This is a genomic window from Microcoleus sp. M2_D5, assembly GCF_036701935.1.
In the GTDB taxonomy this organism is placed as follows: domain Bacteria; phylum Cyanobacteriota; class Cyanobacteriia; order Cyanobacteriales; family Microcoleaceae; genus Microcoleus.
In genome coordinates this window covers 1-57,671 of sequence record NZ_JAUBRP010000038.1, presented here as the reverse complement: position 1 = coordinate 57,671, position 57,671 = coordinate 1, and the positions used below count along the sequence as shown (strand labels likewise).

The following is a 57,671-nucleotide window of genomic DNA, read 5'->3' as shown; positions in this document are numbered from 1 at the left end:
GTACGGCGGCCACGAATCTGCCACCGCTTATTATCAAAAAGCTTTGCAAATTCAGCCGAAAAATGCAGAGATTTACTGGCGCGTGGGAAATTCCTTAGCCCAGCAACAGCGGTTCAGTGCAGCAATTGCAGTTTACCGCATAGCTTTGACGATTCAACCTGCTTTACCGCAGGTTTATTTTGAGTTAGCCCAACTGCTGGAAAAACAGGGGCGCTGGGAACGGGCGCTCGATTATTATCAAAAAGTTTTAGAGTTGCAATTGCACGGGTATGGGGAGCAGAAAGAGTGGAAAAAACAGAGTTTTATCTTGCCAGATAGCACTTTTATCAAACCTCCTCACGGTATTTATTTATCGAGTTGGGATTGGCTGGTTAATGCTAAGTTGGATGGTGACAATTATGTGGAAATATTTTGGAAACCAGCACAAGAAGCAAGTGCGGAAAATATTCCGAATTCCCAATTTGCGAGATCCAATTCCAAATTGGCCAATTCCGATTGTGCGGGGTTAACTTGCGGGCTGTGTTTGCAGCGACTTTCTAAGTGGTTCGATCCGGTGCATTTGGGTTGGGGAATTTGCCGTTTGTCCAACTCGCAACCGATACCTGTGGAGTCGCCCAAGACTTTTGTGGCGGCAATTCCCAACGGGCGAGTTTGGATTGTGCCGCAGGAAAATTATTGGCTGATTTGCAAGGCGATCGCTGTAATTACTCCTGACAACTATTTGTTGGCTGATGTGTCGAGAGATTATCCGGGGTTTTTGCCGGGATGCGAAAAGCATGATGTTAGAAAACACAGCGTTTTTCAGTTAGAATCCTTTCCAGGTTTAAAGCAAATTGACGGCAGCGTGGCGGTGCTTTCTGGTTTGTCGGGAAATGTCTATTTTCACTGGATGGTTGACGTTTTGCCGAGGATAGAATTGCTGCGGCACAGCGGTAGGGATTTGGCGGAAATAGATTGGTTTTTGGTGAATAGTTGTCAGCACCAATTTCAGCGGGAAAGTCTGAGAATTCTGGGCATTCCCGAAGAGAAAGTCTTGGAGAGCGATCGCTTGCCTCACATTCAAGCAACAGAGTTAATTGTACCGTCTTTTGCGGGATATTTGGGCTGGCCTTCTGGGTGGGCGATGGATTTTTTGAGGCGCGAGTTTCTTAAGGGAATTATACCTAGTTCGAGCTATCCAAAGCGCATTTATATCAGCCGCAGCAAAGCGAGATACCGACGAGTTTTGAACGAGGAAGATGCGATCGAGGTTTTGGAGAAATTTGGCTTTGTTTCAATTTTTCCTGAGTCGATGTCTTTGGCAGAGCAAATAGCTCATTTTTCCCACGCTGAGGTGATAGTTGCAGCCCACGGCAGCGGCTTGACAAATACGATTTTTTGTCGCCAGGGAACTAAAGTAATTGAGTTGGTGTCGCCTCACTATATCAGCCATTATTACTGGGGAATCAGTCAATATTTGCAGTTGGAACATTACTTTTTAACGGGCGAGGCTTTTGAATGCTATCCTATTAGACAGTTGATGTATCAGAATTCGCTGACTGAGGATATTTTAGTGAACTTGAGTTCGCTGAAAAGGATGGTTGAAGTGGTGGGTTTGAGTTAGTTGGTGTCTGGAGCAAGTTTAATTATGCCCTCGATTGAGAAGATGGAAAAGGCAGCGGTTGATTTGAGTCGGCAAGCAGAAGTTTATTTAGCCGATGGAAGGTTAAATGAGGCAGTTGCTGCTTGCGAGTCAGCGTTGAAAATTGAACCGAATTTGGGGGCAGCTTGCCAGACGCTGGGAAAGGTGATGCAGGTTCGAGGTGAAATCGAGCAAGCTAAGCAGTGGTATGAAGCGGCGATCGATCGCAATCCAAATTTGCCGGAAGTTTACGCTAATCTCGGCATTTTGTATTCTCAGGGGAAACAGTGGGAAAAGGCGATCGCAAATTGTCAAAAAGCGATTTCGCTAGCCCCGAATTTTGCTGCTGCTTACCGGCAGTTGGCGAGAATTTGGACGCAGTTGGAGAAGCGAGAAGAGGCTGCAGAATGTTGGTATCAAGCTTTTAATATCGATCCGAATTGGGCAACTGCTGACGAGCACGTCACTCTGGGAAATAGTTTAGTTGAATTGGCAAAGTTCGATCGCGCTATTGAATGTTATTCGCGGGCAATTAAGTTAAACCCGCAACTGGCAACAGCTTATCACAATTTGGGAGAAATGTTGGTTGGTCAGAAGCGGTGGGATGAGGCGATCGCCAATTACCGACAAGCGATTGCCATCAATCCAAATTCGTTTGAATCTTACCACAGTTTGGGTAAAACTTGGGCGGAGCGAGGAGAATTCGATCGGGCGATCGCCTGTTACAACAAAAGCCTCGAACTCAATCCAAAATACGCTCGTGCTTACGTGGGTTTAGGTAATGTTTTCGCGCAAAAACGCGACTTTGATGCAGCCATTAAATGTTACCGCCAGACTCTGGAAATTAATGATAATTCCTACTGGGCATACAATTGCTTAGGGGACGCTTTGGCTCAAAAACAACTGTGGCCCGAAGCTATTAGTTGCTACCGCAAAGCTATTGCAATAAATCCAAATATTCCTTGGTTTTATGTCAATTTGGGAATTGCTTTAACCTGCGAACAATTCTGGGATGAAGCTGTTAGCGCTTACCTGCACGCGGTTCAGATTGAGCCGAATTTGACGGGAATCAATCAGCGGTTGGGATATGTTTTGCGGAAGCGCAGCGAATCGGGTTTAGACAGCACAATCGAAACTTATTGTCAAGGTATCGAGGTACTTGCCAGCGGGAAAACTTACCACAAATTGCTGGGAATTGAGTTAGATGGAGCGGAATTTTATATAAATTTAGGCAATAGTTTAGCGAAACAGAAGCAGTTGGAAGGTGCGATCGTATTTTATAGCATGGCAGTGCAAATTGAACCCAATGCTGCGGAAGTTGTCGCCCAACTGGATGATGTTCGGGCGAAACAACAGGAGTTATACGCACAAATTGCCACTTACCGTCGCCAAATTGATCTCGATCCGAGCAATTCTAAAGCTTACAACGATTTAGGAAATATTTTACCGCAATTAGGGGAATTAGAAGAAGCAATTATTTGCCACCAAAAAGCGGGGGAATTGAGGGGTTGGGCTGAGTGTGCGGCGAAAGATTATCAATTTACCCAAGATTGGTTTACCCACAATATTCCTATTTGGAAACGGCATTTGCAGGAATTTACCGGAATTTCGGATTTTCAAGTTGTGGAAATCGGCAGTTTTCAGGGAATGTCGGCTTGCTGGCTGCTGGATAATATTTTAACTCATCCGACGGCAAAGATTACTTGTATTGATTTGTTCTTTCAACAACATTTTAAGGGCAATATTGTTAAAACGGGAGCAGCCGAGAAGGTAATTGAATTAGAAGGTTACTCTCAAGATTTGTTAGTGAATTTGGCTTCGGAATATTACGATGTTGCTTACGTTGACGGCTGTCACAAACCCACCAGTGCTCTGCAAGATGCGATTTTATCTTGGAGGTTGGTGAAAGTTGGGGGATTGATGATTTTTGACGATTACGAGTTCACTTTTCCCGACAGCCCGGAGCAAGATACTAAAATCGGGATCGATGTTTTTTTGGAGATGTTTGGCAGTCAGTTAGAAGTAGTACACAAAGGCTATCAACTGATTGTCAAAAAAATCGGCAATCAAAGTTTGGGCGAAGAGCAAACTCTGTTGTCTCTGGGGTGGGAAAAGTTGGGAGATATTGCGGCAAATTCCGGTTATTTGGATGAGGCGATCGCCCGCTATCAAACAGCTATTAAAATTAAGTCAGGCAACTACTTAACTTACCACAAGTTGGGTAAGACTCTCCAAGATAAAGAAATGTTTGACGAAGCTCGGGCCGCTTACCAACGGGCGATCGCACTAAACCCTAATTTTAGTTGGGCTTACCACTTTTTGGGAGAAACTTTGCAGGCGATTGAGGAACACGACGACGCCGCTGCTGTTTACCGCAAAGCTATTGAGTTAAATCCCGATTTTTGTTGGACTTACAACAATTTAGGCGATGTACTGATGGAGCTTTCTGAGTGGGAGGAAGCTGCTGTTGCTTACCGCAAGTTAGTTGAACTAAATCCCGATTTTTGTTGGTCTTACGATAGATTAGGTAAGGCTTTGGTTGCACTGGAAAATTGGGAAGAAGCTGCGGCGGCTTACCGCAAAGCTATTGAATTAAATCCCGATGATTGTTGGCTGTACAATAGTTTGGGGGAAGTTCTGGAATTACAAGAAAATTGGCCTGAAGCAGCAGCGGCTTTTGGTAGTGCTATTGATCTAGAATCTGAGCATAGTTGGCTGTACAAAAAGTTGGGTGATGCACTGCGGAATCAAGGGGAATTGGAAAGGGCGATCGCCATTTATGAAAAAGGTATCAATCTCGACCCAAAATCCTGTTGGTGTTACGAAGGATTGGGTTTGAGTTTAATTGTCAAACAGCAGTGGGAACCTGCGATCGCTAATTTAGTTCAAGCACTGCAAATTAAACCCGATTTGTTTGAAGCTTACGATAATATAGGTTATGCTCTGGAACAACAAGGAGAAGTCGATGAGAGCGATCGGGCAAAATGCAGCAATCAAAATTTACCCTTAAGTATTCTCAAAAAATACTGCGGGTTTACAGAAGATTTGACCGTTGCTGCAGAATCCAATCAGCACCTCACCTGCATTGACATCCATCCTGCGAGTCACATCAATTTATCTGATTCCAAAACAATCGACAGCAGCCGCAGATTTTGGGAACATCAAAGTCATTCCAGAAAAGCTTTTGTTGCCGTATTGCCAAACGGACGAGCTTGGGCAGATGTTGTGACTACCGCCGTGATAACTTCAGAAAATAAACTTGTTGCTGATATTTCAATGGGTTGTGCTGAATTGGTAATCACTTCCGACAAATTGCCTCCCGCTGAACACGTCGATGGAAATGTGGCTTTTTTATCGGCTCGCTGGGGTGGAGCCGCTTATTTTCATTGGATGTTTGATGTGATTACGCGATTTGACCTTTTACAGCGCAGCGGATTGATAGAAACTATAGATAAGTTTGTTGTCAATGCCTCGGATTCTTCCTATCAAGCAGGAACTTTAGAGAATTTAGGAATTCCTCAAGATAAAATTTTAGAAAGTCGCTGCCATTTACACATTACCGCCGATAAATTAATAGTTCCGTCAATATCATATGACGAATCTGGGGCGGTTTCTAAATGGAAGTGTGAATATCTCAAACAGACCTTTTTAAAGGAACAACAGCCTCGCAATACAGAATATTCAGAGCGAATTTATATCAGCCGCCAAAAAGCATCCTATCGGCGAATTGTTAACGAAGAAGAAGTAATTAAATACTTAGAAAAATTTGGGTTTCGCAGTGTAAAGCTGGAAACGATGTCGGTAGCGGAACAAGCAGCGTGTTTGGCTGCTGCTCAAGTGGTTGTCGCACCTCACGGAGGGGGGTTGACTAATCTAGTTTTTTGCAGTCCGGGAACTAAGGTAATTGAGATTTTTTCTCCTCTTTATGTTCCGCATTGTTATTGGATGATTAGCAATTTGTGCGGTTTGGAACATTACTATTTACTGGGCGATTTGGTTGATGATGGAACTCCGACAAAAGCTTTACATAAAGATATGCGGTTGGATTTGAACTCGCTGGAAAAATTAATAGCTGTTGCAGGAGTTTTGCATGGATAATGACTACCACAATTTGGGAAGTTTCCTGCAAGAAAGCGGTCGGTTTGATGAGGCTGTTGCTGCTTACAAACAAGCTATTGAATTAAATCCAGATTTTTCGTGGTCTTATCACTGTTTGGGCGATATTTTGCTGAAACTTGAAAAATGGGAGGAAGCTGTTGCTGCTTACAAAAAAGCGGTTGAGTTAAATCCTGGTTTTTCTTGGTCATATCACAATTTGGGCGATGCTTTGCTGAAACTTCGGCGATGGGAAGAGGCTGCTGCTGCTTACCGCTGCGAGATTGCACTCAACTCTGATTTTGCGTGGTCTTTTTGCAATTTAGGCGACGCTTTAACTCAACTTAAGTATTGGGATGAAGCTATTGCGGCGTATTTAAAAGCTATTGAAATTGACGGAAATTTGCCGGTAATTTACGAGAAGTTGGGATACGCTCTCGGACAAACAGAGTCGGATTTAAACTTAGTGTTAGAACAATCTCAATTGGAAATTACACCGGAAAATTGGCAGTTTTATTTGCAGTTAGGAAAGAATTTAGCCAAGTACGATCGCCCAAAAAGCGCAATTATTTTTTACCAAGCTCTCTTGACAGCTTTGCCTAATTATGGTAATGTTTCAGCTAAATTAGAGGAGTTGTTGCAGCAGCAAGAAAAGTGCAATAGCGCATTAGCCTCCTCTCGCGCAACTGTCGCCCAAAAACCAGATGATTGCTGGTCTTATTACAATTTAGGTGCTGTTTTGACCCACCAAAAATATTGGGAGGAAGCGGCGGCGGCATTTTTCCAAGCAATAAAAATAAATCCCGATCTTCCTTGGTGGTTTTATTACAATTTGTGGGAAGTTTTTGTTAGGCAAAACAAGCTGGATGAAGTTGAGAACTTGTGCCGCGAAGTGGTTGCAGCTAAGCCGGAGGCTTTTTGGCCTTATCTGAATTTGGGGGAAGTTTTGACTAGGAAAGGTAAAATTGCCGAGGCGATTGATTTTTATCGAACTGTCAGTTATAAACAAAGTTTTGCATCTCTTATCAGTAAGAGAACAGGCAAGATGCCTGTTCCACAACAAGAGACAGGCAAGATGCCTGTTCCACAACAAGAGACAGGCAAGATGCCTGTTCCACAACAAGATACAGGCAAGATGCCTGTTCCACAACAAGATACAGGCAAGATGCCTGTTCCACAACAAGATACAGGCAAGATGCCTGTTCCACAAGCAGATACAGGCAAGATGCCTGTTCCACAAGCAGATACAGGCAAGATGCCTGTTCCACAACAAGAGACAGGCAAGATGCCTGTTCCACAAGCAGATACAGGCAAGATGCCTGTTCCACAAGCAGATACAGGCAAGATGCCTGTTCCACAAAATTGGAACTTAAAACCAGTCAAAGTTCCTAACTTTATAATTATTGGTTCTCAGCGGTGCGGCACGACTTCTCTGTATACTTATTTAGCTCAACACCCGCAAATTTTGACTCCGATTAAAAAGGAGATGGATTTTTTTTCGTGGCACTTTGACAGAGGGATTGATTGGTATTTGGCCCATTTTCCGCCCATGCCAGCCGGAGAGCAATTTGTAACTGGTGAAGCAAGTCCGAGCTATTTTGACTGCCGGGAAGCACCGGAACGCCTCTACAGCCTGTTTCCAGAGGCTAAGCTGATTGTACTTTTGCGAAATCCGGTCGATCGGGCGATTTCTCAATTTTACCGCTTGACTGCCTTAAATTGGGAAGCGCGATCGCTCGATCGGGCAATTAGCGATGAAATTGAACGGTTGAATCAAAATCCAGAATACATCATCGGCGAGGAACCGGGGAATTATTTAGCTCGCGGTAGGTACATAGAATTTATCAAAAACTGGCGGACTTTCTTTCCCCAAGAACAGTTGTTAATTTTGAAAAGCGAAGATTTTTATGCAGGTGCGGCGACAACCGTCAAGCAAGTTTTAGAATTCTTAGATTTGCCTGAATATCAATTGTCTGAATACCAAAATGCTAATCCCGGTTCTTACCAGCCGATCGTTCGATCGGTTCGCGACAGGTTGAGCGATTATTTCCGACCTTACAATCAGGAATTAGAGCAATATTTTGGGAGGCCGTTTGATTGGGAATAAACTTGACCTAAAATTAGCTTCTTTGTTACTTAGGATCGCGAATTAAATAACTTACAATTTTAATTGTTATTGTGGTATGGGCGTCCCGCCCGTCCACTCATGACGGGCTATAAGAGCCCATCCCACTTTCTAGAGTGGAAGTTATTTAATTCTCATTCCTTACTATGCTAAATCAATAGTTAAATCAGTAAAATCAATTGAACAAATATGTCAAAATGCCAATCAAGTCCTTCTCAGGCTTGACATTTAAGCGAGTTTGATTGCTAACTATAAGTAGTCACTCTTAGTTTGGGGAGCGAATTATAGTCATCACCACAAAAAATGTACTAAAGTTCTAACAGAGCTTCTGAATATACAAGGAATTAAAGAATTAAAGCCCAAACCCTACTCCCCACAAAAAAACTTACTCTTTGTGCAACAGGCCGGAAAGCCTGTTAAGCGAGCATACTAAAAGATGCAATTGCGAACACTTTCATCTCGTTTAACTTGCTCTACCACCGCCATAGAACAGAATACTTAAATCCCCGACTTCTTCAAGAAGCCGGGGATTTAAAACAATAAAAGTGCCCCGACAAATTAATGACTACCCGCTCCAGCCGCCCGTTTAAACGCCTCATCAAGCACTTCCGAAAGCGTCGGGTGAGTGTGAACTCGGAATGCTAAAGTATTAACAGAATCGCGCTGGGCGATCGCATTTGCCGCTTCCTGAATCAAATCCGCAGCGTGCAAACCGAAAATGTGAACTCCCAACAACTCCCCAGTATCTTTCCGGTAAATCACCTTAGCCATACCGTCAGTTTCACCCTCCGCAATAGCCTTAGAATTTCCCTTAAAATAACTCTTGACAGAACCGACCTCAAAGCCTTCAGTTTTTCCTAACTCTTTGGCCGCAGGTTCAGTCATCCCCACATAGCTAATTTCCGGGTGAGTAAATGCCGCAGCCGGGATACTCAAATAGTCAACTTCACGCGCACGATCGCAAATATTTTCCACCGCCGCAATTCCCTGAGCAGACGCAGAATGCGCTAACATCATCTTGCCGTTAACATCGCCGATAGCCCACAAATTTTGCACCGGTTCTCCCGCCGCCAAAACCTGCATCTTATCATTAACTGGGATATAACCGCGCATCGTTTCCACCCCAACAGTTTCTAACCCCAAATTCTTGCTCACCGGAACCCGACCAGTTGCCACCAAACAAGCATCAACTTCCAAAACTTCGACAACTTCCTTAGTTTTGAAATCAGCTAATTCAATAATTACCGGCGAACCAGGAGTAATCTTCTTCGCCAAAACACCCACTTTTGTTTCAATATCGCGGGGTGCAATTAACACTCGTTCTGCCAACTTAGCAATATCCGGGTCAAAAGTCGGCATCAATTGGTCTAGAGCTTCAATCATCGTAATTTCGCAGCCTAGGGCCGTGTAAATATCCGAAAACTCCAAACCGATATAGCCGCTACCAATAATTGCAATCCACTTTGGCAGCGATTCCAACCTGACAGCATCATCGCTGGTAAATACAGTTTTGCCGTCAATTTCTATCCCAGGGGGGACGAAGGGAATCGAACCGGGAGCGAGAATAATATCCTTGGCGGTAATAGTTTTCTCGCCTTTATCGGTTTCGACGGTAATTTTTTGAGCACTGGCAATTTTGCCCCAACCTTGGATGACATCGACGTTCAAACGTTTGAGGCTGTTAGTCAAGTCGCCGCGAAGTTTGCTAACAATAGTATTAGCGTGATTGGCGATCGCCCCGCGATCGAAATCCACACTGCCCAATTGAATACCCAAAGTCTTTAGGTGGTGGGCATTCCGCAAATCTCGCACCCGCCCGGAAGCCGCCAACAGCGCCTTAGAGGGAATGCAGCCGCGGTTGACGCAAGTCCCCCCCATGTCCCCTGCTTCGATAATTGCCACTTTCAGCCCGCAGCTAACCGCGTGTATGGCCGCCCCGTGTCCGCCCACGCCAGCGCCGATAATTGCTAAATCGTAATCAAATCCCTGAGTCACCTTAAAATCTCCTAATGCCTTTAAAATCTTAGGACTCAAGCAAAAAACACCGTATTTCCGTCCTTTCGAGGTGGCGCGTTGCCATCGCAACCCTTGAACAGCGGTAATAGTTGCATAAGTCCTGTCTCCTTATTCTCGACTAGACTAGGGTTAATTAGACAACGAAAGAGCCCTAACTGAGATTTTTTCAGGGTCAATGATTTTGAGCTGGGTTTGCACCAAGTCTCAAATCACTCAGTAAGCGGGTGTAGAGTTAAATATAGTTTGAAGGCTGACAAGGCCCGCTGCCGGTTTTATAAGGGGCAGCAAATTCAGCAGCAGGCATTCCACCGTCCGGTTAAATGGTGTCCGCTTGCTTGTTTTAGTCGGGTTTTCATGTCTGCACGCCCTGGGGGCGGGCAGAGTTGGTTGGCAACTTTTAGAGTCTATGGAGTGGCTTATGACGGATGACGACGACCAGAAAGATTTACGCCGGGCCTCGGCTCAATCATTTTTTGAGTCCCTGGATGAATTGTTCGATTCTATAGAATCGAACAGCACGCAAGCTGCACAACCGAAATCTCCACCGCCTCCGGCTAAACCTTCGAGTCAGTCTTCGAGTTTGCCGAAGAAGACTAGACCTGCGAAAATTAATTTGTCGGATTTTGAAGATGCGATCGCCGATTTGGAACAGTTTATCCAGAGTAAACACTCCAAACGCCCGGAATCCAATCAATAGTGCTATGATACATTTTCAAGTAATGACTGTTGACTGTTGACTGTTGACTGTTGACAAGCGAAAAATTTTAGACCAAAGTTCAGCCTCCCAGATTCATCGGTGGAGCCGAATCTAAAATCTAAAATCTAAAATCTAAAATCGACGGGCTGTTAACGGTGCTTTCGGCTTAACCTGCTTAGGTTGCACCTACAAAACATTCACATTTGCTTGAGGATGGCTTTACAATAATCAAGCCTGATAAATTATCTCAATTTACTATTAATAGCCTTGTTTTTGGGCTTTGAGTGCTGCGGTAATTGCCTCGATCGCACTTCGATCGCGCGATCGCCGATCGCACTCAAAGGCAACTCCCATTCATGAATATCAACATCATTGCGGAACTTCACCGGAATATCAGCACCGTTAATAATCGCTCCCAACAGCCGCGGCCCGGATTTATGCGACTCGTCATCCTCAGATTCCAGCAACTGATCGGCAGCCTCAGACAACATACTAGACAAAGTGTAACCAGGCCGCGCCACCAAAATCATACCGTCCGTGTACGGTTCCAGAGTCAGCGCGTCGTTGCACTCGCTCAACGCCGGAGAATCGACAACCACAAAATCAAAGCGGTTGCGAACATCCTCAAACAATCTCCGCATTTCGCTGGATTCCAGTACGGCCGAGGCTTGCCGCAAAAAGCCGGGACTCGGCACAACGTATAGGTTCTCTACCTCTGGAACCAAAAGGACGCACTCGCTAATATTGCCGTAATAGTGCAAAGGTTCCACAGTTGCCAAAGGATCGGCGGCGATTTTCAAAGATTCAACGTTAGAAGCCGATCGCAAATCTGCTTCAATTAGCAAAGTCCGTTTACCCGATCGAGCCGATGCAATTGCCAAATTGTAAGCACTAAAACTTTTCCCCTCCAAAGGCGCCGCCGAAGTCAGCAACACCACCTTCACCGGTTTATTCCCGATCCGGCGCAAATTAGTACGCAACCGCTCGTAAAATTCCAAATAGGGAGAATTTGCCTCCAGGGCCAGAGGCATTATTTCATCGCCGTAGGAATCAAACACCGTCACTTCAGGCAAAACTGCCAGTATCGGCACCTCTTTTTCCGCCAAAGCCGCCCGCACTTCTTCCCAACTGTAAAACTTGCCGTTGAGCATCCCCAACAAAAATATCAACCCCCCGCCCAGCAGCAATCCCACAAATCCGCCCACCGCCAGCATCACGGGCAAACCTCTCTTGTTTGACTCAACGTCATCAGTTTGTGGCAATTGGGCGATTCTCAAACTCCCCGTTGTCTCAGCTACCGCCGCCTCAGCATCTACCAAAGCCGACTGCATCTTGTCGTAGAGAGCTTTTTTGAACGCCACTTGCTGGGCTAACCGCGCTTGTTCTAACTGCTTGTTGGGGATTGTCGCGTGTTCCCGACGCAATAGCTGTTCAGTTTTCTCGATTCCTTGGAGTTGCTGTTGCACCGCATCCCGCTGCGTTTGCAAAGCAATCAAAGTTTGGGCTAACTGCTGTCTGGCCGGATCTAAAGAAGAGTCTACCCGAATTCGATCGGCACTTCTGAGCGGAGCCGCCACCCCGTTACCGCCTAGTACCTCAGATTGCCGCTGCTGCAACTGCTGCTCAAAAGCTTGTTTTTGTTTGACCAATTCTACAATTTTCGGGTGTTCCTCCTGCAAGTCGCTGCGGAGAATTTTGAGTTGAGATTCGATCGAAAACAATTGCACTCGCAGTTGGGCAATAATTGGATCGGCAGAGAGTGCTTGAGCGACGTAAGCTTGCTCCACATTCAATCCCAAGCGCTCCTGCAAACTGTTCATTTGAGCTTCAATTCCTCCCAACTGCACGCGGAGTTGCCGCTGCTGCTGTTGGCTGCTGGTAATCGCTTGCGGCAGAGCACCGCTCTGAGCTGCTAAAATTGAAGTTCCTTCTCGTTTTTCGTAGGATTCAAGTTTTGCTTCCGCCTCTCTAAGTTCCTGAGTTACTGTCGGCAAACGCTTGTTAATTTGGGCGATCGTCTCACGCAGTCTAGAAGTATTAAGAGTTTCGCTGCGAGCCACCATTTGGTACATCAGCGTCTCTACTACCTTTACTGCTCTTTGGCGATCGGCATTTTTGTACAATACTTGAATCAAAGCGCTGGGGTCATTATTCTTACTTGGCATCTTTATCTGCACGTCTTTTCCCAGCTTCTTAGCCAAAGCTTGTATTTTTTCTTTCGCTTCTTCTTTGTTTAATTTTTCTTCGGGTTTTATGAGTTTTTCGGCTGCTGGTTCGACCACCCTTGTATCCAGTAGCATATCTTTACTTATTTCTTGTCCTTCCTGTTGAATTTTAGTAGTAGTCGATGAAAAAATCACGCTCGGCCTGTCGTATGCCAGCGTACCTATTGCAACGTAAACTGGCGCCGCCTTTGGCTGCACGGCCACTACTCCCGACACGCCAACAGTCACCGCAAGAGTAGCGAGTCCCACCCACTTGTATTGGTCGAAAGCAATTAAATAACGTTTGACAACTGATAAAGTCATGACAATTTTAGATTTTAGATTTTAGATTTTAGATTTTAGATTTTAGATTTTAGATTTTAGATTTTAGATTGCTAATTCTTAACGATAACTAATGACTGCTGAGTAATTCTAGAAACCCCCCAAAAACCTTATAACTTTCGGTCTGCGAGCTAAACCCATATCGCCTAAGTCATTCCCCATCTAAAATCTAAAATCTAAAATCTAAAATCTAAAATGGTATGACTACCTCTCATTACGTGACGGGCCGAACAAATCTGTTACCCCATTTCTCAACTGCTCAAAGAACAGAATAAATCCCAAAGTATCCCGGAATGGTCGAGTAAAAGTATTGATTACATAACCAATGCGCTCTACCAAATTCCTACCAATCACAATCACATCATTATCTTCGAGCATCGGGTTCTGAGAAACATTGCCCTCCAAAGCAGCTTTAGCATCTATCGAACGGTTGATTGCTCTACCTTGCTTTTCGTCGAACCGAATCAGGGCTATTTTCCGCAAGTTAGCAAGATTAACAGGCAAGTTGTTGAGAGCATCCAAAAACCTGCTGCCATTTTCTACGTAGAACGAGGTCAAACCACCACTAGCGTAACTCAAAACTCGAACGTAGATCCTGGGTTTAATCAGGGTAGACCGCGAAACCAGAGCTTTGTCGTAGTCTAGGTTTTTGGTACTAGCGTCCAATTCCGGGATGACAATCACATCTCCCGATGCCAAAGGAAAATCGAACAAATCGTTAGCCTTTGCTAGGGGAGTGTAGAGGTCGATTGGTTCCTCCACCGAGGAGCCGTCCATCAGCGTCCGCCGCACTCGCACCTCCCGCAAATCGGCTTTTCCCGTGACTCCCCCCGCGATCGCCAAAGCAGCCGAAATTCGACCAGAACCCGCCGGAAGCGTGTAAAAACCCGGTTTGCTGACTTCTCCGGTGACAGTGATTTGGACGGGGACAGCAGCAGCAGCGAGGCTGTACCTGGATGCTAAATCTCGATCGGAGTTGCGATCGGGCGTAACCTGTTTATACGGTACGACGATCGCATCTCCATCTTCCAAACGCAAATCCGGCGGAGCAATACCAGTTTGCAGCGGCGTCAAAATATCAACAACTTGCTCCGCCACAGCACCTCCCGGCAGAGTCCGCCGCACCCGCACCGCCCGCAGTTCCGCCGTAGGATTAGTCCCAGCAGCCGCCGCCAAAGCCGCAGGAAGCTGGGGGGTTTGCAGCGGATAAAAACCCGGTCTCGCCACTTCCCCCGTCACCGTCACCACTACGGGGCGCTGAACCAGCAAAGCAGCCGAGACTTGAGGATTTTTGATAAATTGGCCAAAGCGCTCTCGGAGGCGCTGCTGCGATTCTTCGACAGTAAGACCGCGCACATTTACTGTTCCGATTAGCGGCAGTACAATTACCCCTTCAGGGCTGATTGCACCCGTAAAACCTAGCTCTGGGAAGCGCTGAACTTGAACAGAAATCTGGTCTCCCGGGCCCAAGCGGTAGGGCCGATTCCGAAAAGCTGGGTTAATATCCGGGTTTAAATTGGCAGGCGGCGGTGGCGGTGGTGGCACGAGTCGCTCGTCTCTTGGAACAACAGATTGAGCTAAAGCCGTTTCCGAAAAATATTTGCTATTAAAACCCCACAATACAGCAGAAAAAGATAGAGTCCAAGCAGTTGAATACAGACCTGCCAACTCAAAAGCGAGGCGATTTTTAATAGTGGATTTTTCCCGCATTTTCAGAGGATTTAAAAAAGTAATATTTTGAATAATGACCTGACTTGTAAGTTTCATCTAAATATAGCGACGATAAAAAACAATAAGATATTTTAGGGGCGAGTTGAATCCGGCTATTGACTAGGAAGCAGTTGATTTTGGCAAAACCCGCCCACCCCCTAGGCTGATTTATTTGCACCTACCTGCTTACTGAAACCGAAAAGTTTCTGTAATTAATTTAGCCTGGACACTTTCGGCAAGAGATTCCAGCAATGGTTGAGCTATCTTAATGTCGCCCTGCGGTTGAACGGGAAGAATGATACTGACAGCAACCCAAGAGGCGCGGCGGTTCGAGAGTCTAGCCATGCTGTCTTCCCAAAACCAGCGGCTGGTTGCTGGAGAACCCCCGTTAGGCCAAGCGTACCACTGCACGACAGCAAAAGTTTGTTGGGGAGTCCAGCTTCGGAAAAACCTCGCCTCGACATTAGGCGGCGGCTGGCCGGGTATTGGTGCTAATTTAACTGTAAACCTCAAAGTGCGATGAGAATCGGTTTGCCACCGGTGAAATCCATCGATATCTAGCCATTCTACTTGGGGCTGGTTTTTGGGGTAATTTTGAGGCAACAGCAATAAAATGGCAATTGTTTTATCCTTTTTAATTTCTTGAACTAACCATCTGTGAGTGCCAATTTGGACATTATTCTGAACGGCTATAACCTGCCACCCAGGAATTTTTATCCCGTTTTGGCGCACACTTCTTAATTGCTTGAGGTTGGCAAGGGTTGGCGGGTTTGTCCAAGGCCACCTTCCCGTCGCGTAGCCCGGAATTGCTACTGCCCCAACTAATACCAGCAAAAACACCAGTACCATAATTTTAGATAATTGATACCGACGCAGGAGTTTCTGTGCAGAAATCATCTGTTTCATTAATTGCCAGACTGAGTTGGGAAATACTTTTCCATCCCGTTGAGGATAAGTACCAATAATCCTAGTATACAAGCAGAATACAAATCTCCCCCCCATCCGGCGTGCAGCCAAGTAAAAAGCGCCTCTCTGTCGGTTCCGTGAAAGTAAGTTAGCAAAGTATTGCGAAAAATGTTGGAAGTGATGCTAATAATGGATGTACTCACTAAAAACAAAAGGCTTTTTTTGCGAGAGTTCCAAACTCCCGTCCAATCCAGCAGAATTAAGCTGACATAAAGACTGGTAAACAGCATTTTTAAGCCGGCACAGTGCGGAGCAACTTCTACAATGCGCTCGTTTACGTACAGATAAATTTCTTCCACTCTCACGTTGATGCCAATTTTAATTAATATCCAGCCTGATGTTTCAGCAATGAGTTGCTGCAAGGGCAAGGCGTAGGGTTCTATGAGGTAAGGAATGTGGTTTGGCGAGGCCAGAAATACGAATAAAAGCGGCATCGCCTGCAATTTCAAGCCGGGAATTCCTTTTAAAGATAAGCAAATGCTGGCAAGCATTGCGGGCAGGGATAAATTTACTAAATCGCTCAAGCGACTCAGATAAAAAAGGGTGGCTAGTACCAGCAAAAAGCCTCCCAAAGGATGCGGTGAGTTGGGCAAGCTGCGCCAGGATTTTCGGTTCATCCAAGCAATATAAGCTGCGTAGGGCAAACCAATTAGTCCGTGGCTGAAATATTCGTGTTCGAGGCTGATGCTTTTGTTCAACCAGCCGTCGTACCAGTGTACTAGCAGGGGTGCGTACAGCAGCACTAGGAGTACCGTGATACCTTCCTCCAGGAGGTATCGCTTGAAAACAATGCGAATTTTGCGCTGGATGTGCATGGTGTGAGAAGTTTTAAGATTGCCGCGCTGGATTCGCAACGCTTTGGGGTTTTTAACTGTCAGTTAAAGATTTGTTAATTCCCGACATCAGACATCAATATCAATAAAGGACTCTCGCGCAGGGTGGGGGCGGGTTTATTTAACCTGTCTGCACCATGAGAAAGCTATTGGTGAACGCGCCCCTACGGGTTTTTGATATGGGTGCCTGATGCGAGTTAATTCCGAACTTAAATGCTTTTATAACTGCACTCTACTGCTGGAAACAGGTTGAGCATAAGTTTTACGAACAATTAGCAATTCAATGATAGTACGATCGCCCGAACAACTTGCTCGATCTGAGTATTGCTCAATCCGGGATACATTGGCAATGATAAAATTTGTTGGCACAGGGTTTCGGCGCGGGGGAAGTCGCCCCGATTGCCTAAGTTTTGGTAGGCGGGTTGCAAGTGACAAGGTAGGGGATAGTGTATACCTGTTTGAATGCCGTGTTGGGCGAGTTTTCCCTGAAGGGTGTTGCGGTCGATCCTCTTCGAGGGCTTCGCTAACGAGCTTTCCTCAGTAATTTTGATAACATAGAGGTGATAAATGTGACCGCTGCTGCTGTGGTTGGCAATGGGTACAATGCCTTTGTGTTTCAGGGGTTCTAGTAGAGTATCGTAATGTTGGGCGGCGGCGGCGCGATCGCGATTCCATTTTTCTAAATAAGGCAATTTAACATTGAGCACGGCTGCTTGCAAATTGTCGAGGCGGCTGTTGGTACCAATTTCTGTGTGCAAATATTTGCTAGGTGCTCCGTAATTGCGGAGAGTTCGCATTTTTTCTGCAATCTCTGCATCGTTAGTAATTAACATCCCGCCGTCGCCAAAAGCACCGAGGTTTTTGCTGGGATAAAAGCTGAATGCTGCTGCTTTCCCAATGGAACCCGCGCGGTATCCTTCTCTTTCGGCTAAGTGCGCTTGGGCGGCATCTTCAAATATGACTAAATTGTGGCGGTTTGCAAAATCTAAAAGCTGCCGGGGCGATACCATTTGACCGTAGAGGTGTACGGGGATAATTGCTTTAGTTTTCGAGGTAACTGCTGTTTCGGCTGCTGTGAGGTCAATCAGGGCGGTTTCCGGGTCGCAATCGACAAGAATAGGTATAGCTTTGGCTTCGAGGACGGCGATCGCGGTGGCGATAAAGGTGTTAGCGGGTATGATAATTTCGTCGCCCGGATTAATGCCGCAAGCTTGGAGTCCCAGGGCGATCGCATCAGTTCCACAAGCCACTCCTACGCCGTATTTTACTCCTGAAGCTGCTGCAAATGCTGTTTCAAATTCCGCGAGTGCTTCGCCTAAAATAAAGTCTCCTTCCTGGATAATTTTTCTAATTGCTTCTGCTATTTGGGATTGGATTGGCTGGTGTTGCAGGGAGAGGTTGACAAATGGAACTTTTGGCGGGCGACTACTCATACATCAGACGAATACGAATTATTTATATTAACATTTAAGTGCGGATATCTTTTAAAAGTTTTTAACCGCAGAGGTCGCAGAGATCGCAGAGGAAGAGAGGAGAAAGCCTCGCGCACTTTTCTGGAGTTGTCAATTAAATCAAGGTTTTTCTGTAATATAGAATCAGATATTTTTCCAGTAATCAAACTCATGGAATACAAAAAACTGGGCGACAGCGATTTATCAGTATCTGAAATCTGTTTGGGTACGATGACTTACGGCCAGCAGAACACCGTTGCAGAAGCGGCGCAACAGCTCGATTTTGCGATCGCCAAAGGCATCAACTTTATCGATACGGCAGAAATGTATCCCGTTCCTGGAAAAGCCGAAACTCAGGGAAAAACAGAGGAATATATCGGAGAATGGTTGACGAAACAGCAGCGGGATAAAGTCATTATAGCTACTAAAGTGGCGGGGAGAAGCACTCGATTGAAGTGGATTCGGGAAGGGAAAAATCAGATCGATCGCCCAAATGTCGAAAAAGCCCTGAATGACAGCCTGAAGCGCTTGCAAACTGACTACATCGACCTCTATCAGATCCACTGGCCCGATCGCTACGTGCCGCTATTTGGCGCGCCGGATTACGACATCGCCCAAGAGCACGAAACTGTACCGATTTTGGAACAGTTAGAGGTATTTGCTGATTTGATTAAAGCTGGGAAAATCCGCTATTTTGGTTTGAGTAACGAGACGCCTTGGGGAGTTTGCGAGTTTTGTGAATTGGCCCAAAAACACGGCTTGCCGAAAGTTGTTTCGATTCAGAATGCTTTCAGTTTGAGCAATCGCACATTTCACCTAAATTTAGCGGAAACTTGCCGTTTTAAGAATGTGGGATTGATGGCTTACAGTCCTTTGGGGTTTGGGCTGTTAACGGGTAAATACTTGAATGGAATTCCCGAAAATTCTAGGTTGGCTTTATTCGCTGGATTTGGTCAGCGTTACGATAAAACTAATCTGAATGATGCCGTGAAAGCCTATGTTGAGATTGCGGGGAAATACAATTTAAGTCCGGCGCAGATGGCTTTGGCGTATGTGCGATCGCGCTGGTTTGTAACTAGCACTATTATCGGTGCAACCAGTCTCGAACAGTTGAAGGAAAATATCGGTAGTTTGGAGGTGAATTTGGATCGGGAGATCGTAGCGGAAATCGATGCGGTGCACGCTAAGTATCCGAATCCGACACCGTAAGTTTATTAGTAGGTTGGGTTGAGGTAACAAAACCCAACTTACCACTTTAATATGCGAAAATTACATAGACAGAACTTACGCACTCCGCCAAAGAAACCGGGTTTTTTACTGCATTTGCGGGCTGTTACGAAGTATTAGCGCAAAAAACCCGGTTTCTGAGTTCTCATGCGTAACTCCTATTTGAGGAAGTTTGGAACTTCTGGTGGGGAAAAGCATTTTGAGTTCGATCGCACTCACGTATTAGATGTGCTGAGAGGTTTTCTTCAGGAAGTGATGCAGCTAGCTGTAGATAAGGGTTACATCACGTTGGAAGAGAAGGAGGAGTTTATTAGTCCGGCTTTTGCTAGCAGTACGGATGCTGCGGTATTGAGAAAGTAGTTTGTTTTGGTGGTGTTTTGGGCGATCGGCCTTTTTTAATATAATGACGGACAAGTTTCAATCCCTAATAAATATTTAGGTTAATCGCATTTTTTAAAGTTCCGTCCCCCATCTTGCTAAATGTATCGGTTTGTAAGGATTCAGGTATCTGAAACGTAGTCACAGAAAGACTTGTAGAATTAAAGCCTTCGCTAAATCAACAGCTTCATTCTCAATAGGTACGAAAATAAAAGCTTTCATGGTTTCTTAATAAGAATGGGTATTTGATGATTATTCAATCAAATGGTTACACCGTATAGGTTTTACTGCTTTTCACATGACCTGAATCCTTACATCGGTTTCAATCCCTAATAGAGATTTAGGTTAATTGCCACTCAAAAACGAAACCGGTTTCGCTTTTGACAGATAATAAAGCTGTTTCCATCCCTAATAGGGATTTAGGTTAATTGTGGCTATGCAGGAATTAACGCTAAATACCCGCTTTGCGGTGTCAATTCTTAATTAAGTTAATTAATACCTCCCATTCAATTAGTATCTCATTTCATATCCGGTTCCATTTTTATCTCTCGTTTTGCTTTCTTGGCAACACAGGATCAAAAAAAAAAACGATAATTTATCGGAAATTTTAATTGACTACTAGCCAGCTAATGTGCTAATAATAAATAAAGAACGTCCCTACTACTTGGAGGTGTTAGGGACGCTCTATTCAAACCATGAATTCTAGAACGGTAGCATTGAACTGCATTAAGCCGTTCTCAGGATTCTGGATGTTATTTAATTTATGCAAAACAATGATACCACAAAATCACGCGCGATCGCTACTCGAAAAGCTGCTCGATCATCCTCATGGTTGGGAGATAGCCCGTATGGTTTATGGGTCATACCCTAGTCAAGAGCTTATACTCTCGGACATTCAGCGCGATCTGCAAAAACTCAAAGACAGAGTGACTACCTTAGAACGCTTACACTCTGAGGATGAGGATCGGAAAGATAAAAACCGTGGATGGGAGTACGAGTCAGATTTCTGGGATAACAATGGTTTATCAAAAGCCGACTCCTTGGAACGCGAATATTCACCCGAAAGACTAGGAATCTGATAGAAAGTACGATCGCCCTTTCCATTCATAAAATAGGACAATGGTAAAGGGCGATCGCACTTCACCCTAAAATCTTTCTCAACTAAACCCATGAGTACAATTCGCTTACAACTAGCCGAATACTTGAAATGTCGAGGTTTCACCCCCGAAAACTTAGTCGAAGCTGTGGGCGAAACACTCAATCCTGAAACCGTATACCAACTGATAGAAAAAGCCGAAAACCTCAGCCATCTAAACTTATCCGTCTTAGCCGCGATTATAGATGGCTTGAGCAAACTCAATGGTTTTCCCGTTGGCATCGCAGAAGTGCTAATATTTTTTCCTGACATTTCCGAGGAAGCATTGGCAAAATCGCCTTGGCGTCAACTTTACCTCGTGGATAATGAAATTCCCCCCTATGATTGGGGAGATGTAGACCCCATGAAACTTGGTCAACCCGTGCGGTATATACCGGGAGTTGGAATAGTAATTCAGGACAATGAAATTGCAACGAATAGCCAAGAAGATATCCAGCAATTTACTAGAATTACCTCCGATTCAGAATTCATGGCGGGAAAACCTTGCATACGCAACTTACCCATACCAGTTGAAACTATCATCTCAATGATGGCGTCTCACTATTCGACAGCAGAAATACGCCAAACTTATCCAGAACTTGAAGAAGAAGACTTTAAAGAAGTTCTAGCCTATGCTGCGTGGCGGATTAAAGAAACAAACCCGATCGACCTTGGCAATAAAAAGATAGAGAAAATTTGTGAGTCAGCTACCTAATACGATCGCACTTTTTGCTGTTTTTCCTGCAAAAACTCTGCAAAATCGCAGACTTCAGCCACTAACTCGTCAGGTAAATTATTTAAAACCGACAGTAAATGCTCTCGAATCCCCATCATTTCGTCGGCAGATTTTACTAATTGCAACTGATGCGGATAAACTGTTTCAACACCGATCGTTTCCATAAATGCTCCCGGTTCATCCTGAGTTGCAGGAACAAAATCCCCGCCAACTTCTGCTTTCACCCATCCCCCAAATAATTCTACTAAATAAGCTTCACCGTTCTTGAAAACCTCAACAATTGTCCCGGCTGTTTGTGGCGGTGCAATCTCGCCATCAGCGAGGGCGACTGCTTCGGTTAAATTAACTGCATCGAATAATTGAAATTTGCTCATTGCTGTCTCCCAAAGCGTTGAGGAAATGCGGTAACAAATCTAGCAATATCTTCACCAAATAAAACAATCCAACCTGTACGGATTTGCCAAGATACTCCCGATCGCCCTGTAACTAAAATAATAGCTTGGTAGCGTTCTCCACAGTCATTCTGTCCGACTGGCTGTAACAATTCTAGCGAGATTTGGGCTATAATTGCGTCTCGAATCGCCTCCGGTGACTCAAACGCCATCACATCTCGCCAGAATTTCTGCTTATCTCCCCCTACTCCTGCTTCCGTGGCACTGCTGAAGAGATATTGCGCCTTAGCAATGGGAAACTCTAAACGAGTGGGTGCATTCATAGCATTGAGGTTGAGAGTTGATACTGGAGACTAGCTTTAATATCCTCAGCTTCCAAATAAGGATAAGCTGCCAAAATTTCCTCTACACTCATCCCATTTGCTACTAAACTCACTACCAAAGAAACAGTAATTCGCATTCCTCGAATGCAAGCTCTTCCTCCCATAATTTTTGGATCGAAGGTAATGCGATCGAACATCATATCCTCCCACTCTTCCTTAATGTCCCAATAGCTTATCCCGCAAATGCTTAATCCGATCGCGCAACTTACCCGCCTCCTCAAACTCCAACTTCTTCGCCGCCGCCTTCATCTGCGTTTCCAACCGCCCGATTAACTGAGGAATCTCATCCAAAGATAACTCGTTTACCTGTTCGTAAACCTCCTCCAACTGCTGAGAATTCAGCTTGCGCGACACGTCCAAAAATGCCAAAATCGCATTACTCGATCGCTTTTTCGCGATCGGCTGCGGCGTAATCCCGTGCATCTTATTGTACGCTAGCTGAATCCCCCGGCGCCGATCCGTTTCGTCGATCGCCTTAACCATACTATCCGTCAAATTATCCGCGTACAAAATAGCCTGTCCCTGAATGTGCCGCGCCGCCCTTCCAATCGTTTGAATCAACGAACGTCCCGATCGCAAAAACCCCTCTTTATCCGCATCCAAAATTACCACCAGCGAGACTTCCGGCAAATCCAAACCTTCCCGCAACAAGTTCACGCCAATCAATACATCAAACTTACCATCCTGCAAATCTTGGATAATTTCTATGCGTTGAATTGACTGAATTTCCGAGTGCAAATACCGAACTCTAATCGCCCTTTCCTGCAAATATTCGGTTAAATCTTCCGCCATCCGCTTGGTTAAAGTCGTTACCAAAACTCGCTCGTCCCGACTTACTCTCTCCTTGATTTCCCCCAACAAATCATCAATTTGTCCTTCCGTCGGGCGCACGAAAATTGTCGGATCTATTACTCCGGTAGGGCGGATCACCTGTTCGGCAACTCTTCCTTCAGAAATCTCGATTTCCCAATCCCCAGGCGTAGCAGAAACAAAGATGCACTGATTCTCTTTTGCCCAGAATTCATCTGCTTTTAAAGGGCGGTTATCAGCGGCGCTGGGCAAACGAAAACCGTGTTCTATCAAGACTTTTTTGCGCGCTTGGTCGCCGTTGTACATTCCCCGAATTTGCGGCACTGTGACGTGGGATTCATCTATCACCAACATCCAATCTTTCGGGAAATAATCAATCAAACATTCTGGCGGTTCCCCGGCATTTCTCCCTGCTAAATGCCGCGAATAATTCTCGACTCCGTTGCAGTAACCTACCTCGCGCAGCATTTCCAAATCGTAGCGCGTCCGCTGTTCCAACCGCTGAGATTCTAATAGTTTACCCTCTTTTTCAAATTCTGCCAGTCGGTCTTCTAATTCGAGTTCTATCCCTTGACAAGCAGCCTCTAATTTATCTTCTGCGGTGACAAAGTGGCGGGCTGGATAAATATTTAAAGCCGTCGAACTTTGCAGGATTTTACCTGTTACCGGGTCAACGTAGCGAATGGCATCAATTTCGTCGCCGAAGAATTCAACGCGAATAATTCTATCTTCGTAAGCGGGGCCAATTTCCAAAACATCGCCTTTGACGCGAAATTTGCCTCTGCCTAAATCTATATCGTTGCGGGTGTATTGGACGTTGACTAAATCGCGCAAAACTTGCCGCTGGTTGACTTCCATTCCTACTCGCAAAGGAATAGCAGCTTTCAGGTATTCTGCGGGCATTCCCAAACCGTAGATGCAGCTAATTGAAGCAACTACAATTACGTCGCGGCGTTCAAAGAGCGATCGCGTGGCGGAGTGCCGCAGCATATCTATCTCATCGTTAATTGCTGCCGTTTTCTCAATGAAAGTATCGGTGACGGCGATGTATGCTTCAGGTTGGTAGTAGTCGTAATAACTGACAAAGTATTCGACTGCATTGTTCGGGAAAAAATTTCGCAGTTCGTTGCACAGTTGAGCTGCCAGGGTTTTGTTGTGTGCTAAGACTAAGGTGGGTTTGCCGACTTTTTCAATCACCGAGGCAATGGAGAAGGTTTTGCCCGTACCTGTGGCGCCGAGTAAGGTTTGAAATCGATCGCCCGCTTCGATGCCTTTGACAAGTTGCTCGATCGCTAGTGGTTGGTCGCCTGTGGGCTGGAAGGGCGCTTGCAATTGAAAAGATGCTGCCGCAGTTACCATAGGAAAATGTAGCTATTACCCATAAATCTTAACAAAAATGCAGAGATCCTGCAATTTCGTTAAAAAAATAGTTAGACTTTGTAATATTATTTTAATCATCGGCCCAAATAGAAAGCAGAAAGCCAAGAAAAGCAGTTGTCCGAACCCAGCAATCAACAGCAATAAGCGAGGAAAATAATTATGAGTCTCACCCCCAAAAATAAAGGCAATGCGATCGCCCGCCGCGGCAAAGGCAGTTCCAAAAGCCAACCGACACCACCTGCAGATGCCAAAGCAACAGGAATTCAACTTTATCGACCGCAAGTCCTGCATGACAACCGCCCCGTCGGCCCAGACGATTTTACCATCAGCGAGACAGTCTCGATTTCGGGGAACCGCCCGATCGGCACTAGCACCCTGCAGATCAGCGAAACCTACGGCATTGTAGGCAATCGCCCGATCGAATCCAGCGACTTTGAAGTGGTTGCTACACTCGGCAATCGCCCGATCGGTTCCAGCGCCATGCAAGTCAGCGAAATGTTCAGTATGTCCGGTGCCCGCCCTGTTGCCATCAGCACTCTGCACATTGATGAAGTTTACTCCACAATGGGAGGAAACCGCCCTATTGCCTCAAACGAAATTGACGATAGCTCGACCTTAATGGGATTTTTAGATTAATTAGTCAGTTGTTAGTTGTTAGTTGACCGTTGTCAGTTGACTGTTGTTATTTCTTATTTGTTACCTGCTACTAATAAGCAATAACCATAGCACTTCTGGGTTTAATGAGGTAGGTCTGGTAATTGGTAATTGAGAGGGATGTATAGCGGTTTTCTCTTGAAGTGAAATGCTAATCTGTAGGGTGCGTCGCCCTCAGATGAGAAATGAAACTTGCAGATTTTTCCGGGCGACGCACCTTACCCTTATCAATAGCGGATCTAACAAATTGTGGCGTCCAGAACTGTAATAATTACAGTCAACAGTCAACTAACTACTTCCCGATACCCTGATATTTACTCAATAAAGCAGCAAAGCGCTTGTAATCCACAGGCTTCCTCACATATTCCGCCGCTCCCAATTCCCAACCCTGATTTTGATCGTCCAAAAAAGTTATCATAATCACTGGAATATCAACCAAATCTCCATCGGCTTTCAGCGCAGACAGAACCGCCCAGCCGTCCATACTCGGCATCATCACGTCCAGAATAATCGCGTCGGGGAGCAACTCCTTCGCCAACAGCAGCCCCCCTTCACCGCTAGCCGACGATCGCACCCGAAAGCCCTGTTTCGACAAGCAGCGAGTCATCAAATCCCGCGCGTCTGGATCGTCGTCAATCACCAGCACAGTAGCAGCATCGGGCAGATCCAGCGGTTGCGATCGCACTTCTTTTTGCTTCGCTTCAGTCGCCGCTACACTCGTTTCCAACTCCTCGCCATACTTCGGCTGCATTTCTTCAATTTCTCGATCGTCCTGCGCTTCTTTTGGGTTTTTAACCGCAATCGGCAACCGGATCGTAAAACTAGAACCGCAGCCAAACTCGCTCTCAACGGTAATGTCTCCGCCCATCATCTGGCAAAACTTCCGGCTAATTGTCAGCCCCAAACCGGTGCCACCATACCTGCGGGTAGTAGAATCGTCCGCTTGGGTAAAAGCTCCGAACAGCCTCGACACCTGATCCTCAGTCATGCCGATGCCGCTATCGGTGACTTGAAACACGATCGAAGGCTGTTGACACCGAGAAGGATCGGCCGAGAGTTCTTCGGAATTGCCGATCGGCAAAACCTCCCCTTCTTCCTTCCAAACATTAATCGTAATTTTGCCTCGATCGGTAAACTTAGCAGCATTGCTCACCAAATTCAACAGCGCTTGCCGCAGCTTCGACGAATCCGAGTAGATCGTGCCAATATTGCGATCGCAATTGACGATCAAAGTATTGCCATTTTTCCCTAGCGTCGGTTGAACAGTAGTGACAACCTGCTCGATCAAATCCCACACCTCAAAAGTCTCCAAGAAAAGAGTCATCTTTCCTGCTTCAATTTTAGAAATATCCAAGATGTCACTAATAATGTAGAGCAACTGCTTGCCTGCCATATTAATGCTTGCCAAATCCATCACAAACTCTTCTTCGCCGAGTTCCAGAGCCTCTTCTTGCAGCAGCTCGCTGTAGCCGATAATCGCATTCAAAGGCGTCCGCAACTCGTGAGTCATATTTGCCAAAAAAGTGCTTTTCGCCCGGTTGGCAGCTTCCGCAGCATTCTTAGCGACTTCCAATTCCTCCGATCGTTCCTCTAGCTGCTGCTGCCGCACCTCCAAACCGTTGAGCAAACTGCTAATTTGCTGAGCCATTGTATTGAGAGTAGAAGATAGCACCCCGATCGCGTCATTAGAAACCACCGGCGATCGAGCCGTCAAATCACCGCTAGCCATCTGTTCGGCAGTTTCCCGCAGCAAGCCGAGATTCCGAATAATTGCTGACACCGACACAAAACCGCCTATCCCCGCGATCAAACTCAAAGCCAAAGCCCCCATCAGCCAGTGCTGAGTGCGGCTCGCCACAAACAGAGTTTGCTGCACCAGCACCGCCATTGCTGCCTCAGAAACCCCCGCAGGAGCTGATGCAGCGTCCATTGTCAGCAAATAGTTCTTCATCTCCACAGAACCCATCCACCCGACTCCCACCGCCATCCAAGTTATCAGTACCAAGATGACAAACAGCCCGCTCAAAGACGCCCGAGTTCCCAGAGAAATCCCCCTCGTAGCCAGTGCAGCCGCCCAAGGATAGCCCTTGAGAAAAGGATCTGGCCGAACCGATGCCCCGGAATTCCAAATCTCCTCAATTTGACCGTCCACCCTCACCTGGCCAATCCGCACTGTTTTCCAGATATGCTGAGTTTTGGCATCTATTTTTACCTTCCCCGAAGGCGCTGCCAACTCAATATTTTTAGCAGCCGCCCTGACTTTAACCACATCTGTGGAACCAGCTTTTTCTACTGCTTGCTTCCACAGGTAAACACCCAAATAAGCCGCTTCGATCGGGTCATCCGTGACTCGATTTTCCCCGTATCGGGCTTTATAAGCCTTGACAAATTTACGGTTTTCCGGTGTATCCACCGTTTGAAAATAGTTCCAAACCACCAAATGTCCGGCAATATTGGACGGCCCGATCGACCGCACTTCCTCTTCTGCTACGCTAACCGACATCACCGGCAAATCATCGGGTTTCACGCCAGCTTCCCGCAACTTTTGGAAAAAAGCCACATTGCTGTCTCCGTTGAGAGTGTTGAGAATCGCATCCGGTTTCACTGCTAAGATATGTGCGATCGCCTCGCCCACTTCCCTCGAACCCAGCGGCAGATACACTTCCCCCGCCAACTCTCCCCCCAGTGCCGCCAGTTGAGCTTTCACAATCCGGTTTGCCGTGCGGGGAAAGATATAATCCGAACCCAACAGGAAAATTTTCCGCTTTCCCTGTGCCAGCAAGTAATTCACCCCAGGCACAATCTGTTGGTTCGGGGCAGCACCAGTGTAGAAAATATTCGGACACTGTTCTAGCCCTTCATACTGCACCGGATAGAACAGCAACCCTTGACCCTGCTCGAAAACCGGCAGTACAGCTTTGCGGCTCGCCGAAGTCCAACAGCCAAATACCACCACCACCTGCGCTTCTAGGAGCAATTGCTTAGCTTTTTGAGCAAAAGTTTGCAAATCGCTCGCTCCATCTTCTATAACCGCTTCCAAGGGGCGTCCCAGCACCCCTCCCGCCGCATTAATTTCCTCAACAGCCAACAGCGTCGCATCTTTAACAGAAATTTCGCTGATGGACATCGTGCCCGTCAGCGAATGCAAAACGCCTATTTTGATCGGCTCACGAGTCGGGCCGGCTGCTGCGAGGGGGTTACTGCTCCTTGCTCCCATAGGGTTTTAGATAATTTTTACTAATAACAGAAATTTTAGTTCGATCCTGCACGAAGTTAGCCTTGACGCTAAATCTTGTTTAGCAGATTATTTAACCCGATCGCCACCAAACGTGGAAATTGCTGCACCCTGTTGATTTTAACGGTCAAACTCTCAGCATAGACTTAAGTCTGGACTAAACAGCCTCCCATTTCTCTCTTCATCTTTTACCGATGTCCAAAGAGCCTCATACAACAACATTCGACACTTAATGCCATCGCGCGCGCCGCAGAACAATTCTCCCCCCTCCTCCCCTTTCCCCAACTCATTCACTGCCCGCGCCTTGCGACTCACCAACCAATCTCACGCACTATTCCCCTTCCCCAATCTCCTTTCGAGCTAATGCAATTTTCCGTAATTTATCTTAACTATAAAACTCAAAACTCTTCACCAGCCCCTATCTCCCTTCAGACAGAGGGAAGCCGTCGTGATTTCCCTTATTATAAATATAAGGTTAACTTCTAAGTACCCTTGTTAAAAATAAATTTTGCAAACAATAGGGGAAAAACTAATGAATAGTCAAGAAAACGCGACCCACACCACCATCGAAAATCAAGTCACGCTACCAAAATCCAGGGAAATATTGCTCGGCGAGGAAACAGAAAAAGCCCTCGGCAAGCAAAAAAAAGAAGATGCTCAAACTATGCACGCTGTCGAACAGTTTAAAGAAGAACTTCAGCACAAAATAGATGAAGAATGTCATCACAAGGTAGATTAAAACTACTAATACGGATTTTTTTCGGGTGTGGGTAAGATACAGTCTTGCCGACACCCGCCTTTTTAAGGCAGAATTAAAGATAATTTTAAAATTCTAAATTATTTTGGGTTTAAAAAAATACTCTTGGACGCACGGGCGACCCTCCAGCATTTTTTTACAAAAATAAATACTTAATTGCAGCCAGTAGAAGCGGTAAAAAAAATCCGGCAAGTATGAAAGTGGCAGTCCGTCTAAAATTTTAAAATAATTTTTCCACATTCCCTATTCCCTATTCCCTATTCCATTTGTTATTCATTTTTTCTTCCTAGAGGTAGAGTGCAACGCAGCTCATAGTTACCTATGATGAGTTTAAGTAAAAAATGTCAAATTCAATACAGATAGGGAGAAACCCATGAGCGTTGAAGATAGAGCAAAGGCAACTGGCGACAACATCGCAGGCAAAGCTCAAGAAGCCCTAGGTAATATTACTGGCGATCCGAAGGATAAAGCAGAAGGCAAAGCCAAGCAGGCAAAAGCTGAAGCGGGTCACGCGATCGAAGATGTCAAAGATGAGATCAAAAAGAAACTAGACTGAGCCTAATACTAATTGAGAGGGTCGAGCAACCTCACCCTTTCAAGTCTTCAAGTTGTTTTCAGAAGGGAGGAAAAAAGGTGAGTTTATTGCAGCAGAGTCGCAAAATAATTGCGGGCGTACTCTTGGTATTAATGCTGGCTATTACGACTGCGTGCGCGCCCAGCGTTTCAACCCAAAAACCGAGTGATGTACCTGTAGCTATTGGTGGCACTCAAGGTTATTACGCTCAGCTAGAACGCGGCAATACCGCCGCAGGTCAAGATTTTGGTCAATGGGTAACAAAGACGGCTCAGGGCTTGGTTCAGGATGCTTACGTCCGCGACAATAACAAGTTGGGAGTTGTAATTACCCCGCAGGTCCGCCCTACAGAAGTGAAAGATTTAGCCAAATCTTTAGCACAAGGTTTTCACCGCAATTTCCCAAATCAAGATGTAAGTGTTTTGGTTTACGCTCCTGACAAAAAACTGATTTTGACTGCTAAGTACGACCAGCAATCAAATCAGATTGAATACAAGTCTTGACCGAGTTAGCAAGCTTAAATGATAGCCGCGAGGCGGTTTAATATTCCGCAGTTTTTTGAGGGCGAAGCCATCTCAATTTAAAACTGAAATGTTGTGTAGATTGGAAGAGAGTTACCATGAGTAGCAGCGATAATTACAAGCGTCAAATCATGAACGATTTAGCCCAGGGCGATCGAGAAATGATGCCGGAGACAACGGGTGAAGATTACGAAAACTTTGACGATTTTGCTCAGAGAACTTCGCCGGCTCAGCGCAAACAATTATTCGGGCGTTCCCTGAATCACGACTCGCTCCCGCCGGCTCAGTTGGAACCGGAATTGCAAAAGGCGATCGCCCAAATTAAGCCAAACGAACGCGACGATGTAGCGCGGGAATTCTTCAAGCATTTGGGCAAGAGAGGATTGGACGATCGCAAATTGGAAAAGCAGCTAGGACTTTCTACCCACCACGCCAGCCGCATGACTGCTGACGATGTTACCAAGTTGGCCTCGTTCACCTATCACAATCACCCGGATATTTTCCAAGAAGTGCTGGCCGAACAGCCAAGTTTGATGAAGTTTTTGGGAAATCCAGTTGTTGCAGGTATTTTGGGAATAGTTGCTGCTAAATGGCTCAACAACCGCAAATAATCTTGGATTCAGACAAGCCTAAAAACTGATAATACGTGCCGCAAATAAAAGGACGATCGCCTGGGCGATCGTCCTTTTATATTTTATATCTAGTCCTGTAAAATAACCGCGATCGCGTTTGTAGTTAAGACTTTAGGAATGAGAATTAAATAACTTCCCCTCTTGAAAGTGGGATGGGCCTGAAAGCCCGTCTTTTAAGGACGGGCGGGACGCCCATCCCACAATAGCAATTAAAATTGTAAGTTATTTAATTCGCGATCCTTAGTCCTCATAATCTGATCGGGACTAAAGTCCTCACTACAAACCTTTTTTATTGGGTCGTTTTAGGCGAAATTATATTATAATAAATTCCAATGATTTAAATCTTAATTATTAGCTTAGTCAGTGTTCGGATGATTAACACCCCTTGCAAATTACCAACTACCAATTACCGATTGCCACTGAATAAATATTGGTTACAGATAAAAATAACTGCACCGCAGTCAACAGCGGTATACCTGACACTCCGCAAAATTAAATGTAGGATTAAGTGTTGTCGTGAATCCGAAAAAAAAGATGAACATATCCACTATTTGGCGAAAACTCCGCAGCCAGCAAGCCTTCTGCTTGGCTGTACTCCTGGCAGGTTGCCTGGTATTTATCGGTTGTTCCCCCGCACAGTCAACGGCTGGCAATTCAGTCGATCCCAAGTTGAAAGAGCAAGTCTTGCAGGTGATCCGCGAAAATCCGCAAGCAATTTTAGAGTCGGTACAAGCTTACCAGCAACAGCAGCAGCAGTCTCTCAAAGCAGCGCAGGAATCATTTTTGCAGGAGATGAAAACTAATCCCAAATCGGCGATCGGGGATTCTCCCACCACGGGTTCAGCTTCGCAGCAGATTGTACTTTTAGAATTCTCTGACTTTCAATGTCCGTTTTGCGCGCGCGCTCACGATACTGTCAAGCAGTTTATGGCAAAACACCAGGACAAAGTTACTTTAGCTTACAAGCATTTTCCCTTGACTTCTATTCACCCTCAAGCGCTACCGGCAGCTAAAGCAGCTTGGGCGGCGGGGCAGCAGGGCAAATTCTGGGAATATTACAGCGCTTTGTTTGAAGGGCAGAAAGATTTAGGCGAGCCATTGTACCCATCGATCGCCCAAAAGCTCAATCTAAAATTAGATAAATTCAACACCGATCGCAACAGCCCCGCCGCCGAAGCCGCCATTGCCAAAGACGTGCAACTCGCTCAACAACTAGGCATTGAAGGCACTCCGTTTTTTATTATGAACGGCAAAACTTTCTCCGGGGCGATCGAGCTTTCTGAGATGGAAAGCATTCTCGCCTCTATCTCGAAATAAGTAATTCCTGACTCTTGGAAACCGAGTATAAAAATGCGTTCCCAGCCTGCTTTGGCTGGGAACGAGAAAAACCACAAAAACTCGAAAAATCTTTGATTAAACCGCAGCCAACTCAGGAGTCGGGCGCTTGCTGTGGCGGATACCCTCGATCGCCCCTGCATAATCATTCGCCTTAAACACAGCAGAACCAGCAACGATCGCATTTGCGCCCGCTTCCAGAACCTGCCAAGTATTGTTCCCCTTCAAACCGCCATCTACCTCAATCCAAGGATCGAGGCCCTTGTCGTCGCACATTTTACGCAACTGGCGAATTTTCGGCAAAACAGCCGGGATAAAACTTTGACCGCCAAAGCCCGGATTGACGCTCATAATCAGCACCAAGTCGCAAAGTTCCAGCACGTACTCGATCAAATCCAGCGGCGTCGAAGGATTCAGAACCACACCAGCCATTTTGCCCAATTCCCGAATTTGGCCGAGGGTGCGGTGCAAGTGAGGGGAAGCATTGTGTTCCGCGTGCACCGAAATAATGTCAGCACCAGCCTTAGCGAAGTCCTCGACGTACTTCTCCGGCTCCACAATCATCAAGTGGACATCGATCACCTTGGTAGTAACAGGGCGAATTGCCTCAACAATCAGCGGCCCGATAGTAATATTAGGAACAAAGCGACCGTCCATCACATCTACGTGAATCCAGTCAGCCCCAGCTCGATCGACAGCCTGAATCTCTTCTCCAAGACGGCTAAAATCGGCTGATAATATGGATGGAGCAATAACGATGGGTTTTTGGGATTGGGTCATGGCTAAGTCTGTTCTCCTGACTGCTGTGCTGTATCCAGTTTATCAAAATACGGGTCTCCGGGTCGAAAAGTTGCCAACGATCGGTCGCGAGATTGGGAGGGCAGAAAAATTTGGCCTGTGACAGACAATTTTGGCGATATCCCCAGCCCTGCTCTCGGAATTTTGGTTTAGGATATAAATTTTCCCTCTAACAAATAACTTGTGTGCAAAATCTCACCTTCTGCAAATTTTGAGTACCGAATTGTCAGTAACTCAGGGCTAAAGCCACTGAGCTTGTAGGAGAAATCGAGCAAGCTATGCTGACCAGACCCCTCGCAAGAGGAGACGTTATTTAGGTCACGACACCGGCGAATGCGACGCCAGTTTTCCGCTCTGTCACCTGCGATTAAACAGTTTTAAAGTCACTGAAACAGTGTCGCAGGTCTAACAAGCCTTTATAACCAGGTCTGCACGAACATTACCCCGCAAGGGAGACTGAGGCAACCATACCTCATCGGAGGGGCAACCATACCCCTCCAACCCGACAGGGGAAAGATTCAAGGCGATTGAAATCGCCGAGTCGTTTTCCTCTCAGGACTGAAGTCGCTGAGTTTCCCACTTACCGAGTTTTTTTATGAAAAATACAGATCCCTTAGAAAATCCTGAACTCGATCGTGCCAGTCTGTTTGTATTAATGATCCCAGTCATCGGCTTTTTCCCAGCCCTGTGGACTCTTTACCGCCGTCAGGGTAGTCCCGAACGCAAAGCCATCAGCCGCTTGGCAATTGCCCTTGCTTTTAGTTGGCTCTTAGGACATATTCTTTTAGAAGCTGGAGCGATTTCTGCGGAATCTCAGACACTTCCCATGTTATTAATGAGTAGCCTGCTAACAACCAGCTATTTCATCGTTGCTCTGGGACTGATGGTTCGCCTCTGGAAGCGTCAACCGCTATGGTTGCCTGGAATTAGTCGCTTAGCCGAGCAAGTAGTAGGCAAACATTTATCATAATTTAGGGTTTTTTTAAGCCCCTACCCTATTGATTGAGTGCGTCTTCAGCTTGATACTACATATTGCCATTATCTTTTTTATTTTTGTTGTGTGTGAGGAAGCCAGTGCCAGCTCAAAAAATTCCTAATCAAGACCCTATCCAACAATCAACTGCTCAACCTGCAACCAAAAAATCGAACCAGCCCCATCGAGGCCGTTGGCTGGGTTTTGGTTTTGGTTTGGCTGGAGTAGCCATGCTCTCAGCCACAGCCGGAGCGTTGCTAGCCGTCTCCCTTTCGACAACGCCGCTTCAGCAACAAAAGTTGAGCCCTGAAGAAGCAGCCGTATTTTCTCAAGGCGACATGGCAAAGCTCAACATGAAGATGCCGGAGCTGACTCGGCCAGTTAATATTTTAGTTTTAGGGCTTAAAGTTCTGACCTCTGACATCGAAGGAAGTGTCAACAAAGATGTCGGACACGAGGTTTGGGAAAACTCATTTAAGGGCTTAACCGATACCATGCTGTTGGTGAGGTTTGACCCTCAAAATAAAAAGTTAAGCGTGCTTTCCATTCCGCGAGACACCCGCACCTATGTTGAAGGCAGGGGCGAGGTGAAAATCAACGAAGCTAATTACCACGGTGGCCCGGCTTCGTCAGCGAAGTCAGTTAGCGGACTCCTGGGCGGTGTGGGAATTGACCGCTATGTCACAGTTAACATTCACGGCATCAAAAGTTTGGTCGATGCCCTGGGTGGCATTACTATTAATGTCCCTAAAGACATGAAGTATACCGATCACAGTCAGCATTTATATATAGATTTAAAGGCTGGCAAGCAGAAACTCAACGGCGAACAAATCGTGCAATATTTGCTTTATCGGCACGACGATTTGGGCGACATCGGGCGGGTGCAGCGCCAACAATTGTTGATGCGGGCTTTTGTGGAACAGGAAGTAAATGTAGGTTTGCTGTCTCGACTACCGAAGATTTTATCGGTGATTCAGTCTCACCTTGACACGAATTTGAGTATAGAAGAATTGGTAGCTTTGGCTGGTTTTGCTACTCAAACCGATCGCGCTGGCGTGCAGATGTTGATGGTTCCCGGCAAATTTAGCGATTCTAAGGACTACAAAGCAAGTTTTTGGTTGCCCGACCAATATGCCATCGAAACTATGGTGGCGGAACATTTTGACTTCGGCCAAAATACTTGGACAATTGAGAATGCTGATTCGACTTTTCTGAAGGTGGCGATTCAAGATAGTACCGGAGATCCATCGGCTGTTGAAGATTTTGTCAATAATTTGACTCAAGCCGGTTATCGGAATGTTCAGGTTTATAAAGCTTGGCCCGAACCGCTGGAGGTAACTACTCTAGTAGCTCAACAGGGCGATATTAAAGGTGCTCAAGCGATTCGCCAGTTTTTGGGTTTTGGAGATGTGTTGGTTGAGAGTACCGGTTCTTTGAATTCGGATGTCACAATCAGATTGGGTCAGGATTGGTTGGAGAAAAAGGCTCAGTCCGGCAGTGTGCCTAAGTCTTTTTAAACTGGATTTTAACTGGGGTATTTGTAGGGACACAGCATTGCTGTGTCCTCTTATTTTCTGTTGGTAGAGATGGAGGCGATCGCTTTTTTGTCTATTTACTGATAGTATATTTTTGGGTGATGATGAATCACGATCGCAATACCGATACTTCCCTCCGCAGTCACAAGTGAAACAATAATCAACGAGGGAAAGCTTAAGATATTTTATCAAGGTAGGGTTGATGAACAAGGGTGATAAAATAGACCGACAGCGAGAACATCAGGCAAATGAACGCACCTTTCTGGCATGGTTACGAACTTCACTGGCTTTAGTTGGTTTTGGGTTTGCAATCAGTCGGTTCAGTTTATTTCTCCGTCAATTTCAAGCTACAGTGACTCAGCAAGAAGTTTCCTCCCCTCCCTTCTTCAACTCCGAAACTTTAGGGCTGAGTCTGGTCGTTTTTGGGATTGCGGTCATTGCCTTAGCAGCATGGCGTTATAATCGAGTATTCTGGCAAATTGAGCGAGGTGATTATCGCCCAAATCGTGTGCTAGTTTGGATTCTAACTGGAGTTGTAATGATTTTAGGAACGTTAAGCATTCCGTTGGTGCTATGGCGCGATCGCGCAAATATAGCTCCCACTTCAACTCCTAAAAACTCTCAATTCTAAGTTAACCCGATCGCTTAGCTAAAGTGCCTCTTCCTTTGTTGATTAAAGGGGAGGATTGTCGGCAAATCTCGATCGCTCTTTAATCCAATCGAGTAAAATAGGATTGACCAATTCCGGCGCTTCATCCTGGGGACAATGGCCCACTCCCTCCAAAGGAATAAACTTTTCAACAGCCGGAAACTTTGCCAATTCTCGCCCCAAGGCGATCGGCTCCCAAGGGTCATCCGTACCCCACAAAATCAAAGCCGGACAGCTCAAACGCGGCAACAAATCCTCCGGTAGCGGGCCTTGAGAATAACTGATAAAGGCCACAAATACTTCAACTGCGCCGCTGTCTTTAGCAGGTTCCAGCAGCATATTTACCAGTTCGTCGCTGACAGCTTCAGGACGGTGATAAGCTTGCAAAAGCACTTTTTTTACTGTTTTTGGCGTTGCTAATTGTTTAAAAAATAATTGACTTATCCACTTGACATTTAAAACTTTTTGTGCAATTGGCGCTCCAAAACTGCGATACCAAGGCATTTCGGCGCGTTTGCGATCGTGCAGCAAGCGTAGGGAACAATTGAGTAAAATTACGCCAGAAGCAATATCGGGAAAATCAACAGCCGCTTGCATAATTGCCACACAGCCGATCGAATTTCCCACCAAAAAAGCCGGCCCGCCCGCAACTTCCCGACAAAAATCAGCAATTAGCTGACCCCAAGTTTCAAAAGTATAGTCAATCTCAAGCTTGGGCGCGGGTTTAGCAGAACCGCCAAAACCGATGAGGTCGATCGCATAACAGCGGCAATCAGCAGCCAGCGCCGGCAAATTCTTGCGCCAGTGGCCCCAAGACGCACCAAAACCGTGGACAAACACCACCGCAGGCCCCTGGGAACCCGCAGCCTGGTAGCAAATCGGAAAGCCTTTCCACAGCCAAGTTTGAGGCGAAATAAGTGTTGACGAAGCGGGAGTAGAAGATGTCATGCGATTTTAGATTTTAGATTTTAGATTTTAGATTGGGCATGGGGCATAGGGCATGGGGCATTGTTAGCTGCTGACTGCTGACTAATGACTAATGACTAATGACTAATGACTAATGACTACTTTGCAGTTAGAGCCGATAGTATGTCACGATTAAACCTGCTGACTTCTTTGCTGTATTAAAATTTCCCTTATGCCAACGATCGTTTCCACAGCAGTCGTACCATTTCTGGGGTCTGAAATTGTACCCGACTACGACACCGCCAAAGTAGTAATCTTACCAATTCCCTACGAAGCTACCACCACTTACCGCCGGGGGTGCGAAAACGGGCCCGCCAAACTTCTAGAAGCTTCTCATCAACTCGAGTGCTACGACGAAGAATTGGATGCCGAAGTTTGCTACGATGTCGGAATTTATACAAAAGAGCCGATCGCCGATACCCGCAACAGACAACCAGTTTCATCCTCAGAAATGCTGCAAGTAACCCAAGCAGCAGTCTACCAGCTAGTTACCGAAAATAAATTTGTCATCTCCCTCGGAGGCGAACACAGCATCACTGCCGGCGTTGTCGAAGGTTATCGCCAAGCATACCCGGATGAACCTTTCACAGTCGTGCAAATTGACGCCCACGGCGACTTGCGACACGAATACGAAGGCTCGATTCACAACCACGCCTGCGTGATGCGACGTGTTGTCGATATGGGCTTACCGACACTGCAAATCGGGATTCGCGCTATCTGCAAGGAAGAAGCCGACTTGATTAAAGCCAAACAGCTAAACGTGATTCGAGCCAGAGAAATTGCTACTCAACCGGATTGGGCCGATCGCGCAATTGCCAGCATAACAACTAAGCGAGTATTTTTGACGATCGACTTAGACGGCATCGATCCGACTTTAATTCCAGGGGTGGGAACACCCGAACCGGGCGGGTTAAATTGGTATTCCCTCACCGCATTTTTGCGCCGCGTCTTCGAGTCCTACGAAGTAATCGGGTGTGACATTATGGAATTAGCACCTATTGTAGATTCTGTCGTCTCAGAATTTACCGCCGCCAAATTAGCATACAAACTTATTGGATACCAAGCTCTGGCTCAAGGTTGGCTAAAGCCAGACGAGGAATAAATCGCGAAGCACGAATCACAATAGGCTGTTGGCAAGGCTAGAATTAAGCTAAAGCCAAACAACAGCCAATTTTATTCGTGCTGACAGTTTCATCTTTCATGCTGGCAAATACTCCTCTTCACCTCCTGAAAACATGAGTTTACTAATGGATACAACGGGTACTCCCATTAACGGCTACGCTCCCGATTTTGAACTGCCGGGAGTTGACGACGAAGTTCACCATTTAGCTCGATATTTAGAAAAATTTCGGGCGATCGCGGTGATATTTATGTGCAATCATTGCCCTTACGTGCAGTTGTATCTCAATCGCATGAAAGAACTTCAAGCAGATTTTCAAGATCGAGATGTTACTTTAATCGGGATTAATGCTAATGATGCAAACCAGTATCCCGACGACAGTTTTGAGAATATGAAAATTTTTGCCACCAACAATCAACTCAACTTCCCGTATATCCGAGATGTTGCTCAAGATGTGGCTGAAAGTTTTGGGGCTTCTAAAACCCCGGAGGTTTTTTTGTTAGACCAAGACGGCAAACTGCGCTATAAAGGTTTAATTGACGACAACGCTGACGATCCGGCGGCGGTGCAGGTTTCTTATCTGCGGAGTGCGATCGACCAATTGCTCAACAGTCAACCCGTTGAGCCTTCAACTACAGAGGCAATAGGCTGTTCCGTCAAATGGCGATCGTAGGCAGATTTAAAATTAACGTTCCCGCACTAATTATTAACTGGTTCCCTGGCTGTGCCTGGGAACCTATCTCCAGAGGCTCTGCCTCGTCAAAGACTGGATGAAAATTGGAGATACAGCCTCCGAATCTGCTTTACTAGGCAGAGCCTGGTAAGGAGTAAAAAGATTCAAAACAATTGTCTGTGAACTTAAAAAGTAGACGTATTCCCAACTTAATTTTCGCAGTCGCCTTCCTGCTAGCACTGCTGATTAGTTGGAACTTATTTAAGAACTTTTCCTCAGTCGATACGTTGCAGCGCACCTCCTTAAACGTATCCGCTGCTATCAGTCTCTCGAAAGCTTTAGGGGAAATCAAAACTGTTTATCAAAGCAGTAATCCGAATTTTACTATTACTTATAATTTTGGTGCTTCCGGTGCTCTAGAACAGCAAATTCAGCAGGGAGCACCGATAGATGTATTTTTCAGCGCCGCCACCAACCCAATGGATGCTTTGCAGCAATCTAACCTGCTAATTAACGACACGCGCCGCAATTTGCTGACAAATCGCCTGGTTTTGATTACTCCCAAAAACGGTGTTGCTTTGAGCGATTTCAAACAGTTGACAGATGCCAGAATCAAGAAAATTGCGATCGGCGAACCGAAAAGCGTACCTGTGGGACAATACGCTCAGGAAATGCTAAATAAACTTGGATTGTGGCGGCAAATACAGCCAAAATTAGTGCTAGGAAATAACGTCCGCCAAGTGCTGACATTTGTCGAAAGCGGTAACGTTGATGCTGGTATAGTTTATGCGACTGACGCCACAGCCTCCGACAAAGTAACTGTGCGGCTAACGGCTGCGGAAAATTTGCATTCGCCCATTGTTTATCCGCTGGCAGTTATCAGAAACAGCCGCAATCCGGCTGCTGCCAAAGGGTTTGTTGACTTTTTGGGGGGCGATCGAGCTAAAATAGTATTTCAGAAATACGGATTTGGCATAGCTAGTTAATTAGTCTCATACAACCAAATTCTGTAGGGGCGGGTTTTACCAACAATATCTAATTCCCGCCAACAATCTATATAAACCCGCCCTCACACAACAGATAACCTTGTGTATTCAAAGAGGTACATTTCGATTTGCCTTTGGGTGGGGGCGGGTTTGCGAGATTATTGGTATTAGCCCGATATTGTTGGTAAAACCCGCCCCTACGAGCGAATCCCAAAATTATACATTTTGATTTATCTTTGGGTGGGGGCGGTTTAGCAAGTTATTTGTTTGAAACAATTATTGTTAGTGAAACCCGTCCCTACGATTTATGGAATTTGATTTTTCTCCATTATGGATATCTCTGAAATCATCAGCCATCGCAACTTTCTTTACCTTCTTTCTGGGAATAGCCGCCGCCCGGTGGATGCTTTCAACTCGCATCCGAGGTAAAGCTTTAATTGAAGGGATTTTCATTTCTCCCTTAGTTTTGCCGCCGACAGTAGTCGGATTTTTGCTGCTGCTGCTGTTTGGGAGAAATGGGGCGATCGGGCAATTTTTGCTACAATTCGACTTAACTATAATTTTCACTTGGCAAGCCGCCGCGATTACTGCCACAGTTGTATCATTTCCCCTCATGTACAAAACTGCTTTGGGAGCTTTTGAGCAAATTGATGCCAATCTTCTCAATGCAGCCCGCACTTTGGGAGCATCGGAGTGGCAAGTTTTTTGGCGGATTATGTTGCCGCTAGCATGGCCGGGAATTTTAGCAGGAACTATTCTCGCATTTGCTCGCGCTTTGGGTGAATTCGGCGCGACGTTGATGTTAGCGGGGAATATTCCCGGACAAACTCAAACTATTCCGATGGCAATTTATTTTGCTGTGGAAGCTGGGGATATGAGGCAAGCTGCTATTTGGGTTTTGATTATTCTGAGTATTTCTCTAAGCGTGCTAACTGCTGTTAATTTTTGGACTGATTTACAAAAAATATCGCCTCAACAGAATTCGAGCTACAGACTGCAATCAAATATTCCTAAATTCGCGTCTATTTTTACCACCAAGTCCCAAACAAAACAAGCGGAAAGCGGACTTTGTTTAGGCATTTTTAAACCTTTGTCCAGCTTTGCCTTGGATGTCGGCTTCGATATCGGCTCGGAAGTGCTGGGAATTTTGGGCGCGTCGGGTTCCGGCAAAAGCATGACTCTGCGCTGCATCGCCGGTTTGGAAACTCCCAGCAGCGGTAAAATTGCCGTCAACGGCAGGGTTTTATTTGACTCAGCACAGGGTATTAATGTACCTTCTAAAGACCGTCGTATCGGTTTTTTGTTTCAAAACTATGCTTTATTTCCTCACCTGACTGTTGCTCAAAATATTGCGTTTGGTTTGCAGCATTTATCTGAAAGCGAGCAAAAACTTCGGGTAAAAGAACAGCTAATTTCGGTGCAAATGTCGGGACTGGAAAACCGCTACCCGCACGAACTTTCGGGGGGACAACAGCAGCGGGTGGCTTTGGCAAGGGCGATCGCCCCTTCTCCAGAATTGCTGCTGTTAGACGAACCGTTTTCTGCTTTGGACACTCATTTGCGGAGTCAACTGGAACGGGAGTTAATGCAGACTCTGGCTAATTATCGGGGCATTACTTTGTTTGTCAGCCACAATTTAGAGGAAATTTACCGGGTGTGCAAAAATCTGTTGGTATTGGCCGAGGGAAAGCCGATCGCCTTTGATACCAAAGAGAACATTTTCGATCGCCCTGGCAACTTCACCGTCGCCCAGTTGACGGGCTGTAAAAACTTCTGTGCCGCTAAACATATCTCCGTAACTGTCGTGGAGGCGATCGACTGGGGCTGTACTCTGACTGTAGTCGAACCCATTCCCAAATCTCTAGTTTTTGTGGGAATTCGGGCTCATCAACTGAGTTTTGTTAGCGGGTGCGATCGCGAAAATACTTTTGCTTGTTGGATCGCCTCGACTGTGGAAACTCCGCACCGGGTGACATTATATCTCAAATTACACTCGCCTCCCAATGATTCCCAAGATTATCACTTGCAAGCCGAAGTTTTCAAGGAAAAGTGGAGGGCTATTAAGGACAATCCTTTTCCCTGGTATGTTCATTTAGAGCCAATTAGGTTAATATTAATGGAAGCCTGAGTTAACTAGCAATATACCGTTAACCGCCAAGACTCAACAGTTAACACTTAACCGTCAACAGCTAAATACATCTTAACCAAACATCAAATCATGACTGAAAAAGTTAAAAAAACAGACGCTGAATGGCAACAACAACTCACGCCAGAACAGTTTAAAGTCACCCGCAAAAAAGGAACGGAAAGAGCTTTTAGCGGCGAATATCACGACAACAAAAAAACCGGAATTTATAAGTGTATTTGCTGCGGCACAGAGCTATTTAAATCAGAAACAAAGTACGATTCCGGTACCGGTTGGCCGAGTTTCTACGCTCCAGTTAGCGAAGAAAATGTCAAGTGCGAGTCGGATAACAGCTTGTTCATGCGCCGAACAGAGGTACTGTGCGCTGTTTGCGACGCTCATCTCGGTCACGTATTTAACGACGGGCCCAAACCTACCGGTCAGCGTTACTGCATGAATTCTGCTGCTCTTAATTTCGTCCCCAAGGATTGATTCTTTTAGGGGATCGCGTGTCCAACCCCTACTCCCCACAAAAATAAATCCGGTTGTGGAACAGGCCCAAAAGCCTGTTCACCTAGCATTCACTGAGAAAAAATAAATCCGGTTGTGGAACAGGCCCAAAAGCCTGTTCACCTAGCATTCACGCAACAAACAAATTCTCTGCCACCACAAGCAGGATGCCTGTTCCGGGTAATTGATGTTCAAAATGCACCCGTGCTGCTATCTTATGGTGGAGGCAAAAAGAGTAAAAAAATAGTGGCGGCATGGGGATGGTATATCAGCGAGTTTTGCTGAAGCTCAGCGGTGAAGCGCTGATGGGCAGCTTGGGCTACGGCATCGATCCGGTAGTCGTTGGGTCGATCGCCCAGGAAGTGGCCAAAGTCGTGTCCCAAGGCATTCAAATCGCGATTGTTGTCGGTGGCGGCAACATTTTTCGCGGGGTGAAAGCTGCTTCGGCAGGGATGGATCGGGCAACGGCTGATTATGTGGGCATGATTGCTACGGTGATGAATGCTATCACTTTGCAGGATGCCCTGGAACAAGCAGGAGTGCCAACGAGGGTGCAATCGGCGATCGCCATGCAAGAAGTAGCTGAACCCTACATCCGGCGGCGGGCAATTCGCCACCTAGAAAAAAAACGAGTAGTGATTTTTGGTGCCGGTTCTGGCAACCCTTTTTTTACTACTGATACTACAGCCGCTTTGCGGGCGGCTGAAATTGATGCAGAGGTGATTTTTAAAGCTACTAAGGTAGATGGGGTGTACGATTCCGACCCCCACCTCAACCCCAACGCGCGCAGGTATCAAACCCTCACCTATGCCCACGTCTTGAATCAAGATTTGCGGGTGATGGACAGTACGGCGATCGCCCTTTGCAAAGAAAATAATATTCCTATTATGGTATTTGACCTCTCGGTGTCGGGCAACATCTACCGAGCTGTAATGGGAGAATCTATTGGAACTCTTGTCGGAGGTTTTTGTGAAGTTAGCTGAAGCAGAAGATCATATGCAAAAGGCAGTTGAGGCTACTCAACGGTCTTTTAATACTATTCGGACGGGACGGGCCAACGCCTCCCTCCTGGATCGAGTCATGGTAGACTACTACGGCTCTCCAACTCCGATCAAATCCCTTGCAAACATCGGCACGCCGGATGCGACTACGATCACCATTCAACCGTTCGATCGCACAGCGCTTACCTCGATCGAAAAAGCAATTTCCCTGTCCGATGTAGGACTCGTTCCCAACAACGACGGTTCAGTTATTCGCTTGAACATTCCGCCGCTGACGAGCGACAGACGCCAAGAATTTGTCAAAATGGCCGGGAAGTTTGCTGAAGAAGGTAAAGTAGCAATTCGCAATATCCGCCGCGATGCCGTTGACTCGATTCGCAAGCAGGAAAAAAGCAGCGATATCTCTAAAGATGAATCCCGCGACTTGCAAGATAAAATTCAAAAGCTGACGGACAAGTACGTTGCCAAAATAGAAGAAGTTCTGGCAGCCAAAGAGAAAGATATCACAACTGTTTAGGCAATGGAAAATTGGGCATGGGGAATAGGAAGAGTTTTGAGATTGCCGAGATACGGCCGCGAACAACGAGCAGACGCTGAATGATTTGTGAGTTGTGAGTTAAAAACTCAAGATTTAACACTCATTAACTTACCAATTCCTCCTGCCCCATTGACCAATCACCCATTACCAGTTATCCGGTGAAGGAATTCGTCCTGCCATTGTTAGCGGATTTAAGGCTGCTGAGGCGAGCGATCGAGTCTTGGAGGTGCCGACGACGCTAAGCAGCCGTACACTCAATCGATCGCCCAAGAATGGAACACTCATCTGATTTGGGCGAGTCGCTTGGCTAGAGCATTCTATCAGTTTACAGGAGCTGCTGGCAGAGCGGGCGTCAAATTGCCGATGACTACTCAGTTGATGAGCAAAATTTTGTGTTGCGAACCGCGTTATGCCGATATCGCTAACCGCGCTCTTAAAAAGCTGATGCCGTTTTATAACGAAGGAAGTTCGGCAACGGATTTAACGCATGGATTTTGAGGGAAGAAAGAAGAGAGAATCTTCTTAAATCCCAATTCCTTATTCTCAATTCCTCATTCCCAATAGCGGTAATGTGCGCCCCCAAGCACCCTAGATCGTTGGATTTTGCGTAAATCCTGTAAACTTTAAAATCTAAAATCTAAAATCTAAAATCTAAAATCCAATGATAATTTATTTTTATAAAGTAGAGGAGCCTTATGGCTGCTTTTCTAATTTTTCACTACACGACATTTCTCTGCACGGTCAATATTGGTTGACGGTGGAACATTACTATCAAGCCCAAAAATTTGTCAGCACCGATCAAAGATTAGTGGCGGCGATTCAAGCCGTAGCAACTCCTCAAGAAGCCGCTAAATTAGGTCGCGATCCCAACCACCGGATTCGCGCTGATTGGGAAGCCGTGAAAATTCCCATTATGCGCGAAGCAGTTTTAACTAAGTTTCTCACTCATACAGACATTCAAGCGATTCTTCTTGCCACAGGGGATCGAGTAATTGTAGAGGATTCGCCAACAGATTACTACTGGGGGTGTGGCTGCGACCGAACCGGTCAAAATCATTTGGGTAAAATTCTGATGAGCGTGCGCCAAGAAATTAGTCAGCACCAGGGGCGCTGATAGAAACTCAAATTCTTTCGTTAATTATCATTATATGAAGTTATACAACAAATGTCAAGTTATCCTAACAATGAATAATTGTGATAGTGAGAGTTTAAGATTGCGAGAAATTTATAAGAGCATTAAAATAATAATTATTATTTGCTTAAGTCGATCTGCCTGTTGAAGGCAAGGGTTAAACTGGCGCGATCGCAGATTTGACTTGCCCCAGCCCACCAGAGGCGATACACCGTCGTCTCTGAAAAGTGCGCGACGGATTAATTGTACAGATCGGTTGAGTCAAAAATTCAGGGTGAGGCATTTGAATTTCAACGCTCCAACAGCACATCAAAACTTCTTATTATCATTGTATAAGTACAAAAGGAGATTTATGCAACTCAGAGAAAATACACAAGAATTACATTATAAACTAGACAGAGAAGTTTTGATACGGCGGATAACAGAACGCATTCGCCAATCTCTAGAATTAGAAGATATTTTAACCAGTACGGTAGCAGAAGTGCGGTCTTTTTTGAAAACAGATCGCATTATGATTTACAGGTTTAGTGCCGACGGAAGTGGAGAAGTTGTTGCTGAGTCAATTAATAACAACTGTCTCCCTTCGTTGAAAGGATTGCACTTTCCAGCAGACGACATTCCCGCCAGCGCCAGGGAGATGTATGTCACTTTGCGCCAGCGGACAATAATAGATGTTAACTCAGGGACGATCGTCCTGAGTCCCCTCGATGCTGCAGACACCGGTCAACCTTTAGTAAATGAAGAGACGCATTACCGATCGCTAGATCCTTGCCACACCGCTTACCTGATGGCAATGGGAGTGCAATCATCCTTAGTCGTGCCGATTGTGCACCGCCGGATCGTCTCGGAAAACAGCAAAACAGATATCTGCCAGGCCGCGACGTGTCTGACTCGATACGAGCCAGGAAATAATCAAAAAATTCACATCGAACTGTGGGGACTTTTAGTGTCTCACCACTGTGCGCCCCTCAATATTTCACCAGCAGATTTAGAAGTAGTTCAGCTCGTATCAGATCAATTGTCTAGCGCTATCGCCCACGCCCTCCTCCTCCAGCAAACCCGCTCTCAAGCGGCCCGCGAAGCTACCGTGAGCCGCATAGCAGCCCTGTTGTACGGTCACGTCAACATTCAACTGCAGCAAGGTTTAGAAGCCACCGTCACCGCTTTGGGCGGCAGCGGTGGCAGACTCTATCTCAACCAGCCGAAAATCAACGGTGAAAAGTTATCCCCTCCCAAGATTGAAGGAGGATTGCCAATTGCCCCGGCCCACAGTGATGCTACCTTTGAACTGTTCACCACAGGAGAACAACCGACACTTCCCAACTGGGAAAAAGTTAAGGCTATCGAAGCTCATCCTCTCTGGCAGGAATGGCTAACCAAAGGATTTAAAAATACCGATCGACTTCCAAAAATTCCAGTTATTACTAATTCTCAATTTCCAGTTTTGATAATTACAGACTTATACAAAGAACCTCTATTTAGAGTTTTAGTTCCGGCTTTTCAATTTTCTAAAATTCGGGGTTTGTTGATAATTCCCCTCCACTACAAACAACAAGTAGTCGGCTGTTTGACCGTGTTTCGCAATGCAATTGATACCGAAAAAATGTGGGCTGGGCGCTTTGACACCAGCGCTGCACAAACCCTTCCCCGACAATCATTTGAACTTTGGCGAGAAATAAAAAAAGGTCAGTCGCCAGAGTGGAAGTACGAAGAAATCGAGCAAGCTTTAGCTATAGGCAGCCAATTTTGTTCGGCAATTGGGCAGTACGTTCTTTATAAAGAAGTGCAAACTCTGAATGCCAACTTGGAGCGGCAAGTTCAAGAACGCACCGCCCAATTGCAAAAATCATTGGACTTTGCCAAAGTATTGACGCGAGTTAGAGACCAGATTCGCAGCACCTTAGATTTAAAAATCATACTGCAAACTATTGTGCGAGAAGTCAGAGTTTTGTTGGATACCGATCGCACGGTAATCTACCAATTCGCGGCCGACAAACAGGGCGAGGTAGTTGTCGAAGCTGTTTGCGGCGAGTGGCGGTCAATTTTAGGTATCACATCTCCACAAGAATGCTTTCCCGAAGGCTCAGACTGCTTTTATCGAGCCGGACGGGTGCGAGCAATTAATGATATTTATACTGAGGATTTAACACCCTGTCACCGCGAATTTTTGGAAGAGTTGCAGGTGAGAGCAAGTTTAATTGTACCCATGATCGGCAAAGATTCCCAATTGTGGGGGTTGCTGATTGCCCATGAGTGTTCCGGGCCGAGAGTTTGGCAAACTGCAGAACAGGAATTGGTGCAACATTTAGCGGCTCAAGCTGCGATCGCCATTCACCAAGCAGAACTTTATCAAGAAAGTCTCAATGCAGCAACTGCCGATCGATTAAAAGCCGAACAGCTAGCTAAAACCCTCACAGAATTGCACAATACCCAAGCCCAACTGATTCAAACCGAAAAAATGTCCAGTCTCGGACAACTCCTGGCGGGAGTCGCCCACGAAATCAATAACCCCGTTAACTTTATCTACGGCAATCTGTCCCACGCCAGCGAATACACCAAAGATTTACTCTGCTTGGTAGAACTCTACCGCCAGCACTACCCCAATCCCAACCCAGAAATTAGCGAGTGCTCCGAAGCCATCGACATCGAATTTCTTGCCGAAGATTTGCCAAAAATTTTGGGTTCCATGACAGTCGGAGTTGAGCGCATCCGCCAGTTAGTGGTATCTTTGCGTAATTTTTCCAGGAGCGATCGAGCCGAGAAAAAAGCCGTTGACATTCACGAGGGCATCGACAGTACCCTGTTGATTTTGCAGCACCGGCTCAAAGCCAATTCTGATCGCAACACCGTAGAAATTATAAAAGAATACGGCAATTTGCCCTTAGTAGAATGCTATGCCAGCTCGCTCAATCAGGTATTTATGAATCTGATCGGTAATGCCCTTGACGCCCTAGAAATGGGACAAAAAGAGCGAGTTGTGAATCTTCCCTTGAAAGTGGCAAGTGCAGCGGCGACGCATTTAAGCTCCCAAATACTGCCTATCGAGTCAGGAGATATAAATGCCACCACCGAGTGTTTGATTCCTGATTTTCCCTCCCCTTGTATTCGGATTCGCACTGAATTAATCGATGAAAAAACGGTAGGAATTTGCATTGCTGACAACGGTCACGGCATCCCAAAAGAGTTAATCTCTCACATATTTAATCCGTTTTTTACTACTAAACCCGTCGGTCGGGGCACGGGTTTAGGACTGTCTATCAGTTACCAAATTGTAGTAGAGAAACACCAAGGCGTACTTAAATGTGTTTCTGTACCCGGTCAGGGTACAGAATTCTGGATCGAGATTCCCCTGAATTAACTAGAACAACCTAAAAAACTGAACACCCAGAGTCCCGACTTCTTTAATAAGTCGGGGCTCTAACATCGGACATCAAGAAATTATTTTATCTTCATCGCAGAGAGAGATAATTCGATTCACAAAAGCTTTTAGCTCTGGACAAGCTTGAATCGCAATCATCAGATCGTTGTTTTTCAAAATAGCCATTCCATCAATCACTTTGTTATAGTCTTTTCCGCGTTTTCCAGAGCTAAAAATCTCCTTAATCCAATAGTAAGGTGGCTTTTGATGATTCACTGTTTCAGGCGAACCGCTAGGAGCAGAAAGGTTGTGTTTCGCTAGCTTCTGGATAGTTGTCCAGTAGGGAAGAAGCCATGCTTCAAAATCATGTGATGCTGTGTGAGGATAGAATTTTGGGTTTTTACCTACCCATGTCCTCATTTTCTCTTTAGCATCATTGGCATCTTTAAAGTCCGGCTTTCCGGTATAAACGTCTGTAAGTGCAATTACAGCATCATAGCCATCATTATCGAGGAGAGTTTCAACTATTTTCTTGAGTTTCCCTTGCTTGGGAATTCCACCATGTTGTGGTTTAAAGTCTAGTCTGGGCATTTTTTGCTCTAAACGACTTTGCAGAAACTCATGAAGCTTCTTTCTAAATGCCATTTCAGTAGCACCTTCAACCAAAATAGCAATTCTCATGGACGGCCACCCATCACATTCATTTCCCAAACCTGGTCAAGACTGTAATCTTCTAACCATTTATCCAGGTTAAGAGTGTCAGCCCACCTCATTTTTGCCTCCCCTTCTTCCAAATCGCAGACCAAAATCTCGCTTGGATCGAGAAATCTGATGAGTCTATCTGAGTGTGTGGCAACTATCAGTTGAGTGTGTTTTGAAGCTTCTCTCATTAGATAAACTAAGTGTCTTAAGAGTTCCGGGTGTAGGCTAACTTCTGGTTCATCTAGCAACGTAATAGTTGTTAAAGTTTGACTTTGCAGGAGCGCAACCAACCAGAGGAAGCGCAGCGTTCCTTCTGATAGCTCATGGACATAGAAAGGCTGAGGAAAATTTCTATCTGTCCAAGTCATAGACATAGTTCCTGCGGCAACCGGAGGAAAGTTTAATCGATCGAAATCTGGAAAGGCAGCAGAAATGATATTTTCAACCATTTCAAAACTGTCTCGATCGGTCTCCCGAAGGTCATAAAGACAGGAAACGAGGTTTTCACCGCTTGCTCCAGGCAACTTTGCAGGGCGCATTGCTTGAGGTAGACGGATTGGACTTTTCTCTGAAACATCGAGTGCTCCATAATATGTGCAAGAAGCAAGGCTCTTTCTCAGGTTCTCAGGTTCGCGATACATTTTAGGAACTTGAGAAAGGGATGTTTCAAGAGGATTGTGATCCCAATCCGGTCTCAAAAGTCCACTGCGTTCTTGAAAATATTTAACATCCAAACCTTGTGATTCAATATACTTGAATGGTTCAGCTCTGTTGGGATTTCTCTGCTGTGTTAAAGATTCGTCTCTAATTTCATAAGATAAACCTTTAGGTGACAATGTTAAGCTGTACTTCAAAGGTTGTTCCTTTGGCACTTGCATTGAAATTTCAATTTCAAGTTCTTGTACTTTACCTCTTGTCAAAATTTCATTCAAGCCCCCTTTAAGTTGTAATAAATTCTGTAAATTTCCACTTGCTGAAGCGGCTAGTATTGAAAGAACATCTAAAAAAGAAGTTTTTCCTGCTCCGTTTGCACCAATCATGACGATGAGATTTCTCATCTCAAGCTCAATATTTTGAAGACGCCGAAAACCCCTTACTGATATATTTTCAAATCTCTTCATATTCCGTCCTTAAATAGTGAAACTAGCCTAGACACATATATTGAGACTAGGCTAAGTATACCTGCCTTACAGACATTAGGGGTTTAGTAAAGCCAGATGGGTGTATGAAACGCTCTACATCGCTTGGGTTGGCGCAGCATGAAAAGTCGTTGGAGCAGGCCGTTCACAAGTCTTTAAGGCAAGATTAGCTTCACCAGCACAGAACCGATCGAACCCAGAAGACTCATAAAGTTGCCACCGCCCCCCGTGCGGGGTTCCGTAGGCTTTTGGCGCGCTACAATGGCTTCGGCTAACTGCTTTGACAAATCCTGACCTTGGGAATTTCCTTGAGCAGCAAACAGTTGGTTTGCTATTGCAGCGTCTTGAGCCGCGCCGGCGAAGTCTCCCAAGTCAGCGCGAGACATACTGCGCGCAAAATAAACGGCTGCTAAATCCGATTTCAGATTCAGGGCTCGATCGTAATAATCAATGGCGTTTCTGTAGTTTCCTGCTTGAGCTTCCAGCACTCCCAACCGGTAGAAGTCTTCAGCGGTGCCGATATTTGTTGGCATTCCTCTAACTCCGAGCAGTTGCGCGTTAGTTAAATTGGCGTTGAGCAAATTGGCGTCGCCCAGATAGGCACTTCTCAAGTCAGCACCGCTGAGGTTGGCACCGCTGAGGTTCGCCCCTGTCAGGTTGACGCCAAACAGGCTGGTGCCGCTGAGGTTTGCACCGCTGAGGTCAGCCCCCGTCAGGTTTGCTCGACTGAGGTTAGCCAATCTCAAGTCAGCACCTTTGAGATTGGCTCCGGTTAAGTTGGCTAAAACCAACCCAGCACTACTGAGGTCGCAGTTGGGGCACTGTCGGGTGGCTAGTAATTGTTGCGTGTGTTGGATGTTCTCGGCGGGTGCAGGAGCGATCGGGGCGATCGCGCTTAGCAGCGTTGCAGCAGCGAGGATTCTGAGTTTCATTTTAACCGTCCAAAATCCAAAATATTAAATCTAAAATAGCTTTTATCGAAGCAATTGAAAATCACCATAACACAAGTTCACCCAACAAATCTTTTGACTTGCCCTATGTAGGAGTTCTGTGCGCCATCAGCACCCTAGATTGAAGTTCTCGGCCTTACCTGAGTGTCAATCGATTGCGCGATTTTAGATTTTAGATTTTAGATTTTAGAATTGACTTGCGCGAGAGAAATACGTTCGGCAAGTTTCTCGGATACAGGTTTTTTATTTCTGGACGGATCGATCGCGTGGCGGGTATCGTGGATGCGGGAATTGTCAAATAAAGATTTCGCTGCCAATAAATTAGGGTAATGAATTACTCATTACCCTTTAGCCGCTGTTCTCGGCAACCATAAAAATTAACCAATAAATTAGTCGTGAATCGTGCCGTCGGGCATCGTTGTACCCTTAAGATATACTCCGCTCAGGTTGACTTTTGTAAGGTTGGCTCCCAACAGGTTTGCTCCGCTTAAGTCTGACGCACTTAAAATCGCTTCAGTCAAGTCTGCCCTAATTAGACTCGCCCCCATTAAGTCGGCTCCGCTGAGGTCTACTTTACTCAAGTTTGCGCCAATTAAATCGCATTCTGTGAGCACCGCCCTACGCAAGTTTACTCCGTAAAAATTTACTCCGTGCAAGTCTGCACGGCTGAGTGTTGCGCGAGATATGTTGGCTCCAATTAAAGTTGCTTGGATCAGGGAAGCTCCGCTCAAGTCTGCTTTGCTGAGATTGGCTCCCATCAACTCAGCTCGATTCAGGTTAGCTTCCAGTAAAAGTGCTTCTGTGAGGTCGGCTCCACCTAAGTCTGCTTTGCTCAAATTAATCTTGCACAAATTGGCTTTACCAAAGTTGACTCTGTTGAGTTTGGCTTTGCTGAGATTGGCTCCAATCAGGTCGGCTTCATACAGATTGGCTCCAATCAATTCTGCTTCGTAGAGGTAGACCTCATGCAGGTAGACCCCGCTAAAATTTCTTTCTCCTATTGCATATAGCTTGAGCAGTTCGTCAACGTTCATTGTGGCTTCTCTACACCTTTTAAATGAAGAATACTGTCAGCAAGCTGGTTGCACCGGATGTTCTGCAATTTTAGATTCTAAAATATTCACACCTAGGGTGAAACTTCTCTGAATCTATAAGGTTTTAGGTGGAAAGTACGATCGAACTCATAACTTTTTGTGGGTAGTTGAGCTTACTGAGTAGGCGTGTGACCAAGATCACTAAAAAATGCTAGTAGGCTCACATAGAAAGTCCGTTTTCGATCACAGCAGGCGGGCAAAAATAGCCGATACTTATACTGTAATGCTGAAAAATTGACAATGCCACTCTCGTCGTGTTTTACTCAATTGGCGATCGAGCCAGTAGTTTCACGGATACTGGCCCGCTTGCTGTCAAAGTAGGTTGCAACGTCACTCGGCCCTACCCGCTCTGACCGATGAGAGTGCTGATATCTAAGGATTTTTCGCACTGCGAAAGCCAAAAATGCACTTCGGGGACTAGGGGAATGTCTGTATAAAAATGCGATCGCTGGTGTACAGACATTAGCTGGTTTGCTAGCACCTAATGACTGAAAATTGCCCATACGTTAGAAAAAAATACCAATAAATACCAGGAAAACCATGATAGATGTTTAACAATAAAAGAATAAATGGTATTCCTTAAGAGTCACCTCTTGCCGCTAATGTTACAGTCGAGCGATTAACGGCTATCAGTATTAGCAATGACGCTTGCCCATCAAATACAAAACTGACTCAGAAACCTGGTGTTTTACAAAAAAAATCGTTGCAACCTTGCTCCCGGTTAAAATAATCCGGTTTCTGATCGTCTGAGTGCCTCCAGGAAGGCAAAAGTTGAATGAGTACGATCGCTTTTGTATTGCTTCAGGGCAAACAAAAGGTCAGCATTTAAGATAGGAGCAGCTTTTGCTCCATTGTCAAACAAAGGTATTGTAGAACGCGAATCGTGAGGTAATTGATATGGCTGGAGTATGTAAACTTAGCATCACAGAGACAATTGAAGAGCTAAAAAACCTGTTAAATGAACAAAAAACAGCAAGCGGATTTCAAAAAATTCAAGCACTTTACCTGTTCAAAATTTGTCACGTCAAGACAGTTAAAGAATTGGCAATGACGATCGGGGTAAATCGAATTACAGTGCAGCGGTGGCTGAGAAAGTACCGATCTGAGGGACTCGAAGGACTCCTCGAAACAAAGCACAGTGGCGGTCGCAAGCCGGCCATTCCACCTCTTGCCCGCGCTAGTTTGGCAATGCGCCTCAGCGACCCCCAGAAAGGCTTTAAAAGCTATGGAGAAATTCAAGAGTGGTTGCAGCAGGAATACAGCATTGAAGCTTCCTATAAAGCAGTTTATGCAACAGTCAGATACCAGCTCAAAGCCAAGCTGACGAAAGTCTAGACTGTTCGTACCGCGTCGGATTAATCACCGCTCATCTAATTGTTTGCAGTCAATCTGTGAAGATTTTGAAGACTTACATCGTCACGACAAACCTGACTAATTGTTTTTTAACAAAACGCGCTATCATAAATTGCAGAGCATATCAATTAGATGTTGTGGCGGTGGGGGTGACGGGGAGAAGATTAGATGCTTTTCCCGCGTTTTTGAAAGATGCTTAAAAAAATGGTCAGAAATCATACAGCATATTCCATTTATATGTGGTACACATAATCTGATGTCCCGCTGTTTGGTGCGTCGCCACCCGTCAATCTGTAAGTTATATCCAATATCTCGTAGATCCGCACCCTACAGATTAACAGCACACAATTAAGGTTTCTACTGTACTTCATAAACCACCGAATATGCTGTAACTTGCAAGTTTTGTCTAATTTGCAGGTTTTGTTATAGGGATGTAAAAATTGGCAGCGGCTAAGGCAAAAACCGATCCAAAGCTGCTTTCAACTCTTCGATTTCCGTATCGATATTACCTTCTTTCGCGGCTCTGGCGATGCACTCAGTTAAGTGTTCGTCAAGAATGATTCTCGCTACGCGATCGAGCGCGCCTCGCACCGCAGCAACTTGCACCAGAACTTCGGGACAGGGACGGTTTTCTTGAACCATTGTTTTAATGCCGCGGACGTGTCCCTCAATCCGAGACAAGCGATTTACCAGCCGCCGCATCGATTCTTCATCGTGATGGTGAGGGTGGGCTGATTCAGCGTCGTGATGGTGGTGGGAATTTGAGGGCAAGGATTTGTCAGTAGAAGTATCAGATAGAATCATTGGGGTTATACCATTTTAGATTTTAGATTTTAGATTTTAGATTGGGAATGAGTGATTTCGTAATGGTTGGGCCCACGGGCCTAGAGTTGCATTCTTTTTTTGAAACTGGTATTACTAGGGAATTTTTTAAAGTTAGAATTCAGAATAGGGTGAGTTGGTGCGGGCTCGTGACTCATGTATTGTAACTGTCAATCGATTGCGCGATTTTAGATTTTAGATTTTAGATTGACCCCACGGATAAGTTCGGGGGCAAGTGTCATCGGATACAGGTTTTTTATTTCTGGACGGATGAATCACGTGGCGGGTATCCTGGATGCGGGAATTGTCAAAATATATTTAGGATCTTCATAGTGGCAGATTATGCAGATTATTGAGTCCGCACGATCGCACACCTTTACCAGACTAACCCAGACTAACAAAGATTGACGCTATGCGACTATTTAAGTTTTTTCGCCCCGCACCTCGAACAGGTGCTCGTTGGTTCGCCCTAATTTTAGCAATGACGATCGCCCTGAGTGCTTTAACAATCAATGCTGCACCCGCCGCAGCCGCCGCCGCTGATGGCAAAAATCCGCCCAAGTTGCAGTTCCAGACTGCCCCAGCCACTGCCGCGAATCCGCAACTGTTAGCGCTGCGGAGCTCGGAACTCCCGGCGGATACCGGCAGTTTTGTAACGGCGGCAGTCGATCGAGTCGGGCCGGCAGTTGTTCGCATTGATACCGAGCGCACTGTCAGCCGCAACCTCGACCCCTTAATGGAAGACCCCTTTTTCCGCAGATTTTTGGGAGAAGATTTACGCAGCCTGACCCCCAGACAAGAACGCTTGCGCGGTCAAGGTTCGGGCTTCATCATTGACAAAAGCGGGATTGTTTTAACCAACGCCCACGTAGTTGACAAAGCCGATCGAGTGACTGTCACCTTAAATGACGGCAGGACATTTCCAGGAGAAGTGCAAGGTACTGACGAAGTAACAGATTTGGCTGTTGTCAAAATTAATACCAAGGAAGTTAACTTGCCCGTGGCAATCCTAGGAGATTCAGACGCGGTGAAAGTGGGAGATTGGGCGATCGCCGTGGGCAACCCCCTCGGATTTGACAACACCGTCACCTTGGGCATTATCAGTACCCTGAAACGCTCTTCAGCAGCCGTCGGCATTCCCGACAAGCGGCTCGATTTCATTCAAACCGACGCGGCCATCAATCCCGGCAATTCCGGCGGCCCGCTGTTAAACAGCAGAGGGGAAGTGATTGGCATCAACACGGCGATTCGAGCTGATGCAATGGGTATTGGGTTCGCAATTCCGATCGCCAAAGCCAAAGCCATCTACGCGCAGCTAGCCAACGGAGAAGAAGTCAGCCATCCGTTTTTGGGGATTCAGATGATTGCTTTGACTCCTGAAATGGCCAGAGAGAATAATTCTGACCCCAATGCTCCTTTGATTGTGCCGGAAGTTAAGGGAGTGTTAGTGATGCGAGTTGTGCCCAACACTCCTGCTGAGAAAGCAGGGATTCGCAAAGGGGATGTCATCGTTCAAATTGACGGTGAGGCAGTGACTGAAGCCGAACAGTTGCAAAGTTTGGTGGACAACAGCAAAATCGGTCAAATTCTGAAACTGAAAGTGCGGCGCGGTGCCCAGATTAAAGAAGTAGCAGTTCAAACTGCTCAAATGAGGGATTTTTAGAAGTGAAGAGGAAGGGGGAAATCGTTAAAAAACCCTCCTCCTTGTTTCTTTTTTATGTGAATAGATTCAGGAGTGCGATAGTTTTAATAGTTGCATTTTTTCTCTCAAAAACTGATGGTTTTTAATAAAGTATCAATATCCCAACAATGAAAAAAAAACAAATTTTAAATTACCAAAAAAGTCAAATTATTGAGGTACTAAAGCAGGATTATTTTCAAATGACCGCGCAGCTTCATAGAAACTGGACACCAGAGCAACATGAAAAAAATCGATTGAGTCGTTCTTTGGCTGCATTTGCGATCGCCAATCTTGCCGATATTACCCCAGCTCAAGCGGCTAACTCAATTATCAATGGGGAAAATGATAATGGGATTGATGCCATTTATTTCGATCGGATGAAAAATTTGCTTTTGTTGGTGCAGGCTAAGGCAGGGAATGCTCCAAATATGGGTGATAATAAGAAATTTTGTGATGGGATTAGAGATTTAGTCCATCAACGTTTTCAGAAATTTAATGATGGCTTTGTGCGGTTGCAGCAAGAGGTTGAAGATGCTTTAAATACTAACGGGGTAAAAATAGTTGGCTGTAATATATATCTTGATGAAAGCCTTAGCTCTCATGTGATTGCGGATCTCGATCAGTTAAAAACTGAACTGAATCAGTTCGATCAACGTTTTGAATGGCAAGATTTAAATATTAGCATAACACATGGTTGGTTGACAGCCAAACAAGCGATCGCCCCTGTTGATGTAGTCTTGACATTGGAAAACTGGCATTGTTTAGATCGGCCGCGTAGGGCATTTTATGGATTGGTTAAGGCTTCAGAACTTGCATCTTTATATCAACAGCATAATAAGTCGCTTTTTGAGAAAAATATCCGTTATTACCTAGGTGCAGAGGATGTTAACTTAGCGATTGCGGACACTGTCAAAGAGCAACCATCTGAACTATTTTATCTCAACAATGGTCTGACGATTACTTGTTCGATAATTAGTCTGCCATCAGGACACAAACAGGAATCAACTCAATTTACTTTAAAAGGTTTTTCCGTCGTGAATGGGGCGCAAACGGTAGGAGCTATCGCTGCTGTTTATAATGCTAATGGTTCAATATCTGCTGATGCAAAGTTATTAGTTACAATTATTGAAGTGGGGACGGAGACTGATAATATTGGCGAAAAAATTACTGGAGCAAGAAATACGCAAAATGCTGTGCGCGATGTTTATTTTGCCGCGTTAGATTCCAATCAAGAACGTTTGCGACAGGAATGTATGGTATCGAATATTGTTTATGAATATCCAGGGTAAACGCATCTTAACTGGAACCCAAAATATGCTACAGTTAAATCCGACTAAATTTCAATGTAGTTTGTTGT

52 protein-coding genes (1 of these 52 running past the window's edge) are annotated in these 57,671 nt (G+C 45.6%); 31 read left to right on the top strand and 21 right to left on the bottom strand.

Annotated elements, in window-relative coordinates; genetic code table 11:
• The 3 genes in view from QUA50_RS17200 to QUA50_RS17190 are tightly spaced (at most 24 nt apart) and all read left to right on the top strand, a layout consistent with a single transcriptional unit that may run on beyond the window.
• On the top strand, nucleotides 1-1,603 hold the 3' portion of the coding sequence (locus tag QUA50_RS17200) for a tetratricopeptide repeat protein (protein WP_333265200.1). The gene continues 1,238 nt to the left of window position 1, outside the view; the window shows 1,603 of its 2,841 coding nt (coding positions 1,239-2,841); the start codon falls outside the window, past its left edge; it ends in the stop codon at nucleotides 1,601-1,603.
• Nucleotides 1,604-1,627: 24 nt separating this feature from the next.
• A complete protein-coding gene (locus tag QUA50_RS17195) occupies nucleotides 1,628-5,719 on the top strand; it encodes a tetratricopeptide repeat protein (RefSeq protein ID WP_333265201.1) in 4,092 nt (1,363 codons plus the stop codon).
• Nucleotides 5,712-7,823: a tetratricopeptide repeat protein gene (locus tag QUA50_RS17190; protein ID WP_333433660.1), complete on the top strand. Its 2,112-nt coding sequence runs from the start codon at nucleotides 5,712-5,714 to the stop codon at nucleotides 7,821-7,823. The genes QUA50_RS17195 and QUA50_RS17190 overlap by 8 nt, the downstream gene beginning before the upstream one ends.
• Nucleotides 7,824-8,399: 576 nt before the next feature.
• On the opposite strand, the gene lpdA is transcribed toward QUA50_RS17190, so the two are convergent.
• Nucleotides 8,400-9,836, bottom strand: coding sequence for a dihydrolipoyl dehydrogenase (lpdA, locus tag QUA50_RS17185; RefSeq protein WP_333265204.1), 1,437 nt, complete (start codon nucleotides 9,834-9,836; stop codon nucleotides 8,400-8,402).
• Between the two features lie 439 nt (nucleotides 9,837-10,275).
• Between lpdA and QUA50_RS17180 the strand changes: the two genes are divergently transcribed.
• Nucleotides 10,276-10,554, top strand: coding sequence for a hypothetical protein (locus QUA50_RS17180; RefSeq protein WP_333209194.1), 279 nt, complete (start codon nucleotides 10,276-10,278; stop codon nucleotides 10,552-10,554).
• 242 nt (nucleotides 10,555-10,796) lie between these two features.
• Here QUA50_RS17180 and QUA50_RS17175 read toward each other — a convergent pair whose 3' ends face one another.
• The 5 genes from QUA50_RS17175 to QUA50_RS17155 all read right to left on the bottom strand — a co-directional run bounded on the left by QUA50_RS17175 (nucleotide 10,797) and on the right by QUA50_RS17155 (nucleotide 18,042).
• Nucleotides 10,797-13,082, bottom strand: coding sequence for an AAA family ATPase (locus tag QUA50_RS17175; protein WP_333265205.1), 2,286 nt, complete (start codon nucleotides 13,080-13,082; stop codon nucleotides 10,797-10,799).
• Between the two features lie 222 nt (nucleotides 13,083-13,304).
• Entirely contained in the window at nucleotides 13,305-14,867 is a 1,563-nt protein-coding gene (locus tag QUA50_RS17170; RefSeq protein WP_333265206.1) for a polysaccharide biosynthesis/export family protein, read from the bottom strand.
• 129 nt (nucleotides 14,868-14,996) lie between these two features.
• The gene (locus tag QUA50_RS17165) at nucleotides 14,997-15,716 is read right to left on the bottom strand and encodes a cyanoexosortase B system-associated protein (protein ID WP_333299382.1); all 720 of its coding nucleotides are present in this window, start codon (nucleotides 15,714-15,716) and stop codon (nucleotides 14,997-14,999) included.
• The gene (crtB, locus tag QUA50_RS17160; protein ID WP_333265208.1) at nucleotides 15,716-16,591 is read right to left on the bottom strand and encodes a cyanoexosortase B; all 876 of its coding nucleotides are present in this window, start codon (nucleotides 16,589-16,591) and stop codon (nucleotides 15,716-15,718) included. The genes QUA50_RS17165 and crtB overlap by 1 nt, the downstream gene beginning before the upstream one ends.
• 290 nt (nucleotides 16,592-16,881) lie before the next feature.
• On the bottom strand, nucleotides 16,882-18,042 hold the full coding sequence (locus QUA50_RS17155) for a DegT/DnrJ/EryC1/StrS family aminotransferase (RefSeq protein ID WP_333265209.1): 1,161 nt from the start codon (nucleotides 18,040-18,042) through the stop codon (nucleotides 16,882-16,884).
• 189 nt (nucleotides 18,043-18,231) lie between these two features.
• Here QUA50_RS17155 and QUA50_RS17150 point away from each other — a divergent pair, with 189 nt between their 5' ends.
• The 4 genes from QUA50_RS17150 (at nucleotide 18,232) to QUA50_RS17135 (ending at nucleotide 21,515) form a co-directional block, all read left to right on the top strand.
• On the top strand, nucleotides 18,232-19,269 hold the full coding sequence (locus QUA50_RS17150) for an NADP(H)-dependent aldo-keto reductase (protein ID WP_333265210.1): 1,038 nt from the start codon (nucleotides 18,232-18,234) through the stop codon (nucleotides 19,267-19,269).
• A 165-nt stretch (nucleotides 19,270-19,434) separates the two neighbouring features.
• Nucleotides 19,435-19,647, top strand: a complete 213-nt coding sequence (locus tag QUA50_RS17145; RefSeq protein WP_333265211.1) for a hypothetical protein — start codon at nucleotides 19,435-19,437, stop codon at nucleotides 19,645-19,647.
• A gap of 791 nt (nucleotides 19,648-20,438) precedes the next feature.
• On the top strand, nucleotides 20,439-20,744 hold the full coding sequence (locus QUA50_RS17140) for a hypothetical protein (RefSeq protein ID WP_333265212.1): 306 nt from the start codon (nucleotides 20,439-20,441) through the stop codon (nucleotides 20,742-20,744).
• A gap of 90 nt (nucleotides 20,745-20,834) precedes the next feature.
• Entirely contained in the window at nucleotides 20,835-21,515 is a 681-nt protein-coding gene (locus QUA50_RS17135) for a DUF433 domain-containing protein (RefSeq protein WP_333265213.1), read from the top strand.
• Here QUA50_RS17135 and QUA50_RS17130 read toward each other — a convergent pair.
• From QUA50_RS17130 to uvrB, 4 genes are read right to left on the bottom strand one after another with little or no spacing between them, the layout of a single operon-like run.
• A complete protein-coding gene (locus QUA50_RS17130) occupies nucleotides 21,512-21,910 on the bottom strand; it encodes a DUF2281 domain-containing protein (protein ID WP_333265214.1) in 399 nt (132 codons plus the stop codon). The two genes, QUA50_RS17135 and QUA50_RS17130, sit on opposite strands and share 4 nt — an antisense overlap.
• Nucleotides 21,907-22,251: a DUF6883 domain-containing protein gene (locus tag QUA50_RS17125; RefSeq protein WP_333265215.1), complete on the bottom strand. Its 345-nt coding sequence runs from the start codon at nucleotides 22,249-22,251 to the stop codon at nucleotides 21,907-21,909. The genes QUA50_RS17130 and QUA50_RS17125 overlap by 4 nt, the downstream gene beginning before the upstream one ends.
• Nucleotides 22,248-22,451 carry a DUF433 domain-containing protein gene (locus tag QUA50_RS17120; protein ID WP_333102431.1) on the bottom strand — a complete coding sequence of 68 codons (204 nt, stop codon included), beginning with the start codon at nucleotides 22,449-22,451 and terminating at the stop codon, nucleotides 22,248-22,250. The genes QUA50_RS17125 and QUA50_RS17120 overlap by 4 nt, the downstream gene beginning before the upstream one ends.
• 16 nt (nucleotides 22,452-22,467) lie before the next feature.
• A complete protein-coding gene (gene uvrB / locus QUA50_RS17115; protein WP_333265216.1) occupies nucleotides 22,468-24,480 on the bottom strand; it encodes an excinuclease ABC subunit UvrB in 2,013 nt (670 codons plus the stop codon).
• A 180-nt stretch (nucleotides 24,481-24,660) separates the two neighbouring features.
• Here uvrB and QUA50_RS17110 point away from each other — a divergent pair, with 180 nt between their 5' ends.
• Nucleotides 24,661-25,137, top strand: a complete 477-nt coding sequence (locus QUA50_RS17110) for a hypothetical protein (protein WP_333265217.1) — start codon at nucleotides 24,661-24,663, stop codon at nucleotides 25,135-25,137.
• A gap of 310 nt (nucleotides 25,138-25,447) precedes the next feature.
• Here the strand turns inward: QUA50_RS17110 and urtA are convergent, their stop codons facing one another.
• The gene (gene urtA, locus QUA50_RS17105; RefSeq protein WP_333265218.1) at nucleotides 25,448-28,372 is read right to left on the bottom strand and encodes an urea ABC transporter substrate-binding protein; all 2,925 of its coding nucleotides are present in this window, start codon (nucleotides 28,370-28,372) and stop codon (nucleotides 25,448-25,450) included.
• 550 nt (nucleotides 28,373-28,922) lie between these two features.
• On the opposite strand from urtA, the gene QUA50_RS17100 reads away from it, so the two are divergent.
• From QUA50_RS17100 to QUA50_RS17080, 5 genes are all read left to right on the top strand, one after another.
• Complete coding sequence (locus QUA50_RS17100) at nucleotides 28,923-29,129, top strand: hypothetical protein (protein ID WP_333265219.1); 207 nt, start codon at nucleotides 28,923-28,925, stop codon at nucleotides 29,127-29,129.
• A gap of 391 nt (nucleotides 29,130-29,520) precedes the next feature.
• Nucleotides 29,521-29,703, top strand: a complete 183-nt coding sequence (locus tag QUA50_RS17095; RefSeq protein WP_333265220.1) for a CsbD family protein — start codon at nucleotides 29,521-29,523, stop codon at nucleotides 29,701-29,703.
• A 77-nt stretch (nucleotides 29,704-29,780) separates the two neighbouring features.
• A complete protein-coding gene (locus QUA50_RS17090; RefSeq protein WP_333265221.1) occupies nucleotides 29,781-30,224 on the top strand; it encodes a hypothetical protein in 444 nt (147 codons plus the stop codon).
• 116 nt (nucleotides 30,225-30,340) lie between these two features.
• On the top strand, nucleotides 30,341-30,853 hold the full coding sequence (locus QUA50_RS17085; RefSeq protein WP_333265222.1) for a hypothetical protein: 513 nt from the start codon (nucleotides 30,341-30,343) through the stop codon (nucleotides 30,851-30,853).
• A gap of 555 nt (nucleotides 30,854-31,408) precedes the next feature.
• Nucleotides 31,409-32,191, top strand: coding sequence for a DsbA family protein (locus QUA50_RS17080; RefSeq protein WP_333265223.1), 783 nt, complete (start codon nucleotides 31,409-31,411; stop codon nucleotides 32,189-32,191).
• Between the two features lie 96 nt (nucleotides 32,192-32,287).
• Here QUA50_RS17080 and rpe read toward each other — a convergent pair whose 3' ends face one another.
• The gene (gene rpe / locus QUA50_RS17075; RefSeq protein ID WP_333265224.1) at nucleotides 32,288-32,989 is read right to left on the bottom strand and encodes a ribulose-phosphate 3-epimerase; all 702 of its coding nucleotides are present in this window, start codon (nucleotides 32,987-32,989) and stop codon (nucleotides 32,288-32,290) included.
• A gap of 613 nt (nucleotides 32,990-33,602) precedes the next feature.
• Between rpe and QUA50_RS17070 the strand changes: the two genes are divergently transcribed.
• From QUA50_RS17070 to QUA50_RS17060, 3 genes are all read left to right on the top strand, one after another.
• On the top strand, nucleotides 33,603-33,977 hold the full coding sequence (locus QUA50_RS17070; RefSeq protein ID WP_333056528.1) for a hypothetical protein: 375 nt from the start codon (nucleotides 33,603-33,605) through the stop codon (nucleotides 33,975-33,977).
• 104 nt (nucleotides 33,978-34,081) lie between these two features.
• Nucleotides 34,082-35,497, top strand: coding sequence for an LCP family protein (locus QUA50_RS17065; RefSeq protein ID WP_333265225.1), 1,416 nt, complete (start codon nucleotides 34,082-34,084; stop codon nucleotides 35,495-35,497).
• A 220-nt stretch (nucleotides 35,498-35,717) separates the two neighbouring features.
• Complete coding sequence (locus QUA50_RS17060; RefSeq protein WP_333209163.1) at nucleotides 35,718-36,146, top strand: DUF202 domain-containing protein; 429 nt, start codon at nucleotides 35,718-35,720, stop codon at nucleotides 36,144-36,146.
• 42 nt (nucleotides 36,147-36,188) lie between these two features.
• Here QUA50_RS17060 and QUA50_RS17055 read toward each other — a convergent pair whose 3' ends face one another.
• Nucleotides 36,189-37,112 (bottom strand): alpha/beta fold hydrolase, encoded by a 924-nt coding sequence (locus tag QUA50_RS17055; RefSeq protein ID WP_333056531.1) that lies wholly within the window; start codon nucleotides 37,110-37,112, stop codon nucleotides 36,189-36,191.
• 190 nt (nucleotides 37,113-37,302) lie between these two features.
• Between QUA50_RS17055 and speB the strand changes: the two genes are divergently transcribed.
• From speB to frr, 8 genes are all read left to right on the top strand, one after another.
• The gene (speB, locus tag QUA50_RS17050) at nucleotides 37,303-38,232 is read left to right on the top strand and encodes an agmatinase (RefSeq protein ID WP_333056532.1); all 930 of its coding nucleotides are present in this window, start codon (nucleotides 37,303-37,305) and stop codon (nucleotides 38,230-38,232) included.
• Nucleotides 38,233-38,365: 133 nt separating this feature from the next.
• Nucleotides 38,366-38,923 carry a thioredoxin family protein gene (locus tag QUA50_RS17045; protein ID WP_333056533.1) on the top strand — a complete coding sequence of 186 codons (558 nt, stop codon included), beginning with the start codon at nucleotides 38,366-38,368 and terminating at the stop codon, nucleotides 38,921-38,923.
• Nucleotides 38,924-39,102: 179 nt separating this feature from the next.
• On the top strand, nucleotides 39,103-39,909 hold the full coding sequence (modA, locus tag QUA50_RS17040) for a molybdate ABC transporter substrate-binding protein (RefSeq protein ID WP_333265226.1): 807 nt from the start codon (nucleotides 39,103-39,105) through the stop codon (nucleotides 39,907-39,909).
• Nucleotides 39,910-40,216: 307 nt separating this feature from the next.
• Nucleotides 40,217-42,037 carry a molybdate ABC transporter permease subunit gene (gene modB / locus QUA50_RS17035; RefSeq protein WP_333265227.1) on the top strand — a complete coding sequence of 607 codons (1,821 nt, stop codon included), beginning with the start codon at nucleotides 40,217-40,219 and terminating at the stop codon, nucleotides 42,035-42,037.
• Between the two features lie 90 nt (nucleotides 42,038-42,127).
• The gene (msrB, locus tag QUA50_RS17030) at nucleotides 42,128-42,526 is read left to right on the top strand and encodes a peptide-methionine (R)-S-oxide reductase MsrB (protein ID WP_333265228.1); all 399 of its coding nucleotides are present in this window, start codon (nucleotides 42,128-42,130) and stop codon (nucleotides 42,524-42,526) included.
• 114 nt (nucleotides 42,527-42,640) lie between these two features.
• Nucleotides 42,641-42,829: a hypothetical protein gene (locus tag QUA50_RS17025; RefSeq protein ID WP_333265229.1), complete on the top strand. Its 189-nt coding sequence runs from the start codon at nucleotides 42,641-42,643 to the stop codon at nucleotides 42,827-42,829.
• Complete coding sequence (pyrH, locus tag QUA50_RS17020) at nucleotides 42,799-43,527, top strand: UMP kinase (RefSeq protein WP_333155549.1); 729 nt, start codon at nucleotides 42,799-42,801, stop codon at nucleotides 43,525-43,527. Before QUA50_RS17025 ends, pyrH begins: the two co-directional genes overlap by 31 nt.
• Complete coding sequence (gene frr, locus QUA50_RS17015) at nucleotides 43,514-44,062, top strand: ribosome recycling factor (protein ID WP_333265230.1); 549 nt, start codon at nucleotides 43,514-43,516, stop codon at nucleotides 44,060-44,062. Before pyrH ends, frr begins: the two co-directional genes overlap by 14 nt.
• 165 nt (nucleotides 44,063-44,227) lie before the next feature.
• On the opposite strand, the gene QUA50_RS17010 is transcribed toward frr, so the two are convergent.
• Complete coding sequence (locus tag QUA50_RS17010) at nucleotides 44,228-44,368, bottom strand: hypothetical protein (protein WP_333265231.1); 141 nt, start codon at nucleotides 44,366-44,368, stop codon at nucleotides 44,228-44,230.
• Between the two features lie 18 nt (nucleotides 44,369-44,386).
• Between QUA50_RS17010 and QUA50_RS17005 the strand changes: the two genes are divergently transcribed.
• The 3 genes from QUA50_RS17005 to QUA50_RS16995 all read left to right on the top strand — a co-directional run bounded on the left by QUA50_RS17005 (nucleotide 44,387) and on the right by QUA50_RS16995 (nucleotide 48,573).
• On the top strand, nucleotides 44,387-44,581 hold the full coding sequence (locus tag QUA50_RS17005) for a hypothetical protein (protein WP_333265232.1): 195 nt from the start codon (nucleotides 44,387-44,389) through the stop codon (nucleotides 44,579-44,581).
• A gap of 163 nt (nucleotides 44,582-44,744) precedes the next feature.
• Nucleotides 44,745-45,197 (top strand): NADAR family protein, encoded by a 453-nt coding sequence (locus tag QUA50_RS17000; RefSeq protein WP_333056541.1) that lies wholly within the window; start codon nucleotides 44,745-44,747, stop codon nucleotides 45,195-45,197.
• Between the two features lie 370 nt (nucleotides 45,198-45,567).
• Nucleotides 45,568-48,573, top strand: a complete 3,006-nt coding sequence (locus QUA50_RS16995) for a GAF domain-containing protein (RefSeq protein WP_333265233.1) — start codon at nucleotides 45,568-45,570, stop codon at nucleotides 48,571-48,573.
• 72 nt (nucleotides 48,574-48,645) lie between these two features.
• Here the strand turns inward: QUA50_RS16995 and QUA50_RS16990 are convergent, their stop codons facing one another.
• The 6 genes from QUA50_RS16990 to QUA50_RS16965 form a co-directional block, all read right to left on the bottom strand.
• On the bottom strand, nucleotides 48,646-49,254 hold the full coding sequence (locus QUA50_RS16990) for a DUF4276 family protein (RefSeq protein ID WP_333155540.1): 609 nt from the start codon (nucleotides 49,252-49,254) through the stop codon (nucleotides 48,646-48,648).
• On the bottom strand, nucleotides 49,251-50,396 hold the full coding sequence (locus tag QUA50_RS16985; protein WP_333265234.1) for an AAA family ATPase: 1,146 nt from the start codon (nucleotides 50,394-50,396) through the stop codon (nucleotides 49,251-49,253). Before QUA50_RS16985 ends, QUA50_RS16990 begins: the two co-directional genes overlap by 4 nt.
• A 173-nt stretch (nucleotides 50,397-50,569) precedes the next feature.
• Entirely contained in the window at nucleotides 50,570-51,346 is a 777-nt protein-coding gene (locus QUA50_RS16980; RefSeq protein ID WP_333265235.1) for a pentapeptide repeat-containing protein, read from the bottom strand.
• A gap of 197 nt (nucleotides 51,347-51,543) precedes the next feature.
• Nucleotides 51,544-51,681, bottom strand: coding sequence for a hypothetical protein (locus tag QUA50_RS16975; RefSeq protein ID WP_333298772.1), 138 nt, complete (start codon nucleotides 51,679-51,681; stop codon nucleotides 51,544-51,546).
• 72 nt (nucleotides 51,682-51,753) lie between these two features.
• Entirely contained in the window at nucleotides 51,754-52,398 is a 645-nt protein-coding gene (locus QUA50_RS16970; protein ID WP_333056817.1) for a pentapeptide repeat-containing protein, read from the bottom strand.
• A gap of 400 nt (nucleotides 52,399-52,798) precedes the next feature.
• The gene (locus tag QUA50_RS16965; RefSeq protein ID WP_333056816.1) at nucleotides 52,799-52,921 is read right to left on the bottom strand and encodes a hypothetical protein; all 123 of its coding nucleotides are present in this window, start codon (nucleotides 52,919-52,921) and stop codon (nucleotides 52,799-52,801) included.
• Nucleotides 52,922-53,355: 434 nt separating this feature from the next.
• On the opposite strand from QUA50_RS16965, the gene QUA50_RS16960 reads away from it, so the two are divergent.
• Nucleotides 53,356-53,793, top strand: coding sequence for a helix-turn-helix domain-containing protein (locus QUA50_RS16960; protein WP_333265236.1), 438 nt, complete (start codon nucleotides 53,356-53,358; stop codon nucleotides 53,791-53,793).
• Nucleotides 53,794-54,261: 468 nt separating this feature from the next.
• Here the strand turns inward: QUA50_RS16960 and QUA50_RS16955 are convergent, their stop codons facing one another.
• Nucleotides 54,262-54,615, bottom strand: coding sequence for a metal-sensitive transcriptional regulator (locus QUA50_RS16955; RefSeq protein ID WP_333261490.1), 354 nt, complete (start codon nucleotides 54,613-54,615; stop codon nucleotides 54,262-54,264).
• 430 nt (nucleotides 54,616-55,045) lie between these two features.
• Between QUA50_RS16955 and QUA50_RS16950 the strand changes: the two genes are divergently transcribed.
• Both QUA50_RS16950 and QUA50_RS16945 read left to right on the top strand, forming a co-directional pair.
• Complete coding sequence (locus tag QUA50_RS16950; RefSeq protein ID WP_333265237.1) at nucleotides 55,046-56,296, top strand: HhoA/HhoB/HtrA family serine endopeptidase; 1,251 nt, start codon at nucleotides 55,046-55,048, stop codon at nucleotides 56,294-56,296.
• A 146-nt stretch (nucleotides 56,297-56,442) separates the two neighbouring features.
• On the top strand, nucleotides 56,443-57,603 hold the full coding sequence (locus QUA50_RS16945; RefSeq protein WP_333265238.1) for an AIPR family protein: 1,161 nt from the start codon (nucleotides 56,443-56,445) through the stop codon (nucleotides 57,601-57,603).
• The last annotated feature ends 68 nt before the right edge of the window (nucleotides 57,604-57,671 follow it).

Excerpts from the sequence above, each read along its gene's own strand:
- QUA50_RS17195 (WP_333265201.1), top strand. The coding sequence starts at position 1,628 with ATGCCCTCGATTGAGAAGATGGAAAAGGCAGCGGTTGATTTGAGTCGG.
- QUA50_RS17190 (WP_333433660.1), top strand. The coding sequence starts at position 5,712 with ATGGATAATGACTACCACAATTTGGGAAGTTTCCTGCAAGAAAGCGGT.
- QUA50_RS17180 (WP_333209194.1), top strand. The coding sequence starts at position 10,276 with ATGACGGATGACGACGACCAGAAAGATTTACGCCGGGCCTCGGCTCAA.
- QUA50_RS17175 (WP_333265205.1), bottom strand. The coding sequence starts at position 13,082 with ATGACTTTATCAGTTGTCAAACGTTATTTAATTGCTTTCGACCAATAC.
- QUA50_RS17170 (WP_333265206.1), bottom strand. The coding sequence starts at position 14,867 with ATGAAACTTACAAGTCAGGTCATTATTCAAAATATTACTTTTTTAAAT.
- QUA50_RS17165 (WP_333299382.1), bottom strand. The coding sequence starts at position 15,716 with ATGAAACAGATGATTTCTGCACAGAAACTCCTGCGTCGGTATCAATTA.
- crtB (WP_333265208.1), bottom strand. The coding sequence starts at position 16,591 with ATGCACATCCAGCGCAAAATTCGCATTGTTTTCAAGCGATACCTCCTG.
- QUA50_RS17155 (WP_333265209.1), bottom strand. The coding sequence starts at position 18,042 with ATGAGTAGTCGCCCGCCAAAAGTTCCATTTGTCAACCTCTCCCTGCAA.
- QUA50_RS17150 (WP_333265210.1), top strand. The coding sequence starts at position 18,232 with ATGGAATACAAAAAACTGGGCGACAGCGATTTATCAGTATCTGAAATC.
- QUA50_RS17145 (WP_333265211.1), top strand. The coding sequence starts at position 19,435 with ATGCGTAACTCCTATTTGAGGAAGTTTGGAACTTCTGGTGGGGAAAAG.
- QUA50_RS17140 (WP_333265212.1), top strand. The coding sequence starts at position 20,439 with ATGATACCACAAAATCACGCGCGATCGCTACTCGAAAAGCTGCTCGAT.
- QUA50_RS17135 (WP_333265213.1), top strand. The coding sequence starts at position 20,835 with ATGAGTACAATTCGCTTACAACTAGCCGAATACTTGAAATGTCGAGGT.
- QUA50_RS17130 (WP_333265214.1), bottom strand. The coding sequence starts at position 21,910 with ATGAGCAAATTTCAATTATTCGATGCAGTTAATTTAACCGAAGCAGTC.
- QUA50_RS17125 (WP_333265215.1), bottom strand. The coding sequence starts at position 22,251 with ATGAATGCACCCACTCGTTTAGAGTTTCCCATTGCTAAGGCGCAATAT.
- QUA50_RS17120 (WP_333102431.1), bottom strand. The coding sequence starts at position 22,451 with ATGATGTTCGATCGCATTACCTTCGATCCAAAAATTATGGGAGGAAGA.
- uvrB (WP_333265216.1), bottom strand. The coding sequence starts at position 24,480 with ATGGTAACTGCGGCAGCATCTTTTCAATTGCAAGCGCCCTTCCAGCCC.
- QUA50_RS17110 (WP_333265217.1), top strand. The coding sequence starts at position 24,661 with ATGAGTCTCACCCCCAAAAATAAAGGCAATGCGATCGCCCGCCGCGGC.
- urtA (WP_333265218.1), bottom strand. The coding sequence starts at position 28,372 with ATGGGAGCAAGGAGCAGTAACCCCCTCGCAGCAGCCGGCCCGACTCGT.
- QUA50_RS17100 (WP_333265219.1), top strand. The coding sequence starts at position 28,923 with ATGAATAGTCAAGAAAACGCGACCCACACCACCATCGAAAATCAAGTC.
- QUA50_RS17095 (WP_333265220.1), top strand. The coding sequence starts at position 29,521 with ATGAGCGTTGAAGATAGAGCAAAGGCAACTGGCGACAACATCGCAGGC.
- QUA50_RS17085 (WP_333265222.1), top strand. The coding sequence starts at position 30,341 with ATGAGTAGCAGCGATAATTACAAGCGTCAAATCATGAACGATTTAGCC.
- QUA50_RS17080 (WP_333265223.1), top strand. The coding sequence starts at position 31,409 with ATGAACATATCCACTATTTGGCGAAAACTCCGCAGCCAGCAAGCCTTC.
- rpe (WP_333265224.1), bottom strand. The coding sequence starts at position 32,989 with ATGACCCAATCCCAAAAACCCATCGTTATTGCTCCATCCATATTATCA.
- QUA50_RS17070 (WP_333056528.1), top strand. The coding sequence starts at position 33,603 with ATGAAAAATACAGATCCCTTAGAAAATCCTGAACTCGATCGTGCCAGT.
- QUA50_RS17060 (WP_333209163.1), top strand. The coding sequence starts at position 35,718 with ATGAACAAGGGTGATAAAATAGACCGACAGCGAGAACATCAGGCAAAT.
- QUA50_RS17055 (WP_333056531.1), bottom strand. The coding sequence starts at position 37,112 with ATGACATCTTCTACTCCCGCTTCGTCAACACTTATTTCGCCTCAAACT.
- speB (WP_333056532.1), top strand. The coding sequence starts at position 37,303 with ATGCCAACGATCGTTTCCACAGCAGTCGTACCATTTCTGGGGTCTGAA.
- QUA50_RS17045 (WP_333056533.1), top strand. The coding sequence starts at position 38,366 with ATGAGTTTACTAATGGATACAACGGGTACTCCCATTAACGGCTACGCT.
- modB (WP_333265227.1), top strand. The coding sequence starts at position 40,217 with ATGGAATTTGATTTTTCTCCATTATGGATATCTCTGAAATCATCAGCC.
- msrB (WP_333265228.1), top strand. The coding sequence starts at position 42,128 with ATGACTGAAAAAGTTAAAAAAACAGACGCTGAATGGCAACAACAACTC.
- pyrH (WP_333155549.1), top strand. The coding sequence starts at position 42,799 with ATGGGGATGGTATATCAGCGAGTTTTGCTGAAGCTCAGCGGTGAAGCG.
- QUA50_RS17010 (WP_333265231.1), bottom strand. The coding sequence starts at position 44,368 with ATGAGTGTTCCATTCTTGGGCGATCGATTGAGTGTACGGCTGCTTAGC.
- QUA50_RS17000 (WP_333056541.1), top strand. The coding sequence starts at position 44,745 with ATGATAATTTATTTTTATAAAGTAGAGGAGCCTTATGGCTGCTTTTCT.
- QUA50_RS16995 (WP_333265233.1), top strand. The coding sequence starts at position 45,568 with ATGCAACTCAGAGAAAATACACAAGAATTACATTATAAACTAGACAGA.
- QUA50_RS16990 (WP_333155540.1), bottom strand. The coding sequence starts at position 49,254 with ATGAGAATTGCTATTTTGGTTGAAGGTGCTACTGAAATGGCATTTAGA.
- QUA50_RS16985 (WP_333265234.1), bottom strand. The coding sequence starts at position 50,396 with ATGAAGAGATTTGAAAATATATCAGTAAGGGGTTTTCGGCGTCTTCAA.
- QUA50_RS16980 (WP_333265235.1), bottom strand. The coding sequence starts at position 51,346 with ATGAAACTCAGAATCCTCGCTGCTGCAACGCTGCTAAGCGCGATCGCC.
- QUA50_RS16970 (WP_333056817.1), bottom strand. The coding sequence starts at position 52,398 with ATGAACGTTGACGAACTGCTCAAGCTATATGCAATAGGAGAAAGAAAT.
- QUA50_RS16965 (WP_333056816.1), bottom strand. The coding sequence starts at position 52,921 with ATGTCTGTACACCAGCGATCGCATTTTTATACAGACATTCCCCTAGTC.
- QUA50_RS16960 (WP_333265236.1), top strand. The coding sequence starts at position 53,356 with ATGGCTGGAGTATGTAAACTTAGCATCACAGAGACAATTGAAGAGCTA.
- QUA50_RS16955 (WP_333261490.1), bottom strand. The coding sequence starts at position 54,615 with ATGATTCTATCTGATACTTCTACTGACAAATCCTTGCCCTCAAATTCC.
- QUA50_RS16950 (WP_333265237.1), top strand. The coding sequence starts at position 55,046 with ATGCGACTATTTAAGTTTTTTCGCCCCGCACCTCGAACAGGTGCTCGT.
- QUA50_RS16945 (WP_333265238.1), top strand. The coding sequence starts at position 56,443 with ATGAAAAAAAAACAAATTTTAAATTACCAAAAAAGTCAAATTATTGAG.